The following is a 57,671-nucleotide window of genomic DNA, read 5'->3' as shown; positions in this document are numbered from 1 at the left end:
CGGAGTCGCCGCAGCCGCCATCGACGCCGACGCCGGACCCGCCCACGGCCCGCTGGCCAAACCCACAATCACCGCGTTGAACGACTCCGCCGACGCCGCCAAATCAGCGGCCAAACTCTCCCAAGCCGCCGCCGCCACATGCAACGGACCCGACCCAGCCCCAGCGAAAATCCGCGCCGAATTGATCTCCGGCGGCAACCACGCAAAATCCAAGAACATCGCAACCCCAACCCAGCCAGCCGCGCCAACGGCTCCAACTCTTGGTGGCGTCCGTCACACAGGACAGTCCATGCCGCATCGTAAAACAAATCCGACCGAAAGTCTGCGCCTTCACCGACATTCGAGGGAATTGGGCCATCGGTCCGCCCCATCCTGTGCGGGGCCGGACAGCTGTCCAGCGAGATGTCGACGAATTAGACTTTCGAATTGCCGGGCGTCGAATCGGAGTAATCGGCCGCTTTTCTGATTCGTTTGGCGGACGGTTTACGCCACCAGAATATGAGGGCGCGAGACGACACCGTCGCAACCCTCGTTCCGCAGTTCACCCGTGCGGGTCTTCTGCTGCCGCAATGCGCATCCCGAGGATTCTCCCACCACCGCGTCGCGACCGCGACATCACCGAATCCATGGCGGCACCGACGTTTCCGCCCATAGACGACGCCGCGACGACCTGTCTCGTCGCCGGCCGCACCCGACGTCGCCGCGGCAGATAAATTTTCGGCAAATCTGAACTCATCAGCCAACGCCGGTCACGCCTAGCCGGCCCCATGGGCGCAAAAAATGTCTGCCACGAAACGGCTCCGCACGACATTTGAAAAGTCAGTTCGAATGGACTTCGTCTGACGAGATATCCCCGAGCGTGCGGATAAACCGCCGAATTACGCTGAAAAAGGCGAAACAAGATCGGCTTTATCCACTGCGCACGCCCGCGAGATCAGCTGCCCCTCAAGCGCACGGCAAGGTAGTCGGCCACCTTGTCGATCGCGACGCGCTCCTGCGTCATGGCGTCGCGCTCGCGCACCGTGACCGCGTCGTCTTCGAGTGAGTCGAAGTCGATCGTCACGCAATACGGCGTGCCGATCTCGTCCTGGCGACGGTAGCGCCGGCCGATCGCACCGGCGTCGTCGAACTCGATGTTCCAGGACTTGCGCAGCTCGGCGGCAAGGTCGCGGGCCTTCGGGCTCAGATCGGCGTGCCGCGACAGCGGCAACACCGCCGCTTTGACCGGAGCCAATCGCTGATCCAGTCGCAGCACCGTGCGCTTGTCCACCCCGCCCTTGGCGTTGGGCGCCTCGTCCTCGTGGTACGCGTCGACCAGGAAGGCCATGAACGACCGCGTCAGCCCGGCGGCAGGTTCGATCACGTAGGGCACGTAGCGGGTGTCGGTGGCCTGGTCGTAGTAGGACAGTTCGGTTCCGGAATGCTTCGAGTGCGTCGACAAGTCGAAGTCGGTGCGGTTGGCGATGCCTTCCAGCTCGCCCCACGGATTACCGGCGAACCCGAACTTGTACTCGATGTCGGTGGTGCCGTCGGAGTAGTGCGACAGCTTTTCCCTCGGGTGTTCGAACAGCCGCAGGTTCTCCGGGTCGATGCCGAGGTCGATGTACCACTGGCGCCGGGTGTCGATCCAATACTGGTGCCACTCCTTGGCCGTCGAAGGCTCGACGAAGAACTCCATCTCCATCTGTTCGAACTCGCGGGTCCGGAAGATGAAGTTGCCCGGGGTGATCTCGTTGCGGAAACTCTTGCCGATCTGCCCGATACCGAACGGGGGCTTGCGGCGAGCGGTGGTCACCACGTTGGCGAAGTTGACGAAGATCCCTTGCGCGGTCTCCGGACGCAGATAGTGCAGGCCTTCTTCGGTCTCGATGGGCCCGAGGTAGGTCTTGAGCATCATGTTGAACTCGCGCGGCTCGGTCCACCGGCCCGGCTCACCGGTTTCCGGGTCCCGAATGTCGGCCAGCCCGTTGGGCGGCGGGTGCCCGTGTTTGGCCTCGTAGGCCTCGATGAGATGGTCAGCGCGATAACGCTTGTGGGTGATCAGCGATTCGACCAGCGGGTCGTGGAAGACCTCGACGTGACCGGAGGCGACCCATACTTCGCGCGGCAAGATGATCGACGAATCCAGGCCGACGACGTCGTCGCGACCGGTGACCACCGCACGCCACCACTGCCGTTTGATGTTCTCCTTGAGTTCGACCCCCAGCGGGCCGTAGTCCCACGCCGACTTCGTGCCGCCGTAGATTTCGCCGGACGGGAAGACGAAGCCGCGTCGTTTGGCCAGGTTGACCACGGTGTCGATGACAGACGCCACGGGGCGTGCGCTCCCTTCGGAGGATCTGGCAGACGCGGGCAACGGCAAGCGCCGCCCGCAAAACATCAGTCATGGTAGCGACCACCGTCCCGGTCTTTGACATGCATCATCATGCATGTGACAGTGGAGGGCAGTCGCGGGCTGCAGCCGACGGTGGTTCTCCGGCGAGTCTCAAGCTGTTTCGAATGCTCGGTACTTCAAGAGGTGGTGACTCCATACGGTGACGTCGCCCCGGACACATTCCGCTCCTGCCGCCGACGACGACGTGGTCGGTCCGCACGAGCACGGTGCTGACCGGTTCGAGGAACATCCCTCCTATCCGACGCCACCGTCGCGGGACATCCTCGATGCCGCCGGCGAATTGCTGCGCGCCCTGGCCGCCCCGGTGCGGATCGCCATCGTGTTGCAGTTGCGCGAATCTCAGCGCTGCGTCCACGAATTGGTCGACGCGCTGGGTGTTCCGCAACCATTGGTGAGTCAGCATCTGAAGATCCTCAAGGCCGCTGGGGTGGTGTCCGGGGAACGGTCCGGCCGCGAAGTGCTCTACCGGCTGGCCGACCATCACCTGGCGCACATCGTCATCGACGCGGTTGCCCATGCCAGCGAGGACGTGACATGAGCGAAACCGCAGGAAGCGTTCGCTCCACCCGGCAACGGGCGGCCATCTCGACGCTGTTGGAGACGCTGGACGAGTTCCGCTCGGCTCAGGAACTGCACGACGAACTGCGCCGGCGCGGCGAGAACATCGGCCTGACCACCGTTTATCGGACGCTGCAGTCGATGGCGGCCGCAGGCCTGGTCGACTCGCTGCGCACCGACACCGGAGAAGCGGTCTACCGCAGATGCTCGGATCACCATCACCACCACTTGGTGTGCCGCAGCTGCGGCTCGGCCATCGAGGTCGGCGACCACGAGGTCGAGGCCTGGGCGGCCGAAGTGGCCACCAAACACGGCTACTCCGACGTCAGCCACACCATCGAGATCTTCGGCACCTGCTCGGATTGCCGCTGAGCCCTGGCCGCCGAGTGTGCGGCCGGCCGCACACTGGTCGCGCTCAGGCGGTCAGTTCGGCGCGGATGCGGGCACCGCTATCCAGCACCAACAGGATCAACGTGCGCAGTGCGTCGTCGGTGAGCCCGCCGCCGGGAAAGTTGTACCGCAGCAAGACGTCCGCCGTCTTGGCGCTCTTGGACCCCTTCTCGAGCAGAGTCACCGACCCGAAGTTCGAGTCCCGGCCGTGCCTGGCCACCTGGTCGCTGATCTTCTTCGACAGCGGCAGGTCCCAGGCCAATACCTGGGTCAACGACACCAGGTCGAGGTCCTCGGCGATGGTCACCACCCGCAACGACGCGAACGTGCCGTTGTGCCGTACGGTCAGCGCCCCGTCGGATTCCGCGTCGACGGCCAGCACCTCTCCGAGCATCGCCATGAGTCGCTCTTGCAGTGCCGGCACTAGGCGCTCCCGAACCGGCGGTTGCGCGAGGCGTATTCCTCGCAGGCCGCCCACAGATCGCGACGGTCGTAGTCGGGCCAGAGCTTGTCCTGAAAGATGAATTCGGCGTAGGCCGCCTGCCACAGCATGAAGTTGCTGGACCGTTGCTCCCCCGAGGTGCGCAGGAACAGGTCGACGTCGGGGATGTCAGGACGCTGCATGTACCGCGCGACGGTGGATTCGGTGATGCGATCGGGGTTGAGTCTGCCGGCCGCGGCCTGCTCGGCGATCCGTCTGGTGGCTTCGGCGATCTCGGCGCGGCCACCGTAGTTGACGCAGTAGTTGATGGTGATGACGTCGTTGTTCTTCGTCACTTCCTCGGCGATCGCGAGTTCGTTGATCACGCTGCGCCACAGGCGCGGCCGGGAACCCACCCAGCGAATTCGCACGCCCATCTCGTTGAGGATCTCCCGGCGACGTCGTACCACGTCGCGGTTGAAGCCCATGAGAAAGCGGACCTCCTCGGGCGAACGCTTCCAGTTCTCCGTGGAGAACGCGTAGAGACTGAGCCATTTGATACCGAGTTCGACTGCGCCGCAAGCGATGTCGATCACCACCGCTTCGCCCATCTTGTGGCCCTCGGTACGACTCAAGCCACGCTGGGTAGCCCAGCGGCCGTTGCCGTCCATCACGATGGCGACGTGGTTGGGCAGCTGGTCGGCCGGGATCCGGGGTGCAACCGCCTTCGACGTGTGTTGCGGCGGACGACGCGGTCCCCCGTCGGGCGACGGCGGCAACTGCGGGAAGACGACCGGCCACGTCGAGGTGTCGGGAAAGGTCGGGTAATCCTCGGGCGCCGGGGGCAGTTGCGGAAAGTCGGCGAACTTCAGCTTTCGCTCGGCCCTGTTAGCCACACTCGACATCCTGCCCGATCGGTTCGGGGCGACGGTCGGCGATGGTGCGATTGACGGAGACCCGCTCCACCAGCGGCAGCGTCTTGAGCTGGCGCTCCAAGTGCCATTGCAGGTGCGCGGCTACCAGTCCGCTGACGTAGCTGCGGTGTGCTTGCGGCGCGGCCTCGGCACTCTCCCAATCACCGTCGTGCAGGGCGGACATGAGGTCCACCACGCCCAGCGGCGGAGTGGTCGCGCCGGCCGGACGGCAGTGCGTGCAGACGCTGCCTCCGGCTGCGATGTGAAACGCCCGATGCGGACCCGGGGTGGCGCAGCGGGCGCATTCGGTCAGCGCCGGCGCCCATCCGGCAGTAGCCATGGCGCGTAACAGGTAGGCGTCCAGCAGCAGATCCCGGGACCGGCGCCCATCCGCCACCGCCCGGAGCGCGCTGACGGTGAGTCGGTGCAGCGCCGGGGCGGGCGCCCGTTCTTCCCCGGCGAGACGTTCGGCGGTTTCCAGCATCGCGCAAGCGCAGGTGTAGCGGCCGTAGTCGCTGACGATGTCGGTGGCGAACGCGTCGATCGAAACGACCTGGGTGACAATGTCGAGGTTGCGGCCCGGGTGCAGTTGCGCGTCGATGTGCGCGAACGGTTCCAACCGGGCACCGAATTTGCTGCGGGTGCGGCGCACGCCCTTGGCCACCGCCCGAACCAACCCGTGATCGCGGGTCAGCAAGGTGACGATCCGGTCGGCTTCGCCGAGCTTGTGCTGACGCAGCACAACAGCCCGGTCTCGATACAGCCGCATCCCGCTGATCTTAGTGGCGACCCGCTGCGCCCGGCTCCGCCGCGCTGGCGATCGCCACGAACCTTTTAGTGGCGACCCGTCCCCCGCAAGCGGGAGGTGCCCCCAGCGCCCGGCTCCGCCGCGCTGGCGATCGCCACGTAGTTTTGCACCCCACCGCGACATTGCGGGTATCCGCGCCGATAGTCTCGTACCCCGTGGTTGGCGCTTCCGAGTCCGGTTCCGGGGCCGTGTCCGGCTCCGGCTACCAGCGCTTGCCCACGTTAACCGACCTGTTGTACCAGCTGGCCACCCGCAAGGTCACCGCCGCCGAACTGGCCCGCCGATCGCTGCATGCCATCGATGTGAGCCAGTCCACATTGAACGCGTTCCGGGTCGTGCTGACCGAGTCGGCGCTGGCCGACGCCGCTGCCGCCGACCGGCGCCGCGCTGCCGGTGACACGGCGCCGCTGCTGGGCATCCCGATCGCGATCAAAGACGACGTCGACGTTGCTGGCGTGCCGACCCGCTACGGCACCGACGGGTATGTCCGGCCGGCGACCCAGGACAGCGAGGTGGTCCGCCGGCTCAAGGCGGCCGGTGCGGTGATCGTCGGCAAGACCAACACTTGCGAACTGGGCCAGTGGCCGTTCACCAGCGGGCCCGGGTTCGGGCACACCCGAAATCCCTGGGCTCGCCGGCACACCCCGGGCGGGTCGTCGGGCGGCAGCGCCGCCGCGGTGGCCGCGGGCCTGGTGACCGCCGCGATCGGTTCCGACGGCGCGGGCAGTGTCCGCATCCCGGCGGCCTGGACGCATCTGGTGGGCATCAAGCCCCAACGTGGCCGCATCTCCACCTGGCCGGAGCCGGAATCGTTCAACGGCATCACCGTCAACGGCGTGCTGGCGCGGACGGTGGCCGACGCCGCGCTGGTGCTGGACGCGGCGTCCGGCAACGTCGAGGGCGATCTGCACAAGCCCGAACCGTTGACCGCCTCCGACTACGTCGGCATCGCCCCCGGCGAACTCAAGGTCGCCTTGTCGACCGGGTTTCCGTACACGTTCTTCCGGGCCAAGCTGCATCCGGAGATCCTGGCCGCCACTTTGAAGGTCGGCGAGCAGCTCGAACTGCTCGGTCACAAGGTGGTCAAGGGAAACCCCGACTATGGGCTGCGGTTGTCGTGGGACTTTCTGGCCCGGTCCACCTCCGCGCTGTGGGAGTGGCAGGAGCGCCTCGGCGACGGTATCGAGTGGGATCCCCGCACGCTGTCCAACATGCGCACCGGCCACATGCTCTCGCAGGCGACCCTGCGCAGCGCGCGCCGTCACGAGATCGCCGACCAACGCCGGGTCGGATCGATCTTCAACATCGTCGACGTGGTGCTGGCGCCGACCACTGCCCAGCCGCCACCGCAGGCGCGCGCCTTCGACCGGTTGAGCGGCCTGGCCACCGACCGCGCCATCATCGCCGCGTGCCCGTACACGTGGCCGTGGAACGTACTCGGGTGGCCGTCCATCAACGTGCCGGCCGGTTTCACCTCCGACGGGTTGCCGATCGGGGTGCAGCTGATGGGGCCGGCCAACAGTGAAGGCATGCTGATCTCGTTGGCCGCCGAATTGGAGGCGGTCAGCGGCTGGGCGTCCAAACAGCCCGAAGTGTGGTGGAACACCGGCAACAACACGCCACCCATGCACGGTGTGCCGCCGCCTCGACGTTGAAAACTGGTATGACGCATCGGGTTTGACTCACGCCTGAGCGTTATCTGCAGTTTGGCGAAAGGTGTTGCGATAGCTCTGCGGTGTCACTCCCGTGAGTCGGCGGAACTGCTCACGGAAGTTGGTCGTCGACGCGAAACCGACTCGGCGCGAGATGGTTTCGATTCCGTCGTCGGTGGCCTCGAGTAGTTCCTGGGCGTGCCGGATGCGCACCCCGTTGACCCATTGCAATGGCGTCTGTCCGGTCTCTCGCTTGAATCCGCGGTTCAACGTCCGCACGCTGGTGGATGCCTGGCGTGCGATGTCGGCAAGGGTCAGCGGCAGGTGCGCGCTGGTTTCGATCCAGGCCAGTACCGCGTCCAGTTCGGTGTTGACCACACGACGGTTGCGGACGATGAATTGGGCCTGGCCCCCGCTGCGGTGCAGTGGGGCCACAGCCAGGCGTGCGGCGTCGGCGGCCACCGCCGAACCGTAGTCTCGGGCGACCATGTGCAGGCACAAGTCCAATCCGGCTGACGCTCCGGCGGAGGTCAGGATCTGGCCCTCGTCGACGTAGAGCGCATCGGGATCGAGCCGCACGGCCGGATACCTGGCGGCAAAGATTTCCGCCGCGACCCAATGGGTGGTCGCACGCTTGCCGTCGAGCACCCCGGTGGCGGCCAGGGTGAACGCGCCGGTGCATATCGACGCTATCCGAATTCCTTTGTCGTGGGCCGCCTTTAGTGCCACCACCACATCGTCCCGCACGGGTGTGGTCACGTCGTTGCGTCCCGGCACGATGATGGTGTCGGCATCGCAAAGCTCGTCCAGCCCGAAATCGGTGGTGATGCCGACGGGTCCGGCGCAGACCACGGGCGCACATCCGCACACCCGGACGCGGTAGCCCGGCGTGTCGTCGGCCAGTCGGACGCGGCCGAACGTCTCGATCGCGATGGCCATATCGAACGCGATGACATCTGGCTCAGCCAAGACCGCCACTTTGTGCATGGCTTGGCAATATACCGATGCAGGATGGCAATCAGGCCACTGGTGAGAAGTGACGGCGCCGCCCACGATGAGTGGCATGCATGCGCAACTAGTGCTCTACGACGGGTTCGACCCGCTCGATGTGATCGCGCCGTTCGAAGTGCTCGCTGCCGGAAGCGAATTCGTGGGAGGCGAGTTGGAGGTGTCACTGGTGTCGGCGGAGGGCGCCCGCGACGTGACCAGTGGGACCCGCGGCCTGACGCTGGCGGCGACGGCCGCGCTCGATCCGACCCGCAGCGGCTGCGTGCTGCTGCCCGGGGCGAGCGGACCGGTCGGCGGCGACCCCGACGACGGCGTCGAAACCATACCGGTGTTGCTGGCCCGGGCGGCGCAGACGAAGCTGACTCCGTTGCTGGAGCAGGCATTCGGCAATCCGGAGATCACCGTGACGGCGGTGTGCGGTGGTTCGGTGATCCTGGCGATGGCGGGTCTGATCGAGGGGCGCCACGCAGTCACCCATCACCTGGGGCTGGGCCTGCTGGACGCCGCTGGGGTAAACGCGGTGCCCGCCCGGGTGGTCGACGACGGCGACCTGGTCACCGCGGGCGGGGTGACGTCCGGGTTGGACCTGGCGCTGCACCTGCTGGACCGGTGGTACGGCCCCCGCGTCGCGCACGCCGTCGAGCAGCTCTTCGAATACGAACGCCGGGGCGTGGTGTGGCGCAACGCCGGCCGGGAACCGGTGGAGGTGTGAGTTGAGATCTGGATCGAGCTTTGCAGGCGACTGGGACGTGCGGATCAAGACCCCGATCGGCACTCTCGCGGTGCAATATCTCTTCACCCAAGGACCGGATGGCTGGTCCGGCACCGCCACCTACCAGGACGAAACGGTTGACCTACAAGGCGTTTCGAGTAGCCCGGCATCCGGCGGGACACGGGTGACCTGGCGGCAGTCGGTGCGCAAGCCGATGCGGCTCAACCTCGATTTCGACGTCGTGTTCGACGGCGACGTGATGAGTGGACATTCCCGCGCCGGCCGGTTGCCGCGCTCGGCGGTGAACGGCACACGCCGTTAGAAGCCAAGCCGGCCAAGCTGTTTGGGGTCACGCTGCCAATTCTTGGCGACCTTTACCCGCAGGTCCAGGTACACCTTTGTGCCGAGCAGCTTTTCGATCTGGGTGCGGGCGGCAGTACCGACCTCCCGCAGCCTGGCACCGCCCTTGCCGATGACGATGCCCTTCTGGCTGTCCCGCTCGACGTAGAGCACGGCGTGCACGTCGATCAGATCGTCGCGATCATCCCGCGGTTCGACCTCCTCGATCACCACGGCCAGCGAGTGCGGCAGCTCGTCGCGGACACCCTCCAGGGCCGCCTCCCGGATGAGCTCGGCCATCAGCACCTCTTCGGGCTCGTCGGTGAGCTCACCGTCTGGGTAATAGGCCGGGCCGGGGGGCAGCGCGGCGGCCAGCACCTCGATCAACACGTCGACCTGCGCCCCGGAAACGGCTGACACCGGGACGATTTCAGCGGCGTTCGGGACGAGTTCACTGACCGCGACCAGCTGTGCGGCCACCCGGTCCCTGGGCACTTTGTCGGTCTTGGTGACGATGGCCATCAACGTCGTCTTCGGCGCGACCGAGCGGATCTGTTCGACGATCCAGCGGTCGCCGGGACCGATCGTCTCGTCGGCCGGGATGCACAACCCGATGACGTCGACCTCGGAGTAGGTGTCGCGGACCAGGTCGTTGAGGCGCTTGCCCAGCAAGGTCCGCGGCCGGTGCAGGCCCGGGGTGTCGACCAGGATGATCTGGAAGTCCTCGCGGTGCACGATCCCGCGGATGGTGTGCCGGGTGGTCTGCGGGCGCATCGAGGTGATCGCCACCTTCGCGCCGACCAGCGCATTGGTCAGCGTCGATTTTCCCGTGTTGGGGCGGCCCACCAGACATACGAAGCCGGAACGGAACTCGCTCACGGCGTCGTGGCGACGTCGGCACTGAGCCGGTCACTCATCGTCGTCCCCCTCCTCCTCGACCGGGCTCAACAGCACGGTGCCGATCCGGACCCGTCCCCGATGATCGCGGCCGCCTTCGGCGTGCATCCGCAGGCCGTGCGAGACCACTTCGGCGCCCGGCAGCGGAACACGGCCCAATTCAAGGGCCAGCAGACCGCCGACGGTGTCGACGTCGAGATCGTCGTCGAACTCGACCCCGTACAACTCACCCACGTCCTCGATGGGCAGCCGGGCCGACACCCGGAAACGGTTGTCCCCCAACTCCTCCACCGGGGCCGTCTCAGCTTCGTCGTACTCGTCGGCGATCTCACCGACGATCTCCTCCAGCACGTCCTCGATGCTGACCAGCCCGGCAATGGCACCGTACTCGTCGACCAGCAACGCCATGTGGTTGCGGTCGCGCTGCATCTCGCGCAGCAGCGCGTCCAGCGGCTTGGAGTCGGGCACGAAGACCGCCGGGCGCATCACCTGTGCCGCGGTGGTCTCGTGTCCGCGATCGGAGGCGAAGAACCGCTGTCGCACAAGGTCTTTCAGGTACACCACGCCGAGTACGTCGTCGACGTTCTCGCCGATCACCGGGATGCGGGAATGCCCGCTGCGCACCGCCAAAGCGATCGCCTGCCCTGCTGACTTCTCACCCTCGATCCACACCATCTCGGTGCGCGGCACCATCACCTCACGCGCGGGGGTGTCACCCAGCTCGAAAACCGACTCGATCATGCGGCGTTCGTCGGCGGCGACCACACCACGCTGCTGGGCCAGGTCGACGACTTCGCGCAGCTCGATCTCGGAGGCGAACGGGCCGTTGCGGAAGCCCCGGCCGGGGGTGAGCGCATTGCCCAGCAACACCAGCACCCGGCTCACCGGCATCAGCAGCCACGACATCACCTGCAGCGGAAGGGCGGTCGCCAACGCGATCGAGTAGGCGTGTTGGCGGCCGAGCGTACGTGGACCGACACCGATGACGACGAAGCTGGTGACCACCATCACGGCCGCGGCGTAGAGCAAGCCCCACTTCTGGCTCACGCTGTCCCGGAAATAGACCACCAGTAACGCGGTCGCGAAGATCTCGCAGACGATGCGCAGCAACACCACCAGGTTGATGTAACGCGGCCGGTCGGTGATGACCTTGAGCAACGATCTCGCACCCGGCCGCTCGTCGCGCACCAGTTCCTGGCTGCGGGCCAGCGACACCGTGCTGACCGCGGCGTCGAGCATCGCGAATAGCCCGCCCAGACCGATCAACACGACCGCACCGAGCAGTTGCGAGATGCTGCTCAATTCTCGAAATACCTTGACTTGTCTAGCAACCGGCGGTCTCGCTCCTGTTGCCGGTCCTGCTGGTAGGCCTGCACCTGCTCGGCCACCCACTCCTCCAGCAACCGGTCCTGCAGGGCGAACATCTCACGCTCCTCGTCCGGCTCGCCGTGGTCGTAGCCGAGCAGGTGCAGCACGCCGTGGATGGTCAGCAGCGCCAGTTCATGACCGAGGGTGTGACCCGCCGCAGCGGCCTGCACGGCGGCGAACTCCGGGCACAGCACGATGTCGCCGAGCATGGCCGGCCCGGGATCGGGGGCATCCGGGCGGCCGCCGGGTTCGAGCTCGTCCATCGGAAAGCTCATCACGTCGGTGGGTCCGGGCAGGTCCATCCAGCGCATGTGCAGGTCGGCCATCGCCGCGGTGTCCAGCAACACCATCGACAGTTCGGCGGCCGGGTTCACGTCCATCTGGGTGATGACGAACCGCGCGACGCTGACCAACTCGACTTCGGAGACGTCGATCCCCGACTCGTTGGAGACTTCGATGCTCATGAGACTTTCACGCCCTCATCATCGGCGATGACGGCTGCCGGATGCCCGCCGAGCCGCCCGGTTCATCCCGGATTCGGGGTCCTCGTAGCGCGCGTAGGCGTCGACGATCTCTCCGACCAGCCGGTGCCGGACCACGTCCTGGCTGGTCAGCTCGGCGATATGGATGTCGTCGATGTCCTCCAGAATGTCGACCGCCGCCCGCAGACCCGAGCGCGCGCCGCCGGGCAGGTCGACCTGAGTGGCGTCACCGGTGACGACGACCTTGGACCCGAAACCCAGCCGGGTGAGGAACATCTTCATCTGCTCGGCGGTGGTGTTCTGCGCCTCGTCGAGGACGATGAACGCGTCGTTGAGGGTGTTGTGGGTGAGCAGAAAGTCCTCGGTCACGTACAGCGAATCTGCGGCCGCGACCCGGATGCACACCGCTTCTTCGGTGCCGGCTGGGTCGATGCTGTCGACGAGCCGCATCGGGCGGGCGCCCCCGGTCCCGTTGTATTTCTCGGCGTTGCGTGACAGCCGGGAAGGCACGACGCCCTCGGGCAGGCGGATGTCGAGGATGTGCGCGCCGGCGCGGTGCTGCCGCCCCTTCGGCCCGGCGCTTTCGGCCGGCTTGCCGCGTTGGTAGACGACGCCGCCCAGCGACTGGACAACGAAAGTTACGTCGTCGCGCAGTCGATCAGACGGGGTAGTGAACTGAACACGGCACCATCGTCCGCCGTGGGTGACCGAGCCGCCGTCGGAGTCGAGCAGACCCTGCAGGACGGCCAACCGCGCGCCGGCCGAATTGAACAGGTAGTCCTGCGGGATGAACTTGGTGTCCGAGCGCGTCCCTGCGAGACCGAGCCGACCCCACGCGTTGGCCAACTCCGGATCCGCTGCCGAAAACGAGGGCGCCGTCGCACCGGTGAGACATCCGTCGCCGAGCAACAATCCGAGCGCGTACGGATCCAGCGGCACCGGACGAGCGTCGAAATCCACCGGCGCGCTCAATAGCGGCAACTCGTAGCGGTGGGAGTGCCCGGCGCGCAGATTGCCGATCATCTCCTTGGTCTGCAGCACCCGCGCGGGCTTGCCGCGCCGACGGTCGCTGCGGGTGTAAACCGACCAGAGGTGATCCCCCGAGGCCAGTGTGGAGGAGCCGTCCTGCGCCGATACCCGATAAATCTCTTTGAAGCCTTGCGGATAGACGCCGAGAACCTCCGTCGGCCGCCCGTCCGACCCGATGACGAAGTCCCCCACCTCCAACTCGCCGATGGGCCGAAACCCGTTCGGCGTCAACACTTTTGTGAAGACCGGCTGGGCGCGCCCGCGCATATACGCCAGCGGCGCCACCTCGATCACCCCGGCCGACATGAGCTTCGGGATCAGCTCGGGATCCATCATGTCGTAGAGCGCGTCGTACAGCGGGCGCAGATACGGGTCGATCTTCTCGCTGAGTGTGCCCGGCAGAAACCCAAGGCGCTCACCGGCTTCCACGGCGGGCCGGGTCAGGATGATGCGGGTGACCTGTTTGGTCTGCAGCGCGTGCACGGCTTTGGCCATGGCCAGGTAGGTCTTTCCGGTGCCGGCCGGGCCGATGCCGAAGACGATGGTGTTGTTGTCGATCGCGTCGACGTAATGCTTCTGGTTGAGCGTCTTGGGCCGGATCGTCTTGCCGCGCCGGGACAGGATGTCCAAGGTCAGGACCTCCGCCGGTGATTCGTTGCCGGTGCCGACCAGCATGGCCACACTGTGCCGCACCACCTCCGGCGTCAGCGCCTGCCCGCGACCCACGATCGCCACCAACTCCGACACCGCACGTTCGGCCAGCGCGACGTCGGCGGGCTCACCGGAGAAGCTGACGGTGTTGCCGCGGACATGCAGCTTGGCGCTCAGCGCGCGTTCCAGGGCGCGCAAATTCTCGTCGGCCGAGCCGAGCAGGCCCATGACGAGGTCGGGCGGAACGTCAATGCTGCTGCGCACTTGCACGTCGCTGGCAGCAGCGCGGGTCTCGCGGGGCGTCACGTGGTTTCCGTTGCCTGCTTTCCTGGCGTGTTGAATCAAACGGCATCAGTCTACCGCCGGTCGCTGACCACAACTCAGCGATTTGATGCCGGCCAGCAGGATTGCCAGCCCGCGCTCGAAATAGGCCTCCCGCTGCTGGCATCGCGAGTGGGATTCTGACGACGCCTCACCGGCGTGTCGTGTCGTCCGATTCACAGTCGGCGGAGGCGTCCCAGCGGGTGGTGAGCACCCCCAGCGCGCCCAGCGCCACCGCCGCGGCGGTCGACGTGCGTAGCACGGTCGGGCCGAGCCGGACCGCCACGGCGCCGGCGTCGACCAGCGCGGTGATCTCCTCCGGAGCGATACCGCCTTCGGGACCCACCACCAGCAGCGCCGAATTCGACTGCCGCAGTGCGATATCCGTCAGCCGCCGGGTCGCCGACTCGTGCAACGCCAGCACCGTGGCACCGTCGGCCAGTTCGTCGCGGACCCGCGCGGTCAAGGCCTTGGTGGACAGCACGCCGTCCACCGGCGGGATGTAGGCACGCCGGGACTGCCGTGCGGCCGCGCGGGCCACCGCCCGCCACCGGCGCAGGCCCTTGTCGACGCGCGCGCCTTCCCAGTTGGCGACGCACCGCGCCGCCTGCCACGCAAGGAACGCGTCGGCGCCGGCCTCGGTGGCCAGCTCGACGGCGAGTTCGGAGCGCTCGGATTTCGGCAACGCCTGGACGACCGTCACTGCGGGTGACGGGGCTGCGACCGTCCAGCGTTCCTGGACGCGCGCCCCGAGGCCGTCACGTCCGGCGTGCTCGACCCGGCAGCGGGCCAGTCCGCCGGCGCCGTCGCCGAGTACCAGTTCCTCGCCGGGCCGGATGCGCCGGACGGTGGCGGCGTGGAATCCTTCGTCACCGGTGACGAAGGCCATCGCCTCCGGTTCGGGCAACGCGTCGACGTAGAACAGCGTGGCCACCATGGGGAGCGTGAAAGACTAACGCCCGGTGAAGGTTTCGCGCAGGCGACTGAACAGGCCGCCGCCGCCGGAGTGCGTCGAGCGGACTTCCGCCACGTCGCGGCCACGGCGGTTCTTCAGCTCTCGCAACAGATCGGTGTCGTGGTTGTCCAGTCGGGTGGGGACCACGACCTCGATGTGGACGTGCAGGTCGCCGCGCGCGCTGGAGCGCAGGTGTGGCATCCCTCTCCCGCGCAGCGTGATCGTCGCGCCCGGCTGGGTGCCCGGCGGGACGACGATCTCGCTGGCGCCGTCCAGAATGGCATCCAAGGTGACCGTGACGCCCAGCGCCGCGTCGACCATGGGAACCGACACCGTGCAGTGCAGATCCTCACCCTGCCGGACGAAGATGTCGTGGGCCTGTTCGTGGACCTCCACATACAGATCACCCGCGGGCCCCCCGCCGGGACCGACCTCACCTTGCGCGGCGAGCCGGACCCGCATGCCCTCGGCGACCCCGGCCGGGATCTTGACGGTGATGTCCCGGCGCGCGCGTACCCGTCCGTCGCCCATGCACTGGTAGCAGGGGTCGGGGATGGTGACGCCCACGCCGCGGCAGGTCGGACAGGGACGCGAGGTCAGCATCTGCCCCAGCAGCGAACGCTGCACGCTCTGCACCTCGCCGCGGCCGGCGCAGGTGTCACACGGCACGGGCGCCGAATCGCCGTTGGTGCCCTTGCCCTGGCAGCGGTCGCACAGCACGGCGGTGTCGACGGTGACCTGTTTGGTGACGCCGGTGGCGCACTCCTCGAGGTCCAGGCGCATCCGCAGCAGCGAGTCCGATCCCGGACGGACCCGGCCGATCGGACCGCGGGAACCTCCGCCTCCGCCGAAGCCACTGCCCCCGAAGAACGCTTCGAACACGTCGCCCAGGCCACCGAAACCGGCGAAGCCGTTGCCGGCGCCCGCGCTTTCCAGTGGGTCTCCGCCGAGGTCGACGATCCGGCGCTTCTCCGGGTCGCTCAGCACCTCGTAGGCGGCGCTGATCTCCTGGAACTTCGCCTGCGCCGCCTGGTCGGGGTTGACGTCGGGATGCAGCTCGCGCGCCAGCTTGCGGTAGGCGCGCTTGATGTCCGCATCGCTGGCGCCCTTGCTGACTCCGAGCAACCCGTAGTAATCGCGTGCCACGTTTGACCTCTCCTATGCGGGACTAGACCGCCACGGCGGCGGCTGTCCTCGAAACCTGTTGGGGGTGCGCGATCATCGAGCACCCAGCACTTCGCCGATATACATGGCAACCGCAGCCACGCTGGCCATAGTTCCCGGATAGTCCATCCGGGTGGGCCCCAGCACCCCCATGCCGCCGTAGACGGTGTCGTGACTGCCGTAGAGAGTGGACACCATCGAGGTGCCGGCCATCTCCTGGGCTTCCGTCTCGTGACCGATGCGCACCGTCACCTTGCCGGCTTCCTGCTGCGCCGCCAACAGCCGCAACACCACGACCTGTTCCTCGAGGGCTTCCAGGATGGACCGCAGCGATCCGCCGAAGTCGGCGGAGTTGCGGGTCAGGTTGGCGGTACCGCCCAACAGCAGCCGCTCCTCGGTGTGTTCGACCAGCGATTCCAGCAACACCGTCGCCGAGCGTCCGACCGCGTCGCCCAGGCCGTCTCCGCCGTGCAGCCGGCCGGCCAGGTCGGCCACCGCGATCGAGGCGGCGGCGAGCCGCTTACCGATCAGCGCTTGCCCGAGCATCTCCCGCAGTTGGGAGAGCTGATGGTCGTCGATGACGTCACCGAGTTCGACGATGCGCTGGTCCACCCGCCCGGAATCGGTGATGACCACCATCAGCAACCGGGCCGGGGTCAGCGCGATCACTTCCAGGTGCCGGACGGTCGACGTCGACAGTGTCGGGTACTGCACCACGGCCACCTGCCGGGTGAGCTGGGCCAACAGGCGCACCGCGCGGCGCAGCACGTCGTCGAGGTCGACACCGGATTCCAGAAAGCTCTGGATGGCGCGGCGCTCGGCCGAGGACAGCGGCTTGACGTCGTCGAGGCGGTCGACGAACTCGCGGTATCCCTTCTCCGTGGGCACCCGCCCGGAGCTGGTGTGCGGCTGGGTGATGTAACCCTCGGCCTCCAGCACCGCCATGTCGTTGCGGACGGTCGCGCTGGAGACACCGAGGTTGTGCCGCTCCACCAGGGATTTCGAGCCGATCGGTTCGTGAGTGGCGACGAAGTCGGCGACGATGGCGTGCAACACCTGAAAGCGACGCTCGTCCGCGCTTCCCATCGACCGTTCACCTCCTAGAACGCGACCTGGGGACTCCCCGACCGCGTTTATTTTACGGTCTCAGCAGCGCTCATCCCGCCAACGGGCGTTCGGTGGCCGACACCTCGTCAGCGCCGCGCGGCGGTTAGCCTTTGCAGGTGATCTTCAAAGGCGTGCGCGAGGGCAAGCCGTACCCCGAACACGGGCTGTCGTACCGGGACTGGTCCCAGATACCGCCGCAGCAGATCCGCCTCGACGAGTTGGTCACCACGACCAGGGTGCTCGAACTCGACCGCCTGCTGTCCGAGGATTCGACGTTCTACGGCGACCTGTTCCCGCACGCCGTCAAGTGGCGAGGCATCGTCTATCTGGAGGACGGCCTGCACCGGGCGGTGCGGGCCGCGCTGCGTAACCGCACCGTTTTGCATGCGCGGGTCTACGACATGGATATGGCGTAGCGCGTCGGTACTCCGGGTCAGTGGGAGGCGGCCCGCAACAGTTCCATCGCCGAACCACGCGACAGCACCCAGCCGCCCTGACCGCCCTGGTTGACGAACGTCACGTTCTGGGTGACCGGCGGCGAGAGCTTGGGGCCGGAAACCGAGACATCGGCGGTGGCCGAACCGGCGCCCGCCGGCTGGATGTTGGCGATGCTGAACGACAACGGCAGCTGACCGTTCTTCTCCGCCTTCTTCAGCTGGTGGTCGGCGAGGTGCGCTTCGGTGCCGCCGATGCCGCCCTCGACCAGGTTGCCTTTGTTCGTGAACGACACACTCGGGTCGGCGAGGTTGGTCAGGATGCCGGTGAGCTGCCCAGCCGTCGGGACCGCGGTGGCCGGCGCCGGGTCCTGCGGAAGCGGCGCGCCGAAGACGACGGGTTGCACCTGGTACGGCGCCGGAGCGGTGACGGTGACACCGGCTGCGCCGACGGCGGCGACGGCCGCTGCTGCCAAGACGATGGATTTGATCCGCATGAGTGTTCTCTCCCCCTGGGTTCACGTGCGCGGTGCACGGTGTGACTGATGTGTCGGTTGTTTCACGAGTTGCGTTACAGGCTAGTGCGCGACAACGCCGAGCGGCTGTGCGCCAGCTGTGTAGCGGACATGAATAGCTGTGCCCGGTGCCACGCGTGGTCTAACCACAACGTGTGCAAGCCCACCCGTCATCCCTGAGCCAGGATCTCCTCGTCGCTCAATGCCGCCACCTCCAGATAGTGCCCCGCGATCACGGCGAGCCGCTGCGGTGTCCCGCGCTGCGCCTCGCGGTGTTCCAGTCGGTCGGCGAGACCGGCGACGGTGCGGGTGGCGAACAGGTCGCTCACCACCGCATGATCGACATCCAGCCACTCGCGTACCCGGGCGATCACTGTGGTGGCCAGCACTGAGTCGCCGCCCTGCGCGAAGAAGTCGGCGTGCACTCCGATCCGTTCCACACCGAGTACTTCGGCGACGATCTCGGCCAAAGCGGTGTCCAGGTCGTGGCGCGGAGCGCTGTCGAGGGCACCCGGCGCGGCCGCCGGCTCCAGCAGTGCCACCACCGCGCGCCGGTCCAGTTTTCCGTTGGAGGTCAACGGGATTCGCTCCAGGAACACGACTCGGGTCGGCACCATGTAACCGGGCAACAGCTCGGCGACGGCCGACGTGACAGCCTCGGTGTCGACGGGGTCGCCGGCGACGGCGGCCACCAGCTTCGGGGCACTGGCGCCGACGACGGCGGCAACCGCGTGGCGCACGCCGGGCACGGTGCGCAGCGCGCTTTCGACCTCCCCGAGTTCGACCCGGTACCCCCGGATCTGCACCTGGTGGTCGGCACGTCCCAGGAACTCGATGGTGCCGTCGGGCCAGTACCTGGCCAGATCCCCCGTCTTGTACCAGCGCAGCCCGTCGTGGTCGACGAAGCGTTGCGCGGTACGTTCCGGGTCGTTGCGGTAACCGGCCGCGACGTTGGCCCCGCCGACCCAGAATTCGCCCGGCACCCAGTCCAGGCAGTCGCGGCCGGACGGGGAAACCACCCGGCAGCGCACGTTGCGCAATGGGACACCGAACGGCACAGTCGTCCAGTGCGCGGGGGGTTCGCCTACCACCTCGCAGATGGTGTTGTGAATGGCGGTCTCGGTCGCCCCACCCAGGCCGGAGAATCGGCAGCCCGGCACCTGACGGGCCAGCCGGCGAGCCAGGTCGGCCCCCACCCAGTCACCGCCGAGGGTGACCGCGCGCAAGGAGTCGCCCAGCCGGTCGCCGCCGAGCTCAAGGATCATGTCGAGCATGCTCGGCACACAGTTGAGGATCGAAACACGGTGCTGGCGAAGCAGTTCCACCCAGCTGGTGGCCGCTGCCTTCTGCTGTGCATCGACGGCGACCACCGATCCACCCACCGAGAACATGCCGAAGATGTCGTACACGGAGGCGTCGAATTCGAGCGCGGACAGCGCGAGCACCCGGTCGGCGCTGCCGACGTCGAACCAGTCGTTGACCGCGTCGATGGTGTTCATCGCCGCGCTGTGCGGGACGTCGACCCCCTTGGGCAGGCCTGTGGAGCCGGAGGTGAAGATCACGTACGCGATCTCGTCGGTGCCGCCGAACACCGGCGCCGGCAACGGTTCTGGATGACTGCGTGCGGCGTCGATGGACAACGCGCCGTCCGTTGTGATCATGGCGGCGACGTCGGCGGTCTGCAGGATCTTGGCGCGACGCGCGGCCGGCTGGTCGAATCCGATCGGCACATACGTCGCGCCTGCCGCGAGGACCCCGAGCACCGCCAGGATTTGATCCCGGCCTTTGGGTAGCTGCACGCCCACCGCGTCGCCGGGTCGCACGCCGTGCGCTGCCAGCGCCCCGGCCACCGCGAGCGCGTACCGGGCAAGTTCGCCGTAGGTCAAACTGCCTTCACCGCTGTCGAGGCCCCAGACCACGGCCTGGGCATCGGGTTTCGCCGCGGCATGCTCGAAGAAACCTTGGTGCAGGCACCGTCCGCTGACCGGACCGTCGGTCGCGTTGACCGCGGCACGTACCGTCGCCTGCGCACACGGCAGGCGGACCGCCGCCTCTGCCTCCCAGCCCGCGTCTCCCTCGGCGAGGCGCTCCACGGCCCCGGTGAACCTGCGGAACATCGCGTCCACCAAACCCGGTGGGAACGCCGACTCCCGCACATCCCAATTGATCAGCAAACCGCCTCGCAACTCGGTGATCTGGGCGTCGAGCAACACCTGTGGCCCCTGGGAAATGATCCAGACCGGCTCACCGAAAGTCTGAATCACGGTGTCGGCGAACAGTTCACCGAGATCGAGCGCGCTGGTGAAGACGACGGGCGCGAGTACCGGCTCACCGCGGTGCCTTCCCAGATCTCTGAGCACCTCCAGACCGGAATAGCCGGAGTGCGAACCGCTTTCGTACATCCGGCGCTGAATGTCGCGGGCCCGTTCAGCCACCGACACATTGTCGCTGACGTCCACCTCCAGCATGATCGAGGAGGTGAAGTCGCCGACCACCCGGTCGATGTCCGGATGCACCGGTTCACGTTGGAACAAAGGCACATTGAGCAGGAACCGGTCCTGGGCCGACCAGCCGCCGATGGTGTTGGCGAACACCGCCGCGAGCGCGTTGGCCGGGGTGACGCCGCGCGCGTGGGCGCCGGCCACCAGCCGGTCCTTGGCTGCCGGCGCCAGCCAGTGGTCGTAGCGCACGGTGCGGTCGTCACCCTTTGTGGCGGTGGGCAGTTCGGGCGCGCCGGGCAACTCGGCGAGCCGCTGCTGCCACCACTGCCGATCCTGTTCGCGCGCCGCGGTGTCGGTGCGACGTTCGGTGCGGTAGCGCCGGTAGCTGTAGCCGGGCGGGGGCAACGTTGCGCCCCGGTACAACTCGGCCAGATCCGCCACCAGAATCCGGTAGCTCATCGCGTCACCGGCCAGCATGTCGATGTCGAGGTGCAGCCGGCTCCGGTCACCGTCGCGCAGCGTCAGGGTCACGTCGAGGACTTGGCCGTCTTCGATGGCCAGGCGCTGATGTGTTTTGGTGTCACGCAGTCGGGTCAGCTCAGCTTCCGCGCTTCCGGTGTCTTGTCCGCGCAGATCCACCAGCGTGAAGACCTGTCGGCCCGGCGCGGGCATCACCTGCTGGGTCCCGTCCGGCAGAAATCGGGTGCGCAGCATCGGGTGGGTCCCCACCAGATCGGTCACGGCCCGCTCAAGACGGCCGGGATCTATTGCACCGCCGTCGAATTCGACGTAGAGGTGGGCCGCGACGCCGCCCAACTCCTGTTCGTCGGAGCGGCCTACCCAGTACGCATGCTGCATGGTGGCCAGTGGGAACGGTTCCTCTTCCGCGGCAGCGACCGACGGGGACTCGGCCGGCTGTGTCGGGAGATGGATCTCGTCGTCGGCGAGCAGGTCGTACCACGAGTCGACGGTCGGGCTGGCGGCGAGTTGCGCGAAGGTGATGTCGGCACCGCGTTTGCGCCAACCGCCCGCCAGCGCCATCATCCGGATGGAGTTCAGCCCAAGCTGGATCAAGTCGTCGTGGTCCGCGACCTCGGCTGCGGAACAGCCCAGTTGGGACGCGATCGTCGCCCTGATCTCGTCGCGGCTGAACAATTCAGGCATCGCTGCTATCCAATCCGGCTGTCAGCGCGGCGATTGCGCGCAACCAGAAGCCGGTCAGGCGCTCGATGTCGGACGGCGTGAACAGCACGTCGCTCCAGCGCCAGTTGCTGATGAGTTGGGTGCCGTCAAGTGTCTTCGCGACGAACGCACTGATGTTCAGCGCGAAACGCAGCGGCAGGTCGGGTTCGGGAGCGTCGGGCAGCGCCTGGATGTACGGTCCGGTGAGCAGTGACCACGGTTCGTCGCTGGTGCCGCCGAGATCGAGCCGACCCAGATAGCTGAACTGGATCTGCGGTTCGGCAGCTTGCTGTAATTCCGGAAGACGGTCGACGTAGTGCAGCAGGCCGTAATCCATACCGTCGTTGGGGACCTCACCGAGGTGGGCGACCACCGACTCGACCAGGGCAAGCGCCGCCGCCGGATCCCGCTCGGCCCGTTCGACATCGACCGCTGCCCCGCCCGCCCCGAACCGCGCCGGGAAGGCGGTGGTGAACCACCCGACGGTGTTGGTGGTGTCGGTGTCGAGCACGGCATCGGCGCGTCCGTGCCCCTCCAGCGCGACGAGCGTGCCCGCTTCCGGGTCCTGGTCACGAGACCGACGCCAGCTGGCGATCGTCATCGTCGTTGCGGCCAGCAGGAATTCGCGTACGCCTTCGTCTCTGGTGAGGGTGGCCAGCACCCGTGCCGTGACGTCGACCGGGCTGACCACCTGGGCGACCCGCAGGGTGGACCAGGTATCCTGGGTCGGGTCGGGATGCCGCATCCCCAGCGGCTCGTCGGGACGGCAGACCTGCGCCATCCAATAATCCCGCTGACCCTGCACCTCCGGTTCGGCGGTACGCTGCCACATCAATTCGCACCAACGCCGGTATGAAGTGAACTCCGGCAACATCTTCGGCGCCGCACCCGCGCTGACGCACCGCCACGCCTCGGCGAGGTCACCGAGGATGATGTGCCAAGAGACGACGTCGACGGTGAGGTGGTGCGCGGCCAGCAGCAGCGCGTCTCCCTGCTGGGCGCCGCTGAACCACGCGGCACGCACCATCGCCCCAGTCGGCGGATCCATCTCGTCCATCACCCGCGGCGCGGAATCCGCTATGGCCGCGACCAACTCGTCGTCGGCGGCACCGGCGAGTTCGACCCGGGTGAGGATGTCGGTGGCCTGGACCGCGCCGGGCTCCCGCGTGACCAGACGTGGACCGTCCGGGGTGGCGGTCAGGATCGACCGCAACGTGTCGTGCCCGTCGAGCATCAACTGCAGCATCGACTCCAGCGAGGTGCGGTCGATCCCTTCGGGGAGTCGCAGCAGCACGGTGTGGGTGAAGCGCCGGAAATTCCCGTGCTCGTACACCCACGACACCATCGGCAGCGGCAGCACTTCGCCGTATTCCGCGGTCCCGGCGGACAGATCGGAATCGACCGCCGCGTCGATCGCGGCGGCGAGCTCCCGAATCGTCGGAGCCGCGAACACCATTCGCGGGCTCAGCGACAGGCCACGCCGTCGGGCCTTGTGCGCCAACGAGATCGCCACAATACTGTCCAGACCGAAGGTGAAGAAGTCGTCGTCGATGTGCGGCACCGAGCCGTTGAACTGCTCACCGAAGAGTTCACACAGGGTGCGTTCGGTGTCGGTCGAAGCCGAAGCGGGCCCACTCGGGCGCGCCAGCGCGGCTTCCGCCAGCCCGTCCAGCGCGTGGCCGTCCAACTTGCCGTTGGCGTTGACCGGAAGCTGCGGCAACGCGACGATCTTGGCTGGAACCATGTACGACGGCAACTGATCGGTCAGCGTCGCCCGCAGCCGGGCTGGGTCGCCGTCCTGATTCTGTTGCCAGACAACGAATCCCACCAGAGTGGTCCCGCTGTCGCGGCGCAGCACGGACACCGCGGCGTCGTGCACTTCGGCGTGGTTGCGGAGCGCGGCCTCGATCTCGCCGATCTCCACCCGGTAGCCGCGGATCTTGACCTGGGTGTCGCCGCGTCCCAGATATGCGTATCCGCCGTGTGGCAGTCGGCGCACCAGGTCACCGGTGCGGTACATGCGGGCGCCCGGACGGAACGGGTCCGCCACGAAGCGGGACGCGGTCATCGCGGCGCGGTCGATGTAGCCTCGGGCCAACTGCGCCCCGGACAAATAGAGTTCGCCCACCACACCATCGGGCACCATCCGCAACGCCGAATCCAGAACGTAGCCGAACGTGCCCGTGTTCGGCGTGCCGATGGTCGGCGACGGGTAGTCGTTGACGGCGGCTACTACGGCTTCGACGGTCATTTCCGTTGGCCCGTAACAGTTGTAGACCGGGATCGGCAGTTCGCGCAGGCGGCTCCACTGCGCGCTGTCGATGGCCTCACCGCCCAGCGCCAAGACCGCGAGGCCGTTGTCGAGCAGACCCGCCGCGCTGAGTTGGGTGAACATCGACGGGGTGGTGTCGATCATGTCCACCTGATACCCGGCCATGCCCTTGACAAGCCGGTCGGCGTCGCGCATTTCGTCGGCGTCGAACAGGTGCAGCGCGTGACCGTCGAGCAGGCCGACCATCGGCTGCCAGGACGCGTCGAAGCTGAACGACCAGGCGTGCGCGATCCGCAGCGGGCGTCCCAGTCGGCTGACCGCCGGTGCGTACACGCGTTCGCGGTGGTCGGCGAAATAGCCGAGGATCGCCGCGTTGGTGCCGATCACGCCTTTGGGTTCGCCGGTGGATCCGGAGGTGAAGATGACGTAGGCGCACTGTTGCGGATGACGCCGCACCGCCGGGGTGACTGGCGGGTGTGCCGAAATCCGTTCGCCGACAGCCGCATCGTCCATCACCAGCGTCGGCACGGTGGAGCTGACCGGTCCGGCGTGACCCGATTCGGTGATTGCGAGAACGGGATCGGCCTGGCGCAGGATCGACTCGATGCGCGCCTCGGGCAACGTGACATCGACGGGCAGATAGGCGGCGCCGGCGCCCAGCACACCGAGGATGGCGACAACAAACCGCGACGAGCGGGGCAGCACCAGCGCCACCACCGTTTCCGGGCCGACCCCGCGGAGAGCCAGTTCCGAAGCCAACCTCGTTGCCTGCGTGTGTAATTCGGCATACGTGTAGCGCTCACCGGCGCTGGTGGTCAGGGCGACGGCTTCGGGTGTGGTGCGTGCCTGTCGCTCGAAGACCTCCCAGACCGTGTCGCCGGAAACGGCGGGGCTGGCGCTGGCGATGTCGGCGAACGCCGCGCGCTCGTCCGCGGTGAGCACATCCAGCGCTTCCGGTGTCTCGTCGACGATCTCGGGCAGTTGCAGCAGGACGTGGACCAGTCGCTCACAGATCTCGGTGGCGGGCAGATGCGGCAGCGCCGCCCGGATCGCCTCGACGACCACCACCAGTTCGTCGCCGGCCATGTGCGAGACGACGGTAAGCGGGTAGTGCGTCAGGCTGTCCATCTCGACGGGACTGAAGCTGGCGCCGTCGGGTGTGGTGACCGTGCGGATCGAGTCCTCGATCGGCGCGTTCTCGAACACGAAGAGGCTGTCGAACATGGCCCCTTGGCCGTGCGCGCGTTGCAGTTCCGACAGGCTGAGGTAGCCGATCTCGCGCATCGCCGAGGATTCACGTTGCAGCCGTGCGCATTGCTCGACGATCGGAGTTGCGCCACTGATCTGGTGCACGACCGGCATGGTGTTGATGAACAACCCCACCATGCTTTCCACTCCGGTCAGGTTTTCCGGCCGCCCGGACACGACGGTGCCGAACACCAGGTCGCGCCGGTCGGTGAGCCGGCTGAGCACCACGGCCCAGGCGAACAGCACGGCGGTGTTCAGGGTCAGGCCGTTGCGCCCGGCCCAGGCCCGCAGTCGCGCGGTGTCGGCGGCCGACAGCAGCGATTTCGTCTGCTCCGGCACCGAACCCCGGATGTCGACGGCGCCGTCGGCCACCATCAGCGGCCCCGACACCGCCCCCAGGTACTCGGTCCACCTGGTCAGCGCCTCCGCGGTGTCCTGCTTTGTCAGCCAGGCGATGTAGTCGCGATACGGACGTGGTGTCGGCAGCCCGTCGGCCGATCCCCCGGCCCGGTAGATCGCGAGCATCTCGGTGAAGAACACCGCCAGCGCCCACCCGTCCATCAGGATGTGGTGCGCGGTGAAGATCATCCGGCGCCTGGTCTCGCCCGGTACCGAGATCAGAACGACCCGCAGCGCGGGGCCGCGGCTCAAGTCGAACGGCCGGTGCCGCTCGGAGCGGGCGATCGCGTCGAATTCGGTTGGCGTTGCGGTGCGTTCGGTCCACGGCAGCTCGGCGTGCGAGGGCACGATCTGCACCGGCTTGGGCACATCCTGGTCCCAGAACGCGGCCCGCAGATTCGGGTGCCGCTGCAACATCACCGCGCCGCTGCGGCGCAGCAGGTCGAGATCGACCGGCCCGTCGATGTCGACCCGCAACTGCATGGTGTAGAGGTCGACGCTGTCCTCGGCCATCCGGTACAGCGCGAAGAGCCCTTCCTGCAGTGGACTGAGCGCGAGGACGTCCTCGATGCGGGGCGGCGCCGTGGTCACTGTGGCCTCACGAGCGGCTCTCCCACGACGCGGTCAGCGCCGCCAATGCATCGGCGTCCAGTCCCGAGGCGCTCATCGGCGCGGCGGCCGGCTCCGAATCCGGCTGGGCCGCAGGCTGTTCGCCGGCGGCATCGACGGCCGCGGCCAGTTCGGTGATGGTCAGGTATTCGAACACCATGGCCGGGGTCAACGCCAGCCCTTGTGCATTGGCGCGGGCGGCCAGCTGAACGGAGATGATGCTGTCCCCGCCGATCGCGAAGAAATTGTCCTCCCGATCGACGTCGGTGATGTCCAGCAGTTCCTCGAGGAGGGCGATGATGGCGTGCTCGGTCTCCGGTGAGCCGTCTGCCACGGGGTGGGTCTTCTGCTCGCGCGGCGCGGTCGGCGGTTCGAGCAACTTCGCCAAATCCGCTGCGGGCAGCAATTCCACCGTCGAAACGGGCGCATCCGGCGTCGTCGCGAACGCCTCGAGTGCGGCGCTGAAAGCCTCGGCGATGAGCGCAACGGTCGCAGGCCGATAGAGGTCGGCGTTGGCGACCACGCGGACGTCGAGTTCCGCATCCGGTGTGACGTTCACCGCGACGTTCAGGTCCAGCAGCGAGATTTCGAAGTCCATGGGCACCGGAACTACCGTCGTATCGCCGGATCCGGTCAGGTCGCGCGGCATCAGCGCCCAGTCCTCGCCCCGGAAGTGGATCGAGTTCTGGAACAAGGGGTGGTTGCGCGATGGCGAGCGCGGCGGATTGAGCGCCTCGACGAGCCGCTCGATCGGGAGTTCCTGGTGCACCAACGCTTCCAGCACCGCGCTGCGGCTGCGCCCCACCACGGCGGACAGTGTGGGGTCGTCGGACAGGTCGATCCGCAACACCACCACGTTGGCGCACGGGCCGCTGAGCTCCGTGAGAGTGACGTCGCCACGGGCAGCGATTGGGCTGCCGATCACAATGTCCGTGCCACCACCGAGCTTGTGCAGTAACACCGCCAAAACGGCTTGATAGAGCATGAATTCGGTGGCCCCGCAACGTTCAGCGACCCGGGCCAGAGCAGCCCGGCGGTCCGCGGACACCCTGAAGTTCACCACTTCCCCGCGCCTCCCGAGCACCAGTGGACGGGTGTGGTCGGGCACGACCGAGATGTCCAGCGGCAGATCCGCGAGCGCGGTTTGCCAGTAGTCCAGCTGCGCCTGCGCCCAGCCGGCCGGCGCATCGAAGGTGTTTCGTTGCCACACCGCGTAATCCGCGAACTGCAGGGGCTCGGTGGCCCAGACCGGCGCCCTGCCTTCCACCCGCGCACGGTAGGCGTGAAGCAAATCCTCGAAGGCGATGCCGAGCGAGACATGGTCAGTGGCGAGGTGATGGACCAGCAACACCAGCAGTTGCGACTCGGCACCCAGCGTCAGCAATGTGGGCCTGATCAACGGTTCGGTTTCCAGATTGAACACGTAGCGGCGCAGTTCTGCGATCGTGTCGTCGACCCGGTCGGTGGTGGTGTCGATGACCGGCAGGTCCAGTCTCAGTTCCGGACGCACGCGCTGATACGGAACGCCTTCGTGGTCAACGACATTGGTGCGCAACGATTCATGGCGAGCCACCACGTCGTTGAGCGCGTCACGAAGGACGGCACGGTCCAGCGGACCGTTGAACCGAAGTGTCAGCGCCATGTTGAAGACGTCGTTCGCGCCGCGCATGCGGTACTGAAACCACATGGCCAGCTGGGAATACGACAGGGGAGGATACTCCGGTCGAGCCGTGCCGCCTATCGGCGTGCGACCAGAGTGGTGCTCGCCGCCCGGCGCGCCCAGAGTCGTCTCCTGGCCCAGCACGGCGCGCAACTGCCCTGCCACACGCGCCGCCAAACCGGCCGGCGTCGGGGAGTCGAACACCGCTCGTACGGTGAGCTCCACGCCGAACTCAGCACGGATCTGTGCCACCAGCCGTGCCGCGAGCAGCGAGTGGCCACCTAGTCCGAAGAACGAGTCGTCCGCGCCGACCCGCTCCCACCCGAACAGTCCGGCGAAGATCGAGCAGATCCGGCGCTCGGCCGCTGTTGCCGGCTCTCGGTAGCCGCGCACCGCCACCGGGGTGGGTGCGGGTAGCGCGCGCTTGTCCAGCTTGCCGCTGACGGTCAGCGGAATCTCCGGGATCACCGCGAATGCGGCGGGCACCATGTATTCCGGCAACTGTGCCGCGGCGTGGCCGCGGATCTCGTCCACATCGATTCCGGCACCGATGTTTCCGTCGTCACCGAACGCGGGCACCAGGTAAGCCGCGAGCATCGGCCCGGCATCGGTGTCCGTCGCGATCACCAAGCAGTGCCGGACCGACGGATGCGTCGAAATCACCGACTCGACCTCGCCGAGTTCGATGCGGAAGCCGCGCACCTTGACCTGTTCATCGGCGCGTCCGATGAACTCCAGTGCACCGGAAATGTTGCGGCGAACCAGATCTCCCGTCCGATACAAACGCATACCGGGGTTGAACGGATCGGCGACAAAACGCTGCGCGGTCAAGCCGGGGCGCCTCAGATACCCGCGCGCCAACTGCACACCGCCGAGATAGAGTTCGCCGATCACCTCCGCGGGCACCGGCTGCAATTGTTCGTCGAGAACGTAGGCGTAGACGTTGCGGTTCGGCACGCCGATCGGCACCACCCGCGCGCCATATGCCTCTTCGACCTCGAAATGCGTCGCAGAGACGACAGCCTCGGTCGGACCGTAGTGATTACGCAACGTGGCGCTGAAATAGTCGGCGAACTTGTCGACGATTTCACCGCGCAGCGCCTCGCCGCCTACCGGTACGTGCCGCAACTGGCGCCACTCTTTAACCTGCGGCAGCAGCAGCAGGGTGCTGAGCATGGACGGCACCATGTGCAGCACGGTGACGCGATGGCGGCTGATCAGATCCGCCACGTACGGAATGTCACCGAACGCATCCGGCTTCGGCACGATCAGCTGTGCACCGAGCGACAAGGTGACGAAGATATCCAGTAGCGACGCATCGAAACTCACCGACGACGACTGCAGCAGCCGGTCTTCGGCGGTCATGCCCCACTCGGCGCCGAAACTCTGCACGTGCTCGGCGATCGCGCGGTGCGAAACAGCCACACCCTTGGGCTTGCCGGTGGAGCCCGACGTGTAGATCACGTACGCGAGGTGCTCCGGATGCAACGCATCCAACCGGTCCGCGTCAGTTATCGCCCCGTCTGACAACTGTGCCGCTTCGTGTTCGGCGATTTGCACTTCATGGTGTGCGATGACCCGCTGCGGGAGCGCGTCGCTGACGAGGTATTCGATGCGTTCGTCGGGATAGGCCGGATCGATCGGCAGATACGCCGCGCCCGACTTGAGCACGGCAAGCATGGCGACAAGGAATTCGATCGACGTGTTCATCCGCAGGCCGACGAGATCGTCGACACCGATCCCCTGACCAATGAGCCAGCGCGCCAACCGATTCGCACGACTGTGCAGTTCGGCGTAGGTCAGTTGCGCTTCGTCGGAAACAAGCGCGACCGCGTCGGGGGTGTTCGCCGCCGCAGCTTCGAGCACCGCAACCATCGTGGTGGCTGGAGCCGCGACGAGTTCGCCGTGGGATTGTGCCAGTACGACTTCCCGCTCTCCGGGGCGAAGCATGTCCAGGGCTGCGAGCGGCGTGCCGGGCGCAGCCAGCGCGTTGTCCAGCAGCTGCAGGTAATGCGCCAGCATTTGTTCGACTAGCGCGCCGCTCAATACGTCGGTCTGAAACTCGAACTCGGCCATCGGGCGGCCGGGGTCGAGTACTACCGCCAGCGCAAGTGGCAGATGCGCCGTGACCGCGCCGAGCTCGAGTTGTCGCACCGTGACACCGTCCAGGCCAAACCCGCTCGCGGGCTTGCGAACGCTGAAGCCCAGGCGGACGAGCTGGTCCATCCCGTCGTGCCCCATCCGCTCCGGGTTGACTTCCCGGACAACGCGGTCGATCCCGACGGACTGATGAGCAAAGCCGTCAAGGCAGGTTTCACGCACCGCGTCGAGGAAGGAGGCGAAGGTGTCGTTTGGTCGGGCCGTGATTCTCAGCAACAAGGTGTTACCGAAGTACCCGAGAGCCGCTTGGGCTGCGGCGCTGCGGTTGGTGATCGGCACCGAGACCAGGAAGTCGTCGGCGCCGGTGTAGCGGCGCACCAGCGAACCGTAGGCCGCGAGCAGCACCATGAACGGCGACGCGGAGCGTGCGCGGGCGAATTCCTCGACGCGGCCGAACAATTCAGAAGACAGTGGCCGCGTCCGACGCTGCGCCAGCCGGGACGGATTGGCGGTGGCAAACCCGGGCAACTCCAGCGGCTCCGGCGACGGACGCAACACCTCCGCCCAGTAACTGACGTCGCCGATCGACGGTTCCGGCGCGGCTTCAAGCACTTCGACCGCGACGAACTGAGGCGGATCGGTCGGGATGTCACCGCCGTTGTAGGCCGCACTGATGTCGGTGAAGAAAACTTCCCACGAGTCGTCATCCCAGCAGATGTGGTGCACGACCAACAGCAGTACGAATTCCGCTGCGCGGGTGCGAATCAGGTGTATCCGCAGCGGTATATCCGTAGTGAGGTCGAAGGTCCTGCCGAACAGATCACCGGCAGCGGCGGCCACGCATTGCGACCTCCGCTGCTCATCGAGGTCGGTGAAATCACTGCTTTGCCAGGTGATTTCGACGTGGTCCTGAATGATCTGATAAGGGTCGCCTTCGGAGTCCACACCGTAGTTGGTACGCAAGATGGAATGCTTTGCGACGACGGCGTTGAACGCTGCGCGCAGACGTTCCTCATCCACCTTGCCCGTCAATTGATAGGAAACGCAGATGTTCAGCGTGGAGTCGTCGGCGTCCATGGTCTGCAGGAACCACATCCGGCGCTGGCCCGGTGACAGCGGATAGCGCCGTCCGGTGTGTACGCGCCGCCTTTCGGTGAATTGATCTGCCGCCAAGCCACTTTCGGCGATGCGCCTACGCAACAGTTCCCGACGGCGTTCCTGCAAAGTCTTGGCATCGTCTGCCATGGCTTATTTCACTCCTAGGATCGCTTTTCGCCGGTCACTGCCAGGTAGCCGCCGGGCAGGAAGAACTTGTCCCCAGCGTGTTCGGTCCCGTCTGTGGCACGGACCCGTGTGATCACCAGCGCACGGTTGCGGCCGCGGTAGGCATCCGGCCCGCATACCACGGCGCCGCCCCCTTCCTGCACGATGACCCGCCCCGGCGTGCCACCGTAACGAGCCTCCGACACCGTCGCCTCGATCACTTCGACGCGTTCGCCGCGGTAGAACGCGAAGGCCCGCGGATACGGATCCGACAGCGCGCGCACGAACCGCTCGAGGTCTTCGGCCGGCCAGTTCCAGTCGATCAGGCTGTCGCGCTCGGAGCGCTTGTGAAAGTACGTCCTCTCAGCCTTGTTCTGCGGCCGGAATTGCGCAGTCCCGGTTTCCAGGGCGTGCAGCGCATCCCGCAGTGCACCCGGGATCAGCTCCATGCCCCGCAGGACCAACTCGGTGCCGGTGTCAGTCGGTCCGATGGGCAGCGAACGCTGGATGAGGATGTCCCCGGTGTCGAGGTTCTCGTCCATGCGGTGCGCGGTCAAACCGAACTCGGATTCACCACTGATCAACGCCCACAGCACCGGCGAGAACCCGGTGAACTTCGGCAGCAGCGAGTCGTGCAGGTTCAGCGTGCCGTGCGGCGGCAGGGTGTACAGCTCGGGCGGCATCCAGCTGTACCAACTGTTGACGACGATCACGTCGGGTTCGGCGTGTTTGACCAGTTCGATGGTGTGGGCGTCCACCTTCTCGGCGATGTGCACAGCGATACCGTGATCCCGGGCGAGATCCTCGACCGACGCCGACCAGATGGCCTTGTAGGACTGCTCGCTGGTCGGATGCGTGACGGCCAGCACGACCTCGTGATCCAGGTCGATCAGCGCCTGCAAGGTGCGTTGGCCCCACGTCTGAAAGCCGAAAAACACCACGCGCATGTGGGCGAACCTTTCCTGGTTTCCGTCGGCGGGTCGGCGTTTCCCGGCTGTGCCCGAGACAAGGGCGACCCAAGACAATTATGTTAGCCTTCGCTAAGTTGCAAGACTCATGCGGCCGGTTGATGGCTCTCGCGGCTACCGCGGCTGGCGCTGCGGAACCGGGCCAACCTGCCGATCGCCTCGCGCAACCACACACCGAGTCACGAAAGGTAGTAGTGCATGCCGCGCAACTTGGGGTGGACCAGGCAATTTCATCGCGCGGATTCACCCGACAATCCACTACTGCTGGTCTTTCCCCACGCCGGAGCCGGCGCGTCGGCGTATCGCGCATTCTCCAAGGCGCTCAGCCCGAACTTCACGGTCGTCGTCTTCCAGTACCCCGGCCGTCAGGATCGGGCCGCCGAAGCCCTGCTGCGTTCCATCCCCGAGATCGCGGCCGGGGCATTCGACGGGTTCCTCGGCTCGGAACACAATTGCGGGGCGCCGGTCATCACCTTCGGCCACAGTCTCGGTGCGATGGTGTCGTTCGAATTCGTCCGCCTCGCCGAAGCGCACGGCATCGACGTACGCCAAGTCACCATCTCCGCCGCGGTGGCCCCCTGCTACGCCGAGTCCAAGCCGGAACACCCGAAGACCGACGAGGAAATCCTGCGACACGTCGCGATGCTCGAAGGCACCGATTCCGCGGTCTACGCCAACAGCGACCTGATGAGGCTGGCGCTGCCGGTCATCAAGGCCGACTACGAAGCATTCGACGCATACCGCTGCTCCGAGGATGTGAAGATATCGGCGCCCGTGCACGCGCTCGGCGGCGACCAAGACCCGATCGTCCAACTCGGCGACCTATACGGCTGGGGCAAGCACACGCAAACCGTTCAGGTGACACTGTTCGACGGCGGGCACTTCTACCTCAACGACCACATCGACGAAATCGCCGAGTTGCTGACGTCGGCCGCGCAACTCGATGTCGGAGCGCACCGGATGCGCCAGGGCACGTCGTGACCACCGACCCCGTCGTCATCTCGGGAATGGCGGTCGAACTGCCCGGGGGGATCGACACTCCGGCCCTGTTGTGGACGGCACTGGCCGAGTCGCGCGAACTACTCGGTCCATTCCCCCGCGACCGCGGCTGGAGCATCGACGAACTGTTGTCGTTATCCGATATGGACGGTTGGGGCAGGGTTTGCGATTCGGGCGGATTCCTGTCCGGTGCAACGCAATTCGATGCTCCCTTCTTCGGCATCACCCATCGCGAGGCGGCGGTGATGCATCCCCAGCAGCGGGTGGCGATGCGAGTGGCCTGGCGGGCGCTGGAGAACTCCGGCGTCAATCCCGGTTCGCTGGCAGGCGAATTCGGTGGCTGCTATGTCGGAATGTCGATGACGGAATACGGCCCGCGTACCACGACCATCGACGCCTACACCGGACTACGAACGGTCGCCATGGGGCAATTGGGCGGTGCCGCGCGTATCTCGCACTCACTCGGGCTGACCGGGCCGTCGATCAGTGTCGACACGGCGTGTGCGTCGTCGTTGACCGCGGTGCAGATGGCCAGCAATGCAATAGCGATGGACGAGTGCGAATGGGCGTTGGCGGGAGCCGCGTGTGTGCTGGGAGAACCGACCGGGTTTTATGAATTCGCGAAGCTCAATGCTCTCTCCGACGACGGACACTGCCGCTCCTATGCCGACGACGCCACCGGCACGGTCTGGGGTGAAGGCGCGGGAATGGTTCTCCTGGAACGGGAATCGCGGGCCCGCCAGCTGGGACACCGCATCTATGGGCGGGTCCTGGCCGTGCGTACCAACCACAACGGCAAGGGCAAGCCGATCCTGGTGCCCCGGGTGCGTGCGCAAGCACAGGTCGTCCAGAAGACGATCGACGCCGCCGGCATCGATCCGGCCGACGTCGAAATGATCGAGGGTCACGGCACCGGGACGCGTGCGGGCGATCCGGCGGAATTGCTTGCGTTGTTCCAGACTTACGGTGCGGCCGGAAGCGAAGCGTTACTGGGTTCCATCAAGTCCAACGCCGGGCACGCGCAGGCCGCGGCGGGAATACTGGGCTTGATCAAATTGCTACTCGCTGGGCAGCATCGGCACATTCCGCCAACCCTGTTCGCGGACAACCCGACTACGAAACTGCCGTGGGACATGTCCGGTATCCGGCTGGCTACCAAATTGCACCCGTGGGACCCGAAGGACGGTGTCCGCTACGGCGCCGTCTCGTCGTTCGGCGCCGGCGGCGCGAACGCGCACGCAATCATCGCCATGCCGGAGATTCTCGAGGGACAGCAGTGACCATCTCCCGTTACCGGCTCCCCGACGGCACCATCCCCGTCCTGCTGAGCGCCGAGGCAGCTGCACTACTGCGGGCCGAGGCCGCCGCCGTACTCCGTTACACGGCAACACATCCGGAGACCGATGCGCAGGCGATCGCCGGTATGCTCTTTCGCACGCGGAGCGCACGCAAACACCGCGCCCTGCTGATGGTGACCGATCGCGACGAGTTACTCGACGCGCTGCGGGCCGTCGGTGACGGCGTGACGCACCCCGCCGTGGTTCGGTCTGATTCGGCTGCCACATCACGCCGTGTCGGTCACGTCTTCCCGGGCCAGGGTAGCCAGCGGCCCGGGATGGGACGGCTCTTCTACGAAGCGTTCGCAGCCTACCGGGCCGAGGTGGACCGCTGTTCGGACGCATTCGGGATCCTGACCGGCGAATCTCCCCTGGACTACCTTCTCCACGAGGACTTTCCGGCCCAGGACAACGCCCGAACCGTCCAGCCTGCGTTGTTCACCCAGATGGTCGGGTTGGCCGCGGTGTGGAAGTCCTTGGGCCTCGGGCCCGTGGTCACCATCGGGCACAGTCAGGGCGAGCTGGCCGCGGCCTATGTGGCGGGCTCGATCACGCTGTCAGATGCGGTCCGCACGATTGCCCTACGTGCCGGCGCCGCAGACGAATTCGTCTCCGCCGACTACGCGATGGCCGTGATCGCCGCGGACCGTGACTCCTGCGAAGGCGCACTGGCTCGCTGTACGGGCTGGGCGGAGTTGTCGGTAGTGAATTCGCCCAACATGGTCGGAATCTCCGGCGACCGACAGACCGTCCAGAGCGTCGTAGACACGTTCACCAGCCGGGACGTCTTCGCAAAGGTGATCCGCGTCCAATTCCCCGCACACACCAGCATGATCAACCAGTTGCGCGACACGATGCTGGGGATTGCGCAAGACCTGGACAACACTCATTTCGCCGACTCGGAGATCGACTGCGTCGGAGGGACTCTGGGCGCCGCCATCACCTCAGACGTGCCGGTGGACCGGTACTGGTTCTGGAATCTGCGCAACACCGTCCGCTTCGACAAGGCCATCGCGACCGCGCTGCAGCTTGGCGTCGACACCTTCGTCGAGCTGGCCGAGCATCCGACGCTGCAACTGGCGATCCAAGAGAACTTGGACGATTCGACCGGCGATGCCGACGCTCATCCGGCGATGGTGATCGGCACCTCCGACCGCACCGCAACCGACCTCTACCAATTCACCCGCAACCTCGCCCAGCTTGCGGTGCATGATCTGGACTACTCCTGGGACAGCCTGCGCACCGAATGCGACGGCCCCACCCCGCTGCCGCTCCTCGATTTTCCGAACACCGTGTTGGACGAGACCAAGCTATGGGTGCCCTACGCGGGCGGCCCGGCCCAATCCGCCACGGCCACAACGGTGGTCCCGACGGCCCCGACATCTACTGCACCGCCACGTCTGCTCGCCGAGCAGTGGATCCGCTTGTCGCAGCGCTCGCTGCTGCCGCCCCGGTCCATCGGCATCATCGACCACACCGGGGACTGTGGCGAGCTGGCCGACGCGCTCAGCGCCGCAGCCTCCAACATCGGCGGCGCGGCTAGGATCATCGATGGCGAAAACAGCTACGAAGGGCCGGCATTCGACACTTATGTCGTTCTGATGCCGCGGTCCGCGCGGTCGGACGACTCGGCCGCGGCGGCGGCCGTCGCCGGCTTCTTCGCGGACCGGTCGTGGTGGCGTGGGGTCGACGGGATCTCCGACTACTGGCTGGTGACGGTCGGGGGTGAAGCGGTGGTCGCCGACGATACCCCTCCGGATCTGGTGCACGCGGCGCTGATCTCGGGTTTCCGCTGCGTCGGCTCGGAGCATCCGGGCGTGAACTTCCGCAATCTCGATCTACCCGTCGGATTCACGCCACTGGAAGCCGCGGCCACTGTGGTCTCGGCGCTGCACACCGCGGGAGAATCGGCGCTCGCGCTTCGCGGCGGCAGCCTGTATGCGAAGCGGGCCGTCGAAATCACTGCTGCCACTGCGGGTTCGGCCATCCCCGAGCATGTGCTCATCATCGGCGGCACGGGAAATCTCGGGCTGGAGTTCTGTGCACACTTCGCCCGCGGTGGCGTGCGGCGAATCACCCTGGTCAACCGGTCGGGAGAGACCGCCGCCGTCGCCAACCGGCTGCGCCACATCCGTGCTGCGACCAGCACACACATCGAGGTCAGTCGGTGCGACGTCGGCGATCACACTGCGGTCGCGCAGCTGGCCGAGCAGAACCGTGACACCCCAGCGGATTTGATCATTCATGCTGCGGTGCAGTACACGGGTATGGAACTGGCCCAGATCACCACAGCGCAGGCCGACGTTGCCCTGCGGGCCAAAGTCCTCGGCATCTCGCGAGTACTGGACGCAATTCCCCGCACCGGTAGCTGCCGGGTCTTGTTGTGCTCATCGGTCGCCGCGACAGTGGGCGGCCGCGGCCTGATCGTCTACGCAGCCTCCAACCGCATGCTCGACGCGATGGCGCACCGACTCCGCGCCGAAGGCGTGGACTGCGCGTCGGTGCAATGGGGTCAGTGGCAGGTCGAAGCGAACCCCGACGACCCCGGCCTATCGAAGCTGGCCTTCACCGGGCTGTTGCCGATGTCGAGCGACGCTGCCCTGGCGCTGGGAATGGCTCCACTTGGCCAGAACGCCATCGTGGCAGCATTCGACCTCGATCGAGCCCGCTCGGTGCTGGACACGTGTGGTCAGCGCGCACTCCTATCGCAATTGAGCGACGCCCAGATCACCGCCCCCGCCCCCGATCCCCAACCGCGCACGGAGACAACCGCGTTGTCACAACGCTTGGTCGACCTGCTTGCGGTTGCCATCGGGGCTGACGACGCCGACAAGATCGACACCACTATCCCGATGGTTGCGATCGGCCTGGATTCGTTGCAGGCACTCGAATTACGGCGTCGCGTCAAGCTCGAGTTCGACCACGACGTGGCGGTATCGGATCTGCTCGGCGGAGCGTCCATCGCCGACCTGCTGGCCAAGCTGGACGCCTGACCTTTTCCGGCATCCGGTCTGCAGTTACTTCGCGGCCATCGCCTCGCGCAGGCTCCTGGGCCGCATATCCGTCCAATTCTGTTCCACGTAGGCAAGACAATTCGTCCGACTATCCTCGCCGAACACCACCCGCCACCCGGCCGGCAGCGCGGTGAACGCAGGCCAGAGGCTGTGCTGATCCTCGTCGTTGACCAGCACGTAGAAGGTGCCGTTGTCGTCGTCAAACGGATTGGTATTCATCACTTCTTCCATGCTGCAGATCGGGTTGCGCCCCGGTGGCGCGCAGGTCAGCGCCCAGGATCCGGTCCGAAAGGAGCCCGAGGCAGCTCAAGTTGGGGAATCCCGGCCCGACGTTCAGGCCGGACAGATTGGGCAGGAACAGTTTCGGAGTGATCCCGGCGACGGAGAGATCATCTTCGATCGACTCCTCGATGCGGTCGCCGGTCAGCGGACCAGGCAAGCTCAGCTCGAGCAGCTCGACGGCGCTCTGGTCCAACAGCGGCAGAAACCATAGTGCGTCGGCGCCAGATCCGTCGATCACCAATTCGAAACTGTGCAAGGTTTCCTGCTGTTCGCCGCCGCGATCGGTAGACAGCGTGATCCAGATCCGATCGTCGCGGTCGACTGCCCGGGCGACGCGGCCACGCAAATGCCTGATCCGTTCATCGGCGAGCAGCGACTCCTGGACCCGCGCGGAGAATACGCCGCGGTCGGTTCGGGCAATGCAGTTGCGACGCTCGGCCAGACTCAGGCTGCACCAGCCCGCGGGATCGGAGAACAGCGAATTCTCGAAGAAACCCTCGCCGCGGGTAAACAGGGTGGCCTGCGGGGAGATCGCCGTGATCGCCGAAACACGGTGGTGGAAAAGCTCATTGAGGATCGAGGCGGCGGTCTCGCCGCCACCGATGACCGCGACGCTGTCGGCGACGATGCGGTCGTGCTGCCCGGCCCGGGCCCAGAACTGCGCGATCGACAAGACCCGCGGGTCGCCGGACAGGATGGACCGCTCCGGCTGACCGGGCCCGGTCATCATCAACGAATCGGCCGACACCGTGGCATCGGGCGTGTCGACCACCCATCGGGAATCCTTGATCGCGATCCTGCGCACCTCACCCTGAACGACTTTTAGACCCGCCACCTCGGCAACCCAGCGCAGGTAACGGGCCCAGGTGTCGTGCGCCGGCGCCGGGCGGCCGCGGTCGATCCAGCCCACGAATTGGTCGGTGGCGACCAGATACGACTGCCAACTGAATCGCATCATCTGCTCGTCGATTTCCGAATCGCGGCCCTGCACCAGAGCAGACCGGTACGGGAACCCGACGTCCTTCTCCGGACTGGTGCCCAACCGTTGCCGCCCGTCCGTCCAACCCCCGCCGGGCAGCCAGTTAGCGGCGACCTCAGTGCGTTCGACGGCGACGACTTCCGGTGTGTCTACGCCCATTTCGCGCAGCACCGCGGCTTTGGCCGCCACCGCTACCGCCTTGGCGCCAGCTCCGACGATCGCCAGCGTTGCGCTCATCGGGCACCGTCGCCGCACCACGGAGTCGGGGGCTGATGCCGGTCCGCCGGTTTACCGGCGAAAGACGCGCCGCCCACGACCCACCCCCGTCTTAGCTCAGGCTGTCCTAACTTTTGTGTACGCTACCCTATATTCGAAGGACTGACACGCTCACCCCGAGGGAGCTGCCGAGTGCCTGTCCGTTCGTCACACCCGTCCGAAACAACCACCGTGGACGGATTCACCCCTTTTCCCGGAGACCGGGCCAGTGCGTATCGGGGCGCCGGCTACTGGACGGACCGTACGGTGGACGGGCTGCTTCGGCAGTCCGCGACGACGTGGCCCGACCACGTCGCCGTCGTCGACGCGAACGGTCGCCATACCTACGCTGAGCTGGATCGATTTGCCGACCGCGCCGCCGCGGGACTGGCCGCGCTCGGGATCGGGCCCGGCGACCGGATGCTGCTCGCGTTGCCCAACTCGTGCCGGTTCGCGGTGGCGTTCTTCGGCCTGTTGCGCGCCGGCGCCGTCCCGGTGATGTGCCTGCCGGGGCACCGGTTGGCCGAACTGGGCCACTTCGCCGAAGTCAGCGGAGCGGTCGGACTGATCGTCGCCGCGACGGCGGGGGGCTTCGACTACCGCCCGATGGCCGAACAACTCGTCGCGGCGCACGCCGGGCTCCGTCACGTCGTCGTGGACGGCGATCCCGGCCCGTTCCTGTCCTGGACGGAGCTGCCCGACGGCCCCGTACCGGAGATCACGGTCGATACCGCGGCGCCGGCGTTGCTGCTGGTCTCCGGCGGCACCACCGGCACGCCGAAACTGATCCCCCGCACTCACAACGATTACGTCTACAACGCGACCGCGAGCGCCGAACTCTGCCACCTGTCCGACGACGACGTCTATCTCGCGATACTCCCGGCGGCACACAACTTCCCGTTGGCCTGTCCCGGCCTTCTGGGTGCCGTGAGTGTCGGCGCCACAACGGTTTTCGGCGCCGACGCCAGTCCCGAAGCGGCGTTCGACACGATCGAGCGGCACCATGTCACCGTCACCGCCCTGGTGCCGGCATTGGCCAAATTGTGGGCGCAGGCCTGTGATTGGGAGCCGGTGACCCCGAAATCGTTGCGGCTGTTGCAAGTCGGTGGCTCCAAGCTCGAAGCCGAGGACGCCGCGCAGGTGCGTGCGGCGCTGACACCGGGTCTGCAGCAGGTGTTCGGGATGGCCGAGGGGTTGCTGAACTTCACCCGGTTGGACGATCCGCCGGAGGTGCTCGAGCACACCCAGGGGCGGCCACTGAGTCCGGGCGACGAACTGCGCATCGTCGATGCAGACGGGGCGCCCGTGGCGCCGGGCCGGGAGGGCGAGCTGCTGGCGCGCGGGCCCTACACGCTGAACGGTTACTTCCGTGCCGCGCGGGACAACGAGCGCTGCTTTGATCCCGACGGCTTCTACCGCAGCGGCGATTTGGTCCGATTGCGCGACGACGGCAACCTGGTGGTCACCGGGCGCGTGAAGGACGTCATCTGCCGGGCCGGCGAGACCATTTCCGCTCAGGATCTCGAGGAGCACCTGTTGCACCACCCGTCGATCTGGTCGGTCGCGGCGGTGCCGCTACCAGACCCCAGCGTCGGTGAAAAGATCTGCGCCGCAGTGGTTTTCGCTGGCGCACCGGCAACCATCGCGGAGTTGAACGGCTATCTGGACCAGCGCGGCGTGGCGGCCCATGTCCGACTCGACCAGTTGGTCGCGTTGCCGTCACTGCCCACCACCCCGATCGGCAAGATCGACAAGAAGGCGATCATCGCTTCCCTCGGCGGGGCACAGCCGGGCTGAACGGCTCGACAAAACCTGCCATTGACGAATGTCACCATTTGTTGTTGACTCCGTTGCATGGACGACGACGTTCCGGCGCGCGGCTCACTGCGCTCGCGCAGTGCCATCGCTTTCAGCACCCTGATGCTGCGGCCTGTCACTGCGCTGCTGCCACCCGAACGCGCCTGGGGCATCTGGGCGTCGCGGCAGATCATCGCCGGGCTGATGAACGCCCTCGGTCCATCGCTGGCCGGCACCCACGTCGAATACGTGGATACCGTGCTGCCCGATGGGCGCAGGCTCAAGGGTGAATGGGTATACGGCGCCAACACTGCGCGCGTCTGCACCGATGCGATCTACTACGTACACGGCAGCGGCTACGCGATGTGTTCACCCCGGACCCACCGCAGGCTGACGTCTTGGCTTTCGTCACTGACCGGGCTGCCGGTGTTCTGCGTCGACTACCGGCTGGCACCGCGCCACCGCTTCCCCACCGCCGCCGACGACGTCCGGACCGGCTGGGACTATCTGCAAGAGCGTTTCGACCCGGAACGCATTGTGGTCGCCGGGGATTCGGCGGGCGGGCACCTTTCGGTGGACCTACTGCTGCAGACTGGAGTTGCTGCTGACCCGCCCGCCGCCATGGTGTTGTTCTCCCCGCTGATCGACCTCACCTTCGAGCTGTGTCTCGCGCGTGAACTGCAGCGCCCGGATCCGGCCATCCGGGCGGCCGCCGCGGCAAAGCTGGTGGCGCTGTATCACACCGGGGTAGATCCCGGCCACGAGCGCTTGCGGCTCGACGTCGTCAACGGACCGTCGCTGCCCCCGACTCTGATCCAGGCGGGCGGCGCCGAGATGTTAGAAGGCGATGCGCGGCAGCTGGCCGCCGACATCCGGGCCGCCGGTGGCAGCTGCGAACTGCAGATCTGGCCCGACCAGATGCACGTCTTCCAGGCGCTGCCCCGCATGTCCCCCGAAGCTCCCAAAGCGATGGCCCACGTCAGCCGGTTCATCGCGGACTCACTGCGCACGATCACTGCGACGGAGGCGGTTTGATGTTCGGTCCGTTGGACAAATTGCTGAACAAGAAGTCCGCCAGCCACGACGCTCTGGCGGTGGTGACCGGCGCCGGCAGCGGCATCGGCGCCGCCTTCGCGGTCGAACTCGCCCGCCGTGGCGGCGCGGTGGTATGCAGCGACATCGACGAAGCGGCCGCCCAACGCACGGTGGACGCGCTCACCGAGCTGGGCGCCAAGGCGGTGGCGGTGCGCTGCGACGTGTCGAACTACGACGAGGTAGCCGCCCTGGCGCAGGAGGCTCAAGCCTGGTTCGGGGCACCACCCACCCTGGTGATCAACAACGCCGGCGTCGGTGCGGGTGGCACGCTCATCGGCGAAGTGCCGCTGGAAGATTGGACATGGGTACTCGGTATCAACCTGTGGGGGCCGATACACGGCTGCCAGGTGTTCACCCCGATCCTGCGCGAGGCAGATCCGTCCCGAGCGCCTCGCGGCATCATCAACGTCGCGTCGGCGGCGGCGTTCGGCGCCGCTCCCGGCATGGCCGCCTACAACGTCAGCAAGGCCGGCGTACTATCCCTGTCGGAAACACTGGCGGCCGAATTGTCCGGCACCGCAGTCAAAGTCACCGTGCTGTGCCCGACATTCGTCAAGACCAACATCGTCGGTTCCGGACGCATCAACGACGAGACCAGCGAGTTCGCCGCCAAGCTGATGAGCTGGACCGGATACACCGCGGAGAAGGTGGCGCGGATCTGTCTGGACGCCCACGACCGCGGCGACCTCTACTGCATGCCGCAGCTGGAGGCCAAGATCGGTTGGAACATCAAACGTTTGGCGCCGGGCGCATATACGCGCGCGGTTGGTCTGATCTCACGGGTTGCCAGTATCTGAATCACCCGTCCATATGAAAGGGAGGCTCTGATGGCCGTCAATATGGAAAACATGCTCGCCAAGATCAAGGATCGGCAGTGGGCGCTTGCCGACATCGACTGGGACGCACCGGGCGCCGAGACCATCCGGCCGGAGTTCCGCCCGAAGCTCAAGTCGTTCATGGCCGACCTGTGCTGGATCGAGAACATCGGCGCCCGTGGCTTCGCGGCGCTGGCCAAGAAGGCACCCGACCCGACGATCGCCGAGATCTACCGCTATTTCCACGCCGAGGAGCAGCGTCATGCCAACGCCGAACTGGCGCTGATGAAGCGCTGGGGCATGCTCGAAGACGGCGAAGTTCCCACCCCCAACGTCAACATCCGGCTGGCGATCGAGTGGTTGGACACCTACTCCGACGACATGCCGCTGTCGGTGCTGGGCACCGTGATCCCGATGCTCGAGGTCGCACTGGACGGCGCGCTGCTCAAGTTCCTGCTGGACACGGTGGAGGACCCCGTCTGCCACCAGGTGTTCGAGAAGATCAACAATGACGAATCACGCCACATCGCAGTCGATTTCGCGGTGCTGGACATGATCGGACATGCCGCCACGCGCCGCCTGGTCATCGAAGCCGTCGGTCGCTTCGCGTCGCCCGGCCTGATCCTCGGCGTCCTGATGTACGTGCCGCTGCTCAACCGGGTGCGCAACGAGATGGCCGGGATGGGGATGGAGCCGGAGCGGCTTTTCAACGCGGTCAAGCGTTTCAAACAACTCGGCGAGCGCGGCGAACACACCCATCGGGTGCCTACCTACAAGTTGCTCAAGCGCCACGCCGGTTGGGTGGTCAACCCGCGCCATCCCTACCAACTGTTGGCCAATTCCATGGTGTGGCTGTCGGACTTCTACCCCAAACCGCTGCTGCGGCCGATGCCCAGCTGGTCCAGGGAACTCACCCACGAGCCGGCGGCCTGACCATGGCAGACCACGTCTATCAGACCCTCATTATCGGGGCCGGGTTCAGCGGTCTCGGCGCGGCAATCCGACTGGCCGAAGCCGGTGTCGACGATGTCGTCATCCTGGAACGCTCAGACCGGGTGGGCGGCACCTGGCGCGACACCAAGTATCCGGGGGCCAGCTGCGACGTGCCGTCGCTGCTGTACTCGTATTCGTTCGTCAAGAACCCGAAATGGTCGCGGACATACTCCCCCGCCCCGGAGATCTACCGGCACATCGAGGAGATGGCCACCCGGTTCGACATCCGCAGGCACGTCCGGTTCGGCCACGAGGTCAGCGGCCTGACGTTCGACGAGGACGCCGGCGTATGGACCGCGAAAACCAAGAACCGCAAGCGCTTTCGCGCCCGCACCGTGGTGCTGGCGTCCGGTCCGTTGTCCGACGCCAGCCTTCCGGACATCCGCGGCCTGGACAGCTTCGAAGGGCACAAGATCCACAGCGCCCGCTGGGATTCGGACTACGACTTCGCCGGCAAGCGGGTGGCCGTCATCGGCACCGGGGCCAGCGCGATTCAGATCATTCCCGAACTGGTCAAGCAGGCCGGGTTCGTCAAGGTGTTCCAGCGCACCCCGGGCTGGGTGCTGCCCCGGCTCGACGTCGCGACCCCACCGGCGGTGCAGGCACTGTTCGCGAAAGTCCCTGCCACTCAACAACTCGCGCGTCAGGTGTTGTTCTGGGGGCACGAGGCCACCGCCACCGCGATGGTGTGGAACACGCCGCTGACCTCGCTGGTGGCCCGGCTCGGCCAGGCCCATATCCGTGCCACGGTCAAGGATCCGTGGCTGCGCCGGCAGCTGACCCCGGACTTCGCGCCGGGTTGCAAGCGGATGCTGGTCTCCAGCGACTACTATCCCGCGCTGCAACGCGACAACTGCAAACTCATCGACTGGCCGATCGCGACGTTGAGCCCGGTCGGTATCCGCACCAGCGACGGCATCGAACACCATCTGGATTGCATCGTCTTCGCCACCGGGTACGACGTTCACCTGACCGGGCCGCCGTTCCAGGTGACCGGCCTCGGCGGCCGATCGCTGGCCGACGATTGGGCCGGCGGCGGCCAGGCCTACAAGAGCATCAACGCGCACGGCTATCCGAATCTGTTCTTCATGACCGGCCCCAACTCCGGCCCCGGACACAATTCGCTGCTGGTCTACATCGAAGGCCAGCTCGACTACGTGGTGCGCGGCATCACCACCATCCTCAACGACGACCTGCGCTATCTGGACGTGCGCGAGGACGTGCAACGGCAACACAACGAGCAGCTGCAACGCCGGCTGACCAGGACCACCTGGATGTCGGGTTGCCGCAGTTGGTATCTGACCAGGGACGGCTTCAACGCCTCCATGTACCCGGGAACCGCAACGCAGTATCTTCGTCAGATGCGTGACTTCAGATACGAGCACTATGACGCGGTTGCCTGCGACGTTCGGAACCGCGTCAGCGCACCGGCCTAGGGCGTAGCGCTTTGGGCGCCGAACGTCCGGGACGGCCCGAACCCGGCACGATCGCCAGCGTGTTGCACAACGTGCGACGCGCGCCCAACCGTGTTCGGCGTCAGTCCCGCGAGTTCGTCGAGGCGGCGGTGACCCAACTCTTCGACGCCGCGGTGCACCACCCTCACGACGACTCCTCGGGTGAGTACCGGATCGAGGAACTCGCGCGGTTGGCCGGCACCACGACGCGCAACATCCGGGTGTACCGCGACCGTGGCCTGCTGCCGCCGCCGATGCGGGTGGGCCGGATCGCGCTGTTCAACGACACGCACCTGACCCGGCTGCGGCTCATAACCTCGATGCTCGACCGCGGGTACACCCTGGCCCACGTGCGGGAAATGCTGTCCGCGTGGGAGGAGGGCAAGAACCTCGGCGACGTGCTCGGGCTGGAAACGGCGATGATGGGTACCTGGACCACCGAGAAACCGCAGACGATGCCGCTGGACGAGGCCCGTCAACTTGTCGGTGACGCAAGCGCTTTCGACCGCATGGTGGGCTTGCACGTCATTCGCGTGGAGGGGGACCAAGCCACGCTGCTGCGACCCAAACTCATCGAGGCGTTCAACGAGGTACGCGGCTACGGAGTGAGCGCGGACAAACTCATCGACCTGCACGAGCAGATCCTGCCCAAGATCGATGAGATCAGTGACCTGCTGGTGCAGGCCGGGTTCGAACACGTCGGCAACCGGATCAAGCCGGGCGAGGCGCTGCCCGCGGACGCCGAGATCGCCGAGTTGATCACCATGCTGGTGCGGTTTCGCACCCAGGCTGTCGCGACCGTCACCGCCACCCTGGCCTCGTCGATCGAGTCGACCATCGAAACACTGGCTGGCCGGTTGCTGTCGGAATACCTGGAGAATGCGGCCGGATCCGCGCTGCCCCAGTGACGATCGTCAGCGCCCGCTAAGTGTCAGTGTCCCTTGGGTTCTAAGCACTCGGCTGGCGGTGATCCGCTCGGCTTTGCGTGCTTCCCGCTCCAGATAGCGCTGCTTGGACTCCTCGAATCTCTCCGACGCTTCCTGCAGTTCTTTGATCAGCAGAGCGAGGTCGTCGCGCATCCACGCCGCCTCGCCGGTGAAGTCCTCGCGTTCGAAGATCCGCCACTTGCGCAGCACCGGCATGACGACCTCGTCGAGATGGATGCGGGGGTCGTAGACGCCGCCGACGGCGATAATCACCGCCTTGCGCCGAAACTCCGGCACCGTGAAGCCCGGCATCTTGAAGTTGCGCAGGATCCGATGCACCGATTTCATCGCCTGATTCGGCGCGATGTCCAGCCCCGCCGCGCTCACGTCGCGGTAGAAGATCATGTGCAGGTTCTCGTCGGCCGAAACCCTGGCAAGCAGTTGGTCGGCGATGCTCTCGTTGCAGGCCTTGCCGGTGTTGCGATGCGAAACGCGAGTGGCCAACTCCTGGAACGACACATACATGACCGAGTCGAACACGCTCTCGGCAAACATGTCGCCCTGCTGGTTCTGGCCTGGGCTGAAGCCTCGGGTCATTTGCTCCATGCGTAGCTTCTCGAGCTCGACCGGATCGACGGCGCGAGTCACCACCAGGTAATCACGCAGTGCGGTGCTGTGCCGGTTCTCCTCGGCGGTCCACCTGTTGACCCACTGTCCCCACGGGCCGTCCATGCTGAAGTTCATCGCAATCTCGCGGTGGTAGGACGGTAAGTTGTCCTCTGTCAGCAGGTTCTGCACCATCGCCACTTGGGCGACGTCGGACAGCCGGCTCTGCTCCGGCTCCCAGTCCTGGCCGTCCAAGGTGTAGAAGTTCTTGCCGTCCGACCACGGAATGTAGTCGTGCGGGCTCCACTCCTTGAACCTCGACAGGTGGCGATTGAGCAGTTGCTCCACCGTCGGCTGCAGTTCTTCGAGTAGCTGTAGGTTGGTCATTTCCTTGGACACAGTTGTCTCCCAGTTATCGGTCGAAGTGGCGAGGTGCTATCGGCCAACCGGCCTATCCAGTGGCGGCGTCGGTGCAGAACAGGTGCCGCAAGCCGTGCCCGCACGCGCGGCGTACCGCGGCGTCCCCGGAAAGAACCGGCGCCGCACGGGGATTCACGATCAGCGCACCCGGCGGACCGGAGATCTCCGGCGACCACACCCACCCCGGGGGACAAACGTGACGCTGTCGCGTCAGCAGCGGCTCGGGTGCACCCATGCGCAGCGACCCCGCTTTCTTTGTTATTCAAGAGCAGCGACATCAACTGCCACTGCTGAATAAGCCTTGCGGGTCGACACCTGGGTCGACTAGGGACCAAAGTCCCGCGCTGGACAAACGGTGGTCACCGGGTCTGGGCAACCAGGACTACGCGTCAGCCAGGACAGGGAGGCGTCAGCGCCGCTCCACCAGATACGGGGTCAGGGTGGACAGCTTCTCGCAGGTCTCCTCGAACTCCCGTTCGGGGTCGGACGCCTCGATGATGCCCGCGCCGGCCCGCAGCCAGGTGCGGCCGTCGCGCTCGTAGGCCGCCCGCAGCGTCAGCGCCGCGTCGAGCCCGCCATCGGCCGAGAACATCACCACGGCACCGGAATACAGTCCACGCGGACCTTCGTCGAGACGCAGGATGGCTTCCACACCGCCCGCTTTGGGGATTCCCGATGCGGTGACCGCCGGGAAGAGCGCTTCCAGCGCATCCATCCGGTCACTGGCCGGGTCCAGTCGCCCGGTCACGGTCGATCCGAGGTGCTGCACACTGCCCCGCTCGCGCACCGCCATGAAGTCGACGACGGCCGCTGTTCCCGGTGCGGCGATCTCGCTCACCTCCTGCAGTGAGGTCCGGACCGAAATTGCATGCTCGACAATCTCTTTGGAGTTCGACTCCAGGTCGTCACGAGCCTGGCGGTCGTTCACGGGACCACGGCCCAGCGCGCGGGTGCCGGCCAACGGTTCGGTGACCACCACCCCGTCTGGTTGCACGGCCGTCACGAGTTCGGGGCTGTAGCCCAGCGCACGAGCACCGCCGAGCCGCAACAGGAACGACCGCACTGGCGTGTTGTGGCGACGTCCGAGTCGATAAGTCTCGGGAAAGTCGAGCGCGAATGGCACCTCGAGGCAACGGGACAGGATCACTTTGTCGTAGCTGCCCGCGGTGATCTCGCCGACGGCCTTGGCCACCCGCTCGCGGTAGTCGGAGGGGTCCACGGACAGATCCACCGCCCGCGCCGGCGGCACGTCGCGTAAACCCTCGCGAAGCAAACGGTGCACCACCGCATGCTCCTGAGCCCCGGCGCCGTACAGTCGAATCTCGCTCCGCGTCAGGACGATACGAGTGCGGGGCCAGAAGACCCGGGCCAGCGGCGTGTGCGGGGCCAGCCGCTGCTGGAGCCCGAAGCGGTAGACACCGAATTCGAACGTCACCCAACCGAACAGCTGGTCGGTCTCCAGCAGCAGCCGGTCGACGGTTTCGCCTAATACCGGACCCGGTCGGCCGGTCCATTGCTGCCGCTGCGTCACACCGTCGCGGATGACCCTTATCTCGTCGCTGTCCAGCTCCACCATCGCTTGGACACCCGCTGCCAGCACCCACTGCCCGTCATGCTCGTAGACGAGGTACTCCTCGCCGACCGGCTCGGTGAGTTCGGTGGCCAACTCGGCCGCGAGGTCGGCGGGGTCGATGTCGGCAGGCATGGGGATGGCCAGTGACGTGGTGCTGGCAGAACTCGTGTCGACGCTGGCCTCCATCACAGAAGTAAATGTAGCCTAACCTATGCACTGAGGGCGCGTCGCCCTTATTTCTCGCGCCCGATTTGCGGGGATCCCAGCGGGCCACGCCGGTCCCGGCATGCGCAGGGGTCAGCGAGCGGCCCAACCGGCCACCGTTCGGTTTCAGCCCAACAAGGTTCGAACGACGCCGTCGGCCAGCAGCCGCCCGCGGTCGGACAGAACGAGCCGATCGCCGTCGGGAATCAACAACCCGTCGGCCACCGCCGTCTCGGCGCGCTCGCGTTCGGCGGCATCCAGGATGGCCAGCGGCAGGCCCTGCCGCAACCGGATCTGCAGCATCACCTCTTCGGTGTGCAGCGCGTCAGCGCTCAGCTCCTCGAAACCCGCGACCGGCAACGCCCGATCGGCAAGTCGCTCCGCATAAGCGTTGGGGTGCTTGACGTTCCACCACCGGGTCGCGCCCACGAACCCGTGCGCGCCGGGTCCCGCACCCCACCACTGGCCGCCGTTCCAGTAGCCCAGATTGTGCCGGCATTCGCCGTCGGGCCGCGACCAGTTGGACACCTCGTACCAGCGCAGCCCGGCCGCCGAAAGGCGTTCGTCGACGAGTTCGTAGCGGTGCGCCAGCACGTCGTTGTCCGGCGCGGCCAGCTCGCCGTTGCGGACCCGGCGTGCCATCGCGGTGCCCTCCTCGACCACCAGCGCGTACGCGGACACATGGTCGACGCCGGTCTCGATCGCGGTGTCCACCGAACGCAGCAGGTCGTCGTCGGTCTCCCCCGGGGTGCCGTAGATCAGGTCCAGACTGACGTGCTCAAAGCCCAGCTCCAGCGCCTCACGGGCAGCCGCCGCCGACCGATTGGGCGTGTGCACCCGGTCAAGCACGCCCAGCACCTGCGGGACCACCGACTGCATGCCCAGCGACACCCGGGTGTAGCCGGCCGCCCGTACCTCTTCGAAGAATTCCGGCCAGGTCGACTCCGGGTTGGCCTCGGTGGTGATCTCGGCGTCGGGTGCCAGCGTGAAGTGCTCACGCACCCGGTCCAGCAGGGTCGTCAGCCGCGCACCGCCCAACAGCGAGGGCGTCCCGCCGCCGACGAACACGGTGCTGACCGTGGGGTCGGCCAACCGCGCGGCCGCCAGCTCGAGTTCGGTTCCCAGCGCGGTCAGCCAGGCGTCGGGGTTGACACCGCCCAACTCGGCCGGGGTGTAGGTGTTGAAGTCGCAATAGCCGCAACGCGTTATGCAGAACGGCACGTGCACGTAGAGGCCGAACGGCCGACCTGGAATCGGCTGCATGACCGGCAGATCCACCGGCGCCGTGCGAGAAGGCATGCCAAATCTTGACACGACGGCCGTGCTCGAGGAGTTTTCCCAGCGCATTCCCGGTTTTGTTCACCCGATCACCCAGATTTGGACGCACTTTTAATCACCGTGAAATCAAATTTGACCTGGTGACATGGTGGCCGACGATTCATGGCAGAATGGCACCCGTGTCCGCCGCCAATTCGCTTCAGCGTGTAGTGCTGGTGGCGCGGCGGCATATCGACCTCAAGCGCGTTTGCAGCTGTTGCTGTCTGCCTTGATGTCGTAGACCCAGCCCACCCGTACCACCTGCTGGCTGCCGGATCTGCGCCGCCGGAATCAACGGTGAGCTGCGCGTGTTCGAAGTCGGCATGTTCGCGAAGGAGATTCCCCGCATGACCGCAGCACGTCCCGCCAAGGCACCTCGCAACGAGGGCCAGTGGGCGCTGGGTAATCGCGAGCCGCTCAATCCCAACGAAGAGATGAAGCACGCCGGCGCCCCGCTGGATGTGCGGGAGCGCATCGAGACGATCTACGCCCGGGGCGGCTTCGACAGCATCGACAAGAGCGACCTGCGCGGCCGGTTCCGCTGGTGGGGCCTCTACACCCAGCGTGAGCAGGGCTACGACGGATCGTTCACCGGCGACGACAACGCCGATCTGCTGGAGGCCCGCTACTTCATGATGCGGGTGCGGTGCGACGGCGGCGCGCTGTCGACGACCGCGCTGCGCACGCTGGGCCAGATTTCGACCGAATTCGCCCGTGACACCGCCGACATCTCCGACCGGCAGAACATCCAGTACCACTGGATCGAGGTGGAGAACGTCCCGGAAATCTGGCGGCGACTGGACGAGGTCGGGTTGCGGACGACGGAGGCGTGCGGCGACTGCCCGCGTGTGGTGCTGGGCTCGCCGCTGGCCGGTGAGTCGCTCGACGAGGTACTGGACCCCACCTGGGCCGTCGAGGAGATCGTCAAGCGCTACATCGGCAAGCCCGAATACGCCGACCTGCCCCGCAAGTACAAGACCGCAATCTCTGGCCTGCAGGATGTGGTGCACGAGGTCAACGACATCTCGTTCATCGGCGTCAACCATCCCGAGCACGGACCCGGGCTGGACCTGTGGGTCGGTGGCGGACTGTCCACCAACCCGATGTTGGCCCAACGTCTCGGCGTGTGGGTCCCGCTGGCAGAGGTGCCCGAGGTCTGGGAGGCGGTGACGTCGTTGTTCCGCGACTACGGCTACCGGCGACTGCGCGCCAAGGCGCGGCTGAAGTTCCTGGTCAAGGACTGGGGCGTAGAAAAATTCCGCGAAGTCCTCGAGACCGAGTACCTCAAGCGTCCGTTGCTCGACGGACCTGCGCCGCAACCGGTCGCGCATCCGATCGACCACGTCGGCGTGCAGCGACTCAAGAACGGGCTGAACGCCATCGGCGCCTCTCCGATCGCCGGGCGGGTGTCGGGCACCATCCTTTCGGCGGTGGCAGATTTGGCCGAGCGGGCCGGTTCGAACCGGATTCGGTTCACCCCCTACCAGAAGCTGGTGATTCTGGATATCCCCGACGACAAGGTCGACGAGACGATCGCCGGATTGGAAGAGCTCGATCTGCACACGCGTCCGTCGCATTGGCGCCGAAACCTGATGGCGTGCACCGGGATCGAGTACTGCAAGCTGTCGTTCGCCGAAACCCGGGTCAGGGCACAGACTTTGGCGCCGGAGCTGGAAGCTCGCCTGGAAGGCATCAACGCTGAGCTGGACGTGCCGATCACCGTCAACATCAACGGTTGCCCCAACTCGTGCGCGCGGATTCAGGTCGCAGACATCGGCTTCAAGGGCCAGATGGTCGACGACGGCGACGGTAACCCGGTCGAGGGCTTCCAGGTGCATCTGGGTGGCAGCCTCGGTCTGGACAGCGGATTCGGCCGGAAACTGCGTCAGCACAAGGTCACCAGCGACGAGCTGGGCGACTACATCGACCGGGTGACGCGCAACTTCCTCAAGCACCGCAACGACGGTGAACGCTTTGCCCAGTGGGCCATTCGGGCCGAGGAGGACGACCTGCGATGAGCGAAGCCACCAAGCTGACCGAAGGCGAGCTGCGGGAGGTGGCGGCACGCGGCGCGGTCGAACTCGAAGGCGCCAGCGCCAGCGAGCTGCTGCGGTGGACCGATGAGAACTTCGGCGGCGTCAACGGCCCACGTGGCTGGGCGACGTGCAACTACGTGGTGGCTTCGAACATGCAGGACGCGGTGCTGGTTGACCTGGCGGCCAAGATCCGGCCGGGCGTGCCGGTGCTGTTCCTGGACACCGGTTACCACTTCGTGGAGACGATCGGCACCCGCGACGCGGTCGAGTCCGTCTACGACATCCGCGTTCTCAACGTCACCGCTGAGCACTCGGTGGCCGAGCAGGACCGGCTGTACGGCAAGGACTTGTTCGCCCGCGATCCTGGCGAGTGCTGCCGGCAGCGCAAGGTGGCGCCGCTGGGCAAGTCGTTGCGCGGTTACTCCGCATGGGTCACCGGCATCCGGCGGGTCGAGGCGCCCACCCGCGCCAACGCCCCGCTGATCAGCTTCGACGAGGCTTTCAAGCTGGTGAAGATCAACCCGCTGGCGGCATGGTCGGATCAGGATATGCAGGAGTACATCGACGAGCACGACGTGTTGGTCAATCCCCTTGTCTACGAGGGTTATCCGTCGATCGGTTGCGCTCCGTGCACGGCCAAGCCGCTGGAGGGCGCGGATCCCCGCAGCGGACGTTGGCAGGGGCAGGCCAAGACCGAATGCGGGTTGCACGCGTCGTGACGTCTCTGGTTCTCGCGGCGCACGGCAGTGCGGACCCGCGGTCGGCGGCGAATGCGCGCGCGGTCGCCCGCCGGGTGACGCTGCTTCGTCCCGGCCTCGATGTGCGGGTTGCGTTCTGCGAGCACAATTCGCCGGGGCTGGCCGACGTCCTGCGCGAGTGTCCGGGCCAGGCGGTGGTCACTCCGTTCTTGTTGGCCGACGCCTACCACGCCCGGGTGGATATCCCGGCCCAGATCGCCGCATCCGGTGTCGGGGACAGGGTGCGCCAGGCAGCAGTGCTCGGTGAAGACGAGCGGCTGGTCTCGGTGCTGCGTCATCGGATTGGTCAGCGACGGGTGTCCCGGTTCGACGACACCACCGGTGTGCTGGTGGTGGCGATCGGCTCGTCGAACCCGGTGGCCAACGCTCGCACCGGCGAGGTCGCGCCTCGACTGGCGATCGGAACTCGTTGGGCTGCAGTGACAACCGCGTTCGCCACCCGCCCGGAGGCGCCGATGGATGCAGCGCTCGAGCGGTTGCGCGACCGGGGTGCCCGACGAGTAATCATCGCGCCCTGGTTCCTTGCGCCGGGACGCATCCCGGATCGGGTCGAGCGGTTCGCAATCAATGCCGGCGTCGAGATGGCGGCGCCGCTGGGTGCGCATCGACTGGTTGCTGCCACGGTGCTGGATCGCTTCGATCAGGTCGTGGCGCAGCGTATTGCCGCGTAACCGTGTGACCTGAGCACGACGGGGTACTCGCGACCATGACCGCGACACCACCGGACCCGGACCCCGCTCAAGTACCCGGTCTCGAACCCGGAGGGGGCGTCCCGCCCGGATCCACTCCGCCGGACTCCGCGCAGACATCCGGTCTGTCCGAGCAGCAGGAGCGCCCAGGGCGCAGGCTGACCCCGGTTGCCGTGGCCAGCCTGATCGGACTGGCCGTCTTCGTCGTCGTGTTCGTCGTGGTGGCAGTTGGGCTGCTTATGCGAATCATGTGACGACGCAGCGCCTGTCGCAGTTGTCCACAGTCCGTTCGATCCGCAGGTGGCGTACCGGGACCGCTAGGCCGAGGTAAGTTCCTTGTCGTCCTCGTCGTCGGACACGGCGTCGGCGATCGGCGGTACCCGGGTGGCGCGGACGTAGACGGTGTCACCTTCCTTGAGCGCCAGCGCCTCAGCGTCGCCACGGGTGATCTGCGCGGTGAACGGACCCCCGCTGACCGCGCTGGTCAGCTCGACCCGGACCTCGAATCCCAACGTCACCACCCGATCGACCGACGCCTTCACCACACCGATCGATTCCGCTGTACCGTCGCCGCCGGCAATCGCCATCTCGGGATTGCGGCCCACCCGGATGTCATGCGGGCGGACCAGAGCACCGTTGAGCGCGGACACCGCGCCCAGGAAGGACATCACGAACGAGTTCGCTGGGGTGTCGTAGACCTCGGTCGGCGAACCGACCTGTTCGATGCGGCCCTTGTTCAACACGGCGATCCGGTCGGCCACATCCAGCGCTTCGGCCTGGTCGTGGGTGACCAGCACCGTGGTGACGTGGACCTCGTCGTGCAGACGCCGCAACCAGGACCGCAGATCCTCGCGCACCTTGGCGTCCAGCGCGCCGAACGGCTCGTCGAGCAGCAGCACCTGCGGGTCGACCGCCAGTGCGCGGGCCAGGGCCATGCGCTGGCGCTGACCGCCGGAAAGCTGGTTCGGATAGCGGTTTTGGAAACCGCTCAGGCCCACCACCTCCAGCAGGTGGTCGACCTTCTCCTTGATTTCGGCCTTCGGCCGCTTACGGATCTTCAAACCGTAGGCGACGTTGTTGCGCACGGTCAGGTGCTTGAACGCGGCATAGTGCTGGAACACGAATCCGATGTCGCGGCGCTGCGGCGGCACCCGCGTGACGTCGCGACCCTCGATGATGACGGTCCCGGAGTCGGGTTGGTCCAGACCCGCGATCGTACGCAGCAGCGTCGACTTGCCCGAGCCACTCGGCCCCAGCAACGCCGTCAACGAACCGTTGGGCACCACGAAGTCCACGTGATCCAGCGCCACGAAATCGCCGTAGTGCTTGTAGGCATCCCGCACCACAATCGCGTTGCCCTGGTTGGTCCCAGTGTCGGTCATCCTCGAATCTCCTTGTCCGGCCTACTTGCTCGCACGTGCCCGACGTGCGTCCAGCACCACTTGAACGATCAGAACGAGCACGGCAACCGCCATCAGCAGGGTCGACAGCGCGTACGCGCCGTATTCCGCGCCCCGGTTGTAGCGGTCCGACACCAATAACGTCAGCGTCTGCGACTGCCCCGGCAGGTTGGACGACACCATGATGACCGCGCCGTACTCGCCGAGCGTGCGCGCGACGGTCAACACGATGCCGTACGTCAGACCCCACCGGATGGAGGGCAGGGTGATCCGCCAAAATGTCTGCCACCAGCCAGAACCGAGGGTCGCCGCGGCCTGTTCCTGATCGGTGCCCAACTCGTGCAGCACCGGCTCGACCTCGCGCACCACGAACGGCAGCGTGACGAAGATGCTGGCCAGCACGATGCCCGGCAGGCCGAAGATGATCTTGAAGCCGAGATCACGCTCGACGAATCCCAGTGCGCCGCTCGCGCCCCAGAGCACGATCAGGGACACGCCAACGATGACGGGCGAGACCGCGAACGGCAGATCGATGATTGCCTGCAGGATGCCTTTACCGCGGAACCGGTTGCGCGCCAACACTAATGCCGTCGGAATCCCGAACACCACATTCAGCGGCACCACGATGGCCACCACCAGCAGCGACAGGTTCAGCGCCGACACCGCGGCCGGGGTGCTGATCCAGTCGTAGAACTGACCCAGCCCTGGCTCGAACGTGCGCCAAAGGATCAGGATCACCGGGATGATCAGCAGCACAGCGACATATGCCAACGCGCTGTATCGAAGAAGGTAGCGGATTGCGCGTGACGGCTTCACCGGGACATCTCCTCGCGCTTGGCTGCCCGGCCACCGATGATCCGCAGGATCAACAGCACGACGAACGAAATCGACAGCAACACAATCGATATCGCCGCCGCCCCGGTGCGGTCGTCGTTCTCGATCAGCGTTCGTATCCATTGCGAGGACACTTCGGTCTTGCCGGGCACCGCACCGCCGATCAACACCACCGATCCGAACTCGCCGATGGCGCGGGAAAAGGCCAGGCCCGCACCGGACAACAACGCGGGCAGCAGTGACGGCAGCACGACGGAGGTGAAGATCTTGGGGCCATTGGCGCCCAGCGACGCTGCCGCCTCCTCGGTCTCCCTGTCGATCTCCAACAACACCGGCTGAACCGCGCGCACCACGAAGGGCAGCGTGACGAACGCCAGCGCCACCCCGACGCCCCATTCGGTGTGCTGCAGTTGCAGGCCCACCGGGCTGTGGTTGCCGTAGAGCGCAAGCATCACCAAGCTGGCCACGATCGTCGGTAACGCGAACGGCAAGTCGATGACAGCGTCGACGAGCCGCTTACCGAAGAAGTTGTCCCGCACCAACACCCAGGCGATGAGCAGGCCGAACACCGTGTTGAGCAAGGTCACCCCGATTGAGATCGTCAGGGTCACCCGCAACGATTCCAGCGCGGCGTGCGAGGTGACCGCGATCCGGAATGCCTGCCAGCCACCGCCAACCGCCTGCCACACAATCGCCCCGAGCGGCAGCAGCACGATCACCGACAGCCACAGCGTGGCTACACCGACGCGCAGTGAGGTGGTGCGAATCCGGCCGCCACCAGGCTGCACCGGTTGCGGCGCTTCGGTGCCGGGCTGCTCGAGCTCGGGACGGATCGCCTCTGGGTCAGGAGTAACGGTCACGGTCATCCGGTGGCCTGCGTGTAGATCTTGGTGATGCTGCCGGCGCTCTTGTCGAACAGTTTCGGGTCCACGGTGGCCCAGCCGCCGAGGTCGGCGATGGTCCACAACTTCGCCGGCTGCGGGAACTGATTGCGGAACGCCGCGGCGACGGATGGATCGACCGGCCGGAAACCGGCCTGCGCCCACAGCTGCTGTGCCTGCGCGGTGTACTGGAAATTCTTGAAGGCGACCGCTGCCGGCAGATGCGTGCTGGTTGTGATCACGGCGATCGGGTTCTCGATCTTGAACGTCTGCGGCGGGGTGACGTGTTCGACCGGCTTGCCGGCCCGCTCGGCGGCGATGGCCTCGTTCTCATAACTGACCAGGACGTCACCGCTGCCCTGGACGAAAACGTCCGTGGCTTCTCGTCCCGACCCTGGACGCAATTTCACGTGTTCCCGCACCAGTCGGTTGATGAAGTCGATGCCCGCTTGGTTGTTCCTGCCGCCTTCGCTTTTCACTGCGTACGGCGCCAACAGATTCCACTTCGCCGAACCCGAACTCAGCGGACTCGGGGTGATGACCTCGACACCGGGACGCAACAGGTCGTCCCAATCCTTGATGTTCTTCGGATTGCCCTTGCGCACCACGAAGGTGACCAGCGATCCGAAGGGAATACCCTTGGTGGCATCGGTATTCCAGTCTTTGGCGACCTTGCCGCTCTTGATCAACCGGGTGATGTCGGGCTCGACCGAGAAATTCACCAGGTCCGCCGGCTTGCCCTCCC

Annotated in this window: 47 protein-coding genes and 2 pseudogenes (2 of these 49 cut by a window edge); 20 read left to right on the top strand and 29 right to left on the bottom strand. The window is 66.5% G+C overall.

What is annotated here, in order from left to right:
• Together AC5Y47_RS16845 and AC5Y47_RS16840 are read right to left on the bottom strand one after the other, a co-directional pair.
• Positions 1-219 carry the beginning of a PPE family protein gene (locus AC5Y47_RS16845; protein ID WP_499945255.1) on the bottom strand. It extends 972 nt beyond the left edge of the window, so the window shows 219 of its 1,191 coding nt (coding positions 1-219); its start codon is at positions 217-219; the stop codon falls past the left edge of the window.
• A gap of 715 nt (positions 220-934) precedes the next feature.
• Entirely contained in the window at positions 935-2,314 is a 1,380-nt protein-coding gene (locus tag AC5Y47_RS16840; protein WP_499945254.1) for a glycine--tRNA ligase, read from the bottom strand.
• Positions 2,315-2,534: 220 nt separating this feature from the next.
• Here AC5Y47_RS16840 and AC5Y47_RS16835 point away from each other — a divergent pair, with 220 nt between their 5' ends.
• Positions 2,535-2,933, top strand: coding sequence for an ArsR/SmtB family transcription factor (locus tag AC5Y47_RS16835; protein WP_499945253.1), 399 nt, complete (start codon positions 2,535-2,537; stop codon positions 2,931-2,933).
• Positions 2,930-3,325, top strand: coding sequence for a Fur family transcriptional regulator (locus tag AC5Y47_RS16830; RefSeq protein ID WP_499945252.1), 396 nt, complete (start codon positions 2,930-2,932; stop codon positions 3,323-3,325). The genes AC5Y47_RS16835 and AC5Y47_RS16830 overlap by 4 nt, the downstream gene beginning before the upstream one ends.
• Before the next feature lie 43 nt (positions 3,326-3,368).
• Here the strand turns inward: AC5Y47_RS16830 and AC5Y47_RS16825 are convergent, their stop codons facing one another.
• The 3 genes from AC5Y47_RS16825 to recO are packed head-to-tail and all read right to left on the bottom strand — an operon-like array spanning position 3,369 to position 5,447.
• Entirely contained in the window at positions 3,369-3,767 is a 399-nt protein-coding gene (locus tag AC5Y47_RS16825) for a hypothetical protein (protein ID WP_499945251.1), read from the bottom strand.
• The gene (locus AC5Y47_RS16820; RefSeq protein ID WP_499945249.1) at positions 3,767-4,669 is read right to left on the bottom strand and encodes a decaprenyl diphosphate synthase; all 903 of its coding nucleotides are present in this window, start codon (positions 4,667-4,669) and stop codon (positions 3,767-3,769) included. The genes AC5Y47_RS16825 and AC5Y47_RS16820 overlap by 1 nt, the downstream gene beginning before the upstream one ends.
• Positions 4,653-5,447 carry a DNA repair protein RecO gene (gene recO, locus AC5Y47_RS16815; RefSeq protein ID WP_499945248.1) on the bottom strand — a complete coding sequence of 265 codons (795 nt, stop codon included), beginning with the start codon at positions 5,445-5,447 and terminating at the stop codon, positions 4,653-4,655. Before recO ends, AC5Y47_RS16820 begins: the two co-directional genes overlap by 17 nt.
• A 194-nt stretch (positions 5,448-5,641) precedes the next feature.
• On the opposite strand from recO, the gene AC5Y47_RS16810 reads away from it, so the two are divergent.
• A complete protein-coding gene (locus AC5Y47_RS16810; protein WP_499945247.1) occupies positions 5,642-7,141 on the top strand; it encodes an amidase in 1,500 nt (499 codons plus the stop codon).
• A gap of 27 nt (positions 7,142-7,168) precedes the next feature.
• On the opposite strand, the gene AC5Y47_RS16805 is transcribed toward AC5Y47_RS16810, so the two are convergent.
• Positions 7,169-8,125: a GlxA family transcriptional regulator gene (locus tag AC5Y47_RS16805; RefSeq protein WP_499945246.1), complete on the bottom strand. Its 957-nt coding sequence runs from the start codon at positions 8,123-8,125 to the stop codon at positions 7,169-7,171.
• A gap of 76 nt (positions 8,126-8,201) precedes the next feature.
• Here AC5Y47_RS16805 and AC5Y47_RS16800 point away from each other — a divergent pair, with 76 nt between their 5' ends.
• On the top strand, positions 8,202-8,858 hold the full coding sequence (locus tag AC5Y47_RS16800) for a DJ-1/PfpI family protein (RefSeq protein WP_499945245.1): 657 nt from the start codon (positions 8,202-8,204) through the stop codon (positions 8,856-8,858).
• Position 8,859: 1 nt separating this feature from the next.
• Positions 8,860-9,180 carry a hypothetical protein gene (locus AC5Y47_RS16795; RefSeq protein WP_499945244.1) on the top strand — a complete coding sequence of 107 codons (321 nt, stop codon included), beginning with the start codon at positions 8,860-8,862 and terminating at the stop codon, positions 9,178-9,180.
• On the opposite strand, the gene era is transcribed toward AC5Y47_RS16795, so the two are convergent.
• The 8 genes and pseudogenes from era to hrcA form a co-directional block, all read right to left on the bottom strand.
• Entirely contained in the window at positions 9,177-10,076 is a 900-nt protein-coding gene (era, locus tag AC5Y47_RS16790; protein ID WP_499945243.1) for a GTPase Era, read from the bottom strand. The genes AC5Y47_RS16795 and era overlap by 4 nt on opposite strands.
• A gap of 30 nt (positions 10,077-10,106) precedes the next feature.
• Positions 10,107-11,396 carry a hemolysin family protein gene (locus tag AC5Y47_RS16785; protein ID WP_499945242.1) on the bottom strand — a complete coding sequence of 430 codons (1,290 nt, stop codon included), beginning with the start codon at positions 11,394-11,396 and terminating at the stop codon, positions 10,107-10,109.
• The gene (gene ybeY / locus AC5Y47_RS16780; protein ID WP_499945241.1) at positions 11,393-11,926 is read right to left on the bottom strand and encodes an rRNA maturation RNase YbeY; all 534 of its coding nucleotides are present in this window, start codon (positions 11,924-11,926) and stop codon (positions 11,393-11,395) included. The genes AC5Y47_RS16785 and ybeY overlap by 4 nt, the downstream gene beginning before the upstream one ends.
• An 18-nt stretch (positions 11,927-11,944) precedes the next feature.
• Positions 11,945-12,286, bottom strand: a pseudogene (locus tag AC5Y47_RS16775) (PhoH family protein); the annotation flags it as partial.
• 942 nt (positions 12,287-13,228) lie between these two features.
• Positions 13,229-13,930, bottom strand: a pseudogene (locus AC5Y47_RS16770) (PhoH family protein); the annotation flags it as partial.
• A 166-nt stretch (positions 13,931-14,096) separates the two neighbouring features.
• Positions 14,097-14,882, bottom strand: a complete 786-nt coding sequence (locus AC5Y47_RS16765; protein ID WP_499945240.1) for a 16S rRNA (uracil(1498)-N(3))-methyltransferase — start codon at positions 14,880-14,882, stop codon at positions 14,097-14,099.
• Between the two features lie 15 nt (positions 14,883-14,897).
• Positions 14,898-16,046 carry a molecular chaperone DnaJ gene (gene dnaJ, locus AC5Y47_RS16760; RefSeq protein WP_499945239.1) on the bottom strand — a complete coding sequence of 383 codons (1,149 nt, stop codon included), beginning with the start codon at positions 16,044-16,046 and terminating at the stop codon, positions 14,898-14,900.
• A 72-nt stretch (positions 16,047-16,118) separates the two neighbouring features.
• On the bottom strand, positions 16,119-17,150 hold the full coding sequence (gene hrcA, locus AC5Y47_RS16755) for a heat-inducible transcriptional repressor HrcA (protein ID WP_499945238.1): 1,032 nt from the start codon (positions 17,148-17,150) through the stop codon (positions 16,119-16,121).
• Positions 17,151-17,287: 137 nt separating this feature from the next.
• Between hrcA and AC5Y47_RS16750 the strand changes: the two genes are divergently transcribed.
• A complete protein-coding gene (locus tag AC5Y47_RS16750; RefSeq protein ID WP_499945237.1) occupies positions 17,288-17,587 on the top strand; it encodes a type II toxin-antitoxin system VapB family antitoxin in 300 nt (99 codons plus the stop codon).
• Positions 17,588-17,604: 17 nt separating this feature from the next.
• On the opposite strand, the gene AC5Y47_RS16745 is transcribed toward AC5Y47_RS16750, so the two are convergent.
• The 5 genes from AC5Y47_RS16745 to AC5Y47_RS16725 form a co-directional block, all read right to left on the bottom strand.
• Entirely contained in the window at positions 17,605-18,102 is a 498-nt protein-coding gene (locus tag AC5Y47_RS16745; protein WP_499945236.1) for an MTB12 family secreted protein, read from the bottom strand.
• 188 nt (positions 18,103-18,290) lie between these two features.
• The gene (locus AC5Y47_RS16740; RefSeq protein ID WP_499945235.1) at positions 18,291-21,725 is read right to left on the bottom strand and encodes a non-ribosomal peptide synthetase; all 3,435 of its coding nucleotides are present in this window, start codon (positions 21,723-21,725) and stop codon (positions 18,291-18,293) included.
• Positions 21,718-26,253, bottom strand: a complete 4,536-nt coding sequence (locus tag AC5Y47_RS16735) for an amino acid adenylation domain-containing protein (RefSeq protein ID WP_499945234.1) — start codon at positions 26,251-26,253, stop codon at positions 21,718-21,720. Before AC5Y47_RS16735 ends, AC5Y47_RS16740 begins: the two co-directional genes overlap by 8 nt.
• A 7-nt stretch (positions 26,254-26,260) precedes the next feature.
• Positions 26,261-31,276 carry an amino acid adenylation domain-containing protein gene (locus tag AC5Y47_RS16730; RefSeq protein ID WP_499945233.1) on the bottom strand — a complete coding sequence of 1,672 codons (5,016 nt, stop codon included), beginning with the start codon at positions 31,274-31,276 and terminating at the stop codon, positions 26,261-26,263.
• Between the two features lie 14 nt (positions 31,277-31,290).
• Positions 31,291-32,241 (bottom strand): methionyl-tRNA formyltransferase, encoded by a 951-nt coding sequence (locus AC5Y47_RS16725; protein WP_499945232.1) that lies wholly within the window; start codon positions 32,239-32,241, stop codon positions 31,291-31,293.
• Positions 32,242-32,460: 219 nt separating this feature from the next.
• On the opposite strand from AC5Y47_RS16725, the gene AC5Y47_RS16720 reads away from it, so the two are divergent.
• From AC5Y47_RS16720 to nbtC, 3 genes are read left to right on the top strand one after another with little or no spacing between them, the layout of a single operon-like run.
• Complete coding sequence (locus AC5Y47_RS16720) at positions 32,461-33,243, top strand: thioesterase II family protein (protein WP_499945229.1); 783 nt, start codon at positions 32,461-32,463, stop codon at positions 33,241-33,243.
• A complete protein-coding gene (locus tag AC5Y47_RS16715; RefSeq protein ID WP_499945226.1) occupies positions 33,240-34,541 on the top strand; it encodes a beta-ketoacyl [acyl carrier protein] synthase domain-containing protein in 1,302 nt (433 codons plus the stop codon). The genes AC5Y47_RS16720 and AC5Y47_RS16715 overlap by 4 nt, the downstream gene beginning before the upstream one ends.
• Positions 34,538-37,591 carry a nocobactin polyketide synthase NbtC gene (nbtC, locus tag AC5Y47_RS16710; protein WP_499945223.1) on the top strand — a complete coding sequence of 1,018 codons (3,054 nt, stop codon included), beginning with the start codon at positions 34,538-34,540 and terminating at the stop codon, positions 37,589-37,591. Before AC5Y47_RS16715 ends, nbtC begins: the two co-directional genes overlap by 4 nt.
• Positions 37,592-37,615: 24 nt before the next feature.
• Here nbtC and AC5Y47_RS16705 read toward each other — a convergent pair whose 3' ends face one another.
• Together AC5Y47_RS16705 and mbtG are read right to left on the bottom strand one after the other, a co-directional pair.
• Entirely contained in the window at positions 37,616-37,831 is a 216-nt protein-coding gene (locus tag AC5Y47_RS16705) for an MbtH family protein (protein ID WP_499945284.1), read from the bottom strand.
• Positions 37,812-39,110: an NADPH-dependent L-lysine N(6)-monooxygenase MbtG gene (gene mbtG, locus AC5Y47_RS16700; protein WP_499945222.1), complete on the bottom strand. Its 1,299-nt coding sequence runs from the start codon at positions 39,108-39,110 to the stop codon at positions 37,812-37,814. The genes AC5Y47_RS16705 and mbtG overlap by 20 nt, the downstream gene beginning before the upstream one ends.
• A gap of 171 nt (positions 39,111-39,281) precedes the next feature.
• On the opposite strand from mbtG, the gene AC5Y47_RS16695 reads away from it, so the two are divergent.
• From AC5Y47_RS16695 to AC5Y47_RS16670, 6 genes are read left to right on the top strand one after another with little or no spacing between them, the layout of a single operon-like run.
• On the top strand, positions 39,282-40,925 hold the full coding sequence (locus AC5Y47_RS16695; RefSeq protein WP_499945220.1) for a (2,3-dihydroxybenzoyl)adenylate synthase: 1,644 nt from the start codon (positions 39,282-39,284) through the stop codon (positions 40,923-40,925).
• 57 nt (positions 40,926-40,982) lie between these two features.
• Positions 40,983-41,960: an alpha/beta hydrolase gene (locus AC5Y47_RS16690; protein ID WP_499945219.1), complete on the top strand. Its 978-nt coding sequence runs from the start codon at positions 40,983-40,985 to the stop codon at positions 41,958-41,960.
• Positions 41,960-42,817: an SDR family NAD(P)-dependent oxidoreductase gene (locus tag AC5Y47_RS16685; protein WP_499945217.1), complete on the top strand. Its 858-nt coding sequence runs from the start codon at positions 41,960-41,962 to the stop codon at positions 42,815-42,817. Before AC5Y47_RS16690 ends, AC5Y47_RS16685 begins: the two co-directional genes overlap by 1 nt.
• A 30-nt stretch (positions 42,818-42,847) precedes the next feature.
• Positions 42,848-43,768: a ferritin-like domain-containing protein gene (locus tag AC5Y47_RS16680; protein ID WP_499945216.1), complete on the top strand. Its 921-nt coding sequence runs from the start codon at positions 42,848-42,850 to the stop codon at positions 43,766-43,768.
• Positions 43,765-45,264: a flavin-containing monooxygenase gene (locus AC5Y47_RS16675; protein WP_499945283.1), complete on the top strand. Its 1,500-nt coding sequence runs from the start codon at positions 43,765-43,767 to the stop codon at positions 45,262-45,264. The genes AC5Y47_RS16680 and AC5Y47_RS16675 overlap by 4 nt, the downstream gene beginning before the upstream one ends.
• A gap of 11 nt (positions 45,265-45,275) precedes the next feature.
• Positions 45,276-46,190 carry a MerR family transcriptional regulator gene (locus AC5Y47_RS16670; RefSeq protein WP_499945214.1) on the top strand — a complete coding sequence of 305 codons (915 nt, stop codon included), beginning with the start codon at positions 45,276-45,278 and terminating at the stop codon, positions 46,188-46,190.
• A gap of 6 nt (positions 46,191-46,196) precedes the next feature.
• Here AC5Y47_RS16670 and AC5Y47_RS16665 read toward each other — a convergent pair whose 3' ends face one another.
• The 4 genes from AC5Y47_RS16665 to hemW all read right to left on the bottom strand — a co-directional run bounded on the left by AC5Y47_RS16665 (position 46,197) and on the right by hemW (position 50,310).
• The gene (locus AC5Y47_RS16665; protein WP_499945213.1) at positions 46,197-47,213 is read right to left on the bottom strand and encodes an acyl-ACP desaturase; all 1,017 of its coding nucleotides are present in this window, start codon (positions 47,211-47,213) and stop codon (positions 46,197-46,199) included.
• A 52-nt stretch (positions 47,214-47,265) separates the two neighbouring features.
• Positions 47,266-47,469 carry a hypothetical protein gene (locus AC5Y47_RS16660; protein WP_499945212.1) on the bottom strand — a complete coding sequence of 68 codons (204 nt, stop codon included), beginning with the start codon at positions 47,467-47,469 and terminating at the stop codon, positions 47,266-47,268.
• Between the two features lie 174 nt (positions 47,470-47,643).
• Positions 47,644-48,996: a salicylate synthase gene (locus tag AC5Y47_RS16655; protein WP_499945210.1), complete on the bottom strand. Its 1,353-nt coding sequence runs from the start codon at positions 48,994-48,996 to the stop codon at positions 47,644-47,646.
• Between the two features lie 141 nt (positions 48,997-49,137).
• The gene (gene hemW / locus AC5Y47_RS16650) at positions 49,138-50,310 is read right to left on the bottom strand and encodes a radical SAM family heme chaperone HemW (protein ID WP_499945208.1); all 1,173 of its coding nucleotides are present in this window, start codon (positions 50,308-50,310) and stop codon (positions 49,138-49,140) included.
• A 149-nt stretch (positions 50,311-50,459) separates the two neighbouring features.
• Between hemW and AC5Y47_RS16645 the strand changes: the two genes are divergently transcribed.
• From AC5Y47_RS16645 to AC5Y47_RS16625, 5 genes are all read left to right on the top strand, one after another.
• A complete protein-coding gene (locus AC5Y47_RS16645) occupies positions 50,460-50,561 on the top strand; it encodes an Ms4527A family Cys-rich leader peptide (protein ID WP_499945282.1) in 102 nt (33 codons plus the stop codon).
• Between the two features lie 114 nt (positions 50,562-50,675).
• A complete protein-coding gene (locus AC5Y47_RS16640) occupies positions 50,676-52,346 on the top strand; it encodes a nitrite/sulfite reductase (RefSeq protein WP_499945207.1) in 1,671 nt (556 codons plus the stop codon).
• Positions 52,343-53,083: a phosphoadenylyl-sulfate reductase gene (locus AC5Y47_RS16635; RefSeq protein ID WP_499945204.1), complete on the top strand. Its 741-nt coding sequence runs from the start codon at positions 52,343-52,345 to the stop codon at positions 53,081-53,083. Before AC5Y47_RS16640 ends, AC5Y47_RS16635 begins: the two co-directional genes overlap by 4 nt.
• The gene (locus AC5Y47_RS16630) at positions 53,062-53,793 is read left to right on the top strand and encodes a sirohydrochlorin chelatase (RefSeq protein WP_499945201.1); all 732 of its coding nucleotides are present in this window, start codon (positions 53,062-53,064) and stop codon (positions 53,791-53,793) included. Before AC5Y47_RS16635 ends, AC5Y47_RS16630 begins: the two co-directional genes overlap by 22 nt.
• Positions 53,794-53,828: 35 nt before the next feature.
• A complete protein-coding gene (locus tag AC5Y47_RS16625; protein WP_499945199.1) occupies positions 53,829-54,065 on the top strand; it encodes a DUF6480 family protein in 237 nt (78 codons plus the stop codon).
• Positions 54,066-54,128: 63 nt separating this feature from the next.
• Here AC5Y47_RS16625 and AC5Y47_RS16620 read toward each other — a convergent pair whose 3' ends face one another.
• The 4 genes in view from AC5Y47_RS16620 to AC5Y47_RS16605 are tightly spaced (at most 21 nt apart) and all read right to left on the bottom strand, a layout consistent with a single transcriptional unit that may run on beyond the window.
• On the bottom strand, positions 54,129-55,193 hold the full coding sequence (locus AC5Y47_RS16620) for a sulfate/molybdate ABC transporter ATP-binding protein (protein WP_499945196.1): 1,065 nt from the start codon (positions 55,191-55,193) through the stop codon (positions 54,129-54,131).
• Positions 55,194-55,214: 21 nt separating this feature from the next.
• Positions 55,215-56,027: a sulfate ABC transporter permease subunit CysW gene (gene cysW / locus AC5Y47_RS16615; RefSeq protein ID WP_499945194.1), complete on the bottom strand. Its 813-nt coding sequence runs from the start codon at positions 56,025-56,027 to the stop codon at positions 55,215-55,217.
• Positions 56,024-56,911, bottom strand: a complete 888-nt coding sequence (cysT, locus tag AC5Y47_RS16610) for a sulfate ABC transporter permease subunit CysT (RefSeq protein ID WP_499945193.1) — start codon at positions 56,909-56,911, stop codon at positions 56,024-56,026. Before cysT ends, cysW begins: the two co-directional genes overlap by 4 nt.
• Positions 56,908-57,671: the 3' portion of a sulfate ABC transporter substrate-binding protein gene (locus tag AC5Y47_RS16605; RefSeq protein ID WP_499945192.1), read on the bottom strand. 274 nt of this gene lie beyond the right edge of the window; 764 of the gene's 1,038 nt are visible here — the last part of the coding sequence; its start codon lies off the right edge, out of view — the gene reads right to left on this strand; it ends in the stop codon at positions 56,908-56,910. The genes cysT and AC5Y47_RS16605 overlap by 4 nt, the downstream gene beginning before the upstream one ends.

The sequence above is a fragment of the Mycobacterium sp. NGS22 genome (assembly GCF_059813095.1).
The sequence above is the reverse complement of the archived record's forward strand: the minus strand, read 5'-3'. Positions and strand labels throughout refer to the sequence as shown.

What these genes read in the sequence shown, in the direction of transcription:
- AC5Y47_RS16660 (WP_499945212.1), bottom strand. Translation starts at nt 47,469, where the DNA reads ATGGGTGCACCCGAGCCGCTGCTGACGCGACAGCGTCACGTTTGTCCC.
- AC5Y47_RS16720 (WP_499945229.1), top strand. Translation starts at nt 32,461, where the DNA reads ATGCCGCGCAACTTGGGGTGGACCAGGCAATTTCATCGCGCGGATTCA.
- AC5Y47_RS16805 (WP_499945246.1), bottom strand. Translation starts at nt 8,125, where the DNA reads ATGCACAAAGTGGCGGTCTTGGCTGAGCCAGATGTCATCGCGTTCGAT.
- hemW (WP_499945208.1), bottom strand. Translation starts at nt 50,310, where the DNA reads ATGCCTTCTCGCACGGCGCCGGTGGATCTGCCGGTCATGCAGCCGATT.
- hrcA (WP_499945238.1), bottom strand. Translation starts at nt 17,150, where the DNA reads ATGGGAAGCGCGGACGAGCGTCGCTTTCAGGTGTTGCACGCCATCGTC.
- AC5Y47_RS16820 (WP_499945249.1), bottom strand. Translation starts at nt 4,669, where the DNA reads ATGTCGAGTGTGGCTAACAGGGCCGAGCGAAAGCTGAAGTTCGCCGAC.
- AC5Y47_RS16745 (WP_499945236.1), bottom strand. Translation starts at nt 18,102, where the DNA reads ATGCGGATCAAATCCATCGTCTTGGCAGCAGCGGCCGTCGCCGCCGTC.
- AC5Y47_RS16625 (WP_499945199.1), top strand. Translation starts at nt 53,829, where the DNA reads ATGACCGCGACACCACCGGACCCGGACCCCGCTCAAGTACCCGGTCTC.
- AC5Y47_RS16645 (WP_499945282.1), top strand. Translation starts at nt 50,460, where the DNA reads ATGGCACCCGTGTCCGCCGCCAATTCGCTTCAGCGTGTAGTGCTGGTG.
- AC5Y47_RS16690 (WP_499945219.1), top strand. Translation starts at nt 40,983, where the DNA reads ATGGACGACGACGTTCCGGCGCGCGGCTCACTGCGCTCGCGCAGTGCC.
- recO (WP_499945248.1), bottom strand. Translation starts at nt 5,447, where the DNA reads ATGCGGCTGTATCGAGACCGGGCTGTTGTGCTGCGTCAGCACAAGCTC.
- AC5Y47_RS16765 (WP_499945240.1), bottom strand. Translation starts at nt 14,882, where the DNA reads ATGGTGGCCACGCTGTTCTACGTCGACGCGTTGCCCGAACCGGAGGCG.
- ybeY (WP_499945241.1), bottom strand. Translation starts at nt 11,926, where the DNA reads ATGAGCATCGAAGTCTCCAACGAGTCGGGGATCGACGTCTCCGAAGTC.
- mbtG (WP_499945222.1), bottom strand. Translation starts at nt 39,110, where the DNA reads ATGAGCGCAACGCTGGCGATCGTCGGAGCTGGCGCCAAGGCGGTAGCG.
- AC5Y47_RS16635 (WP_499945204.1), top strand. Translation starts at nt 52,343, where the DNA reads ATGAGCGAAGCCACCAAGCTGACCGAAGGCGAGCTGCGGGAGGTGGCG.
- AC5Y47_RS16620 (WP_499945196.1), bottom strand. Translation starts at nt 55,193, where the DNA reads ATGACCGACACTGGGACCAACCAGGGCAACGCGATTGTGGTGCGGGAT.
- AC5Y47_RS16800 (WP_499945245.1), top strand. Translation starts at nt 8,202, where the DNA reads ATGCATGCGCAACTAGTGCTCTACGACGGGTTCGACCCGCTCGATGTG.
- AC5Y47_RS16740 (WP_499945235.1), bottom strand. Translation starts at nt 21,725, where the DNA reads ATGCCTGAATTGTTCAGCCGCGACGAGATCAGGGCGACGATCGCGTCC.
- AC5Y47_RS16685 (WP_499945217.1), top strand. Translation starts at nt 41,960, where the DNA reads ATGTTCGGTCCGTTGGACAAATTGCTGAACAAGAAGTCCGCCAGCCAC.
- AC5Y47_RS16830 (WP_499945252.1), top strand. Translation starts at nt 2,930, where the DNA reads ATGAGCGAAACCGCAGGAAGCGTTCGCTCCACCCGGCAACGGGCGGCC.
- AC5Y47_RS16630 (WP_499945201.1), top strand. Translation starts at nt 53,062, where the DNA reads ATGCGGGTTGCACGCGTCGTGACGTCTCTGGTTCTCGCGGCGCACGGC.
- AC5Y47_RS16705 (WP_499945284.1), bottom strand. Translation starts at nt 37,831, where the DNA reads ATGAATACCAATCCGTTTGACGACGACAACGGCACCTTCTACGTGCTG.
- AC5Y47_RS16725 (WP_499945232.1), bottom strand. Translation starts at nt 32,241, where the DNA reads ATGCGCGTGGTGTTTTTCGGCTTTCAGACGTGGGGCCAACGCACCTTG.
- cysT (WP_499945193.1), bottom strand. Translation starts at nt 56,911, where the DNA reads ATGACCGTGACCGTTACTCCTGACCCAGAGGCGATCCGTCCCGAGCTC.
- AC5Y47_RS16640 (WP_499945207.1), top strand. Translation starts at nt 50,676, where the DNA reads ATGACCGCAGCACGTCCCGCCAAGGCACCTCGCAACGAGGGCCAGTGG.
- AC5Y47_RS16730 (WP_499945233.1), bottom strand. Translation starts at nt 31,276, where the DNA reads ATGGCAGACGATGCCAAGACTTTGCAGGAACGCCGTCGGGAACTGTTG.
- AC5Y47_RS16680 (WP_499945216.1), top strand. Translation starts at nt 42,848, where the DNA reads ATGGCCGTCAATATGGAAAACATGCTCGCCAAGATCAAGGATCGGCAG.